Origin of the sequence: Klebsiella sp. CN_Kp075 (genome assembly GCF_040065055.2) — a bacterium.
GTDB lineage: Bacteria > Pseudomonadota > Gammaproteobacteria > Enterobacterales > Enterobacteriaceae > Klebsiella > Klebsiella aerogenes.
In genome coordinates this window covers 4,023,753-4,080,640 of record NZ_CM198050.1, presented here as the reverse complement: position 1 = coordinate 4,080,640, position 56,888 = coordinate 4,023,753, and the positions used below count along the sequence as shown (strand labels likewise).

Below are 56,888 nucleotides of genomic sequence, written 5' to 3'. Positions count from 1 at the left end.
AGTCTCTATGGCGCATCAGTGGATCTAACCCGTATACCACTGATAACGCCTATAATAATATTTCACTTAACGTCTCTAGCTCTTGTGACATTATTGATGATGTGTTGGCTGTGGATTTTTCATTATATGGCTTTGGATATCATCCGATGAACGAGGTGGGGCCATTCGAAGAAGATGATAGTCGCTCTAAAATATTAATCGATAGGCTAAAGCTGAACGCAACATTATCTGAAAACGTCAGTCTCGAAGGCGGAAAACTTAGACCGCATTCCGGCGCTTTTCATTTAAGATCGCCTGCAGCATTGTTGACGACTTATTATGCCGGATTTAAACCTACCAGAATATTCGACCCCGGATTTAACTCCACCTATAATGAGCCGTTTTGGGGAGGGCGGATCTCAGAAGAGTTCCGCGATTATGCATTCTCATTTACCATCATACCCAAATTGGCGAGTATTGATGAATATTATGAGTCATCCAGCAACTGGACAGCCAATCAACGGAGCAACAGCAGTGAGTATTATTTATTAAGTTACTCCGATTATCGACTTGCTAATCATCGACTGGCAGCAGATGTGATGCTTGGCGATTCACCTTCGTTGGCCCTGGCGGATAGCTACAATATAACTCCTCAGTTTGTTGTCAACGTAGAGGCGGCTTTACACAAAAATCAACAGTGGCGGCATTTTTCCCGTGAAAAACGAGATGCAGTATTATCTGGAAAATATCCTTCATCGCTTTATGCTCAGGATGATAAAAAAAACTATGAATTAGCCGTTGGCGGCCAGTATACCACTGACCTTTTTAGTGTATTAGGTATCGAATACTATTATCAGAGTGAAGGATACTCAAAAGCGGCATGGCGAGAGCAGACCGACTTTATTAAACTATTAAGTAATAAAACTGGCTTGTCCAGTTTAGACAAAGTATTTGATGATTATAAATATCTGATGGGGTCAGAAATAAGTAATACAGGAAATAAAGGGATGTTACAAGGACGACATTATATTAATTCGTGGCTAAGTTTACAGAATACAGATCATTCAACTTTTCAGCCCTATCTGGTGATGAACTTAGTTGATGGTAGTGCATTAATTGGCACCCATTATATCAAGCCGGTAAAAGGGTTGGGCGAACGGGTAGAGATTTATTCGGGGTTTTATAGCGCATTAGGTCATCGTGATTCTGAGTTCGCACTTTTTGGCGAGACCCTCGGAGTCTATATTGGATTTAAATACTATTTATAAGGATATATTGTCTATGACAAAGTTATCAGAGCAACCATTGGTGCTTATTTTCGCCGGTCAGGGAAATCCTGTAATTGGAATGGGATCAGATTTATGGGATCTAAACGCAACCACCAGACAAATCTGGGATTGCGCTAGTGATGTAACAGGGTTGGATCTTCGTCGGTTATGTCTGAAAGGGCCAATGAATCGTCTGGTGAGAACGACGACACAGCAGGCAGCGGTGACGGCTATCAACGTTACGCTCTATAGTCTTTATGCTGAGCAATTCTCTGACGCTCACATCGTGGGTTCATGTGGGCATAGTGTTGGTGAATATAGCGCACTCTACGCGGCCGGCGCTTTAACGCTGGAGAATGTGTTCAAACTAATATCAGCGCGCTCAACTATCATGGATGATTTAAGTCATATTCGTAAAGGCGCAATGCTAGCGGTGAGAGGTGCCGATTATCAAACGATAAGCCAGTTGATTAACGATTCCGCAAGCCCGGTTGTGGTGAGTTGTGATAATAGTCCCTATCAGCAGGTGGTTGGCGGAACGCTGCCAGATTTAAGCGAATTCGCCGGGGTACTTATGGGAGCTGGCCTGGAAACGGTAAAGTTGGGCGTTAGCGGTGCCTGGCACACGCCACTAATGGCTGATGGAGTTCAACTTATGCGAGATGCCCTGGAGGTGGTGGAAATGGTACGGCCAAATTATCCTGTACTAATGAATGTTACCGGGCGCGAAGAAGGTGACCCTGAGATAATTAAAAACAACTTATCGTTGCATTTGACCCATACCGTACAATGGACAGCATCTATGACTGCTTTTTTACAACACACTCCCGTCGTCAGGTTCGTTGAAATCAGCAATAAAGCGTATCTTGGACAATTACTAAATGATTTCGATGATTTCTCGGCAGAGTATTTTATTCATTGTCGAAAAATATTGGGGGCGTAACGAGGCTAGCATGATTCCGGATTATTTAACTTTTATTCGTCGACAGGATCGTTCGCTTTTACCCTATTTGTACTTTATTTGTACGATGCTGATTGCATTCTACGTGAAAAACAGAGGGTATCTTTTGACCGTGGAAGATGCATTCCCTGTCAGCGCCATTTTTTCGTTAACTATGTTTAGCTTTGTTTATGAACTTAAAGCGTATTGGGCTTACAAATATGCGATAAAAAATATCAACTTTTCTTGGTTTCAGGGAAAAAAGTATTCGCAATGTGAGGCCATACTATGGCATCCGCTTGTTGCTACAGCTTGCTGTTTACTAGGGTGCTATCTGGTTGTGAAGGGATTTCTACTCTTCTTTTCAAGCATTCTCGCGATGGTCTGTATTGTCATCTTTGTGCCGATAATAGTCTATATGATGTGCTGGTTCGCCAGGAATTGTTACGTCAAACAGTTACAGCAGGCAACTGTGTATACGCTTAGATACCGTAATCTCCATCATTATGCTTGCTTAAATGTTACCGTAACTTTTATGACCAGTTTTCTGGTTATCAGCCCCTTAGTCGCGGATGAAGATTTTTCCTTATCCAATGGTTTTTTTTCTGCAAAGTTGATAGTTGCTATGCTGATTCTTTGTTCAGCGATACTGGCAGTTAATTTGATTTTTGCTCACCCATCCAGGCGTTATACTTTTTTAGGACGGCTTTTTCAGAAAGAGTTTGATGTGAACCTGGCTAAAACTATCCCATTTACCGTAATGTATAGGAAATCGCTATGGTTGCGGTTAGTTATTTTATTTATTCTTCAACTGTTATGGATCGTAATTTTTAGCCTGTTGCTGAAATTATTAGGGTGGGAAATGTATTTTTATTTCTATTTTATTTTATGCATGATACCGGCGATGGGATACTTTTATTTACATGTTTACTGGCGCTGGCATGATGATTACATGACGGCATGTGATATGTATCTCAGATGTGGCGAAAATAATAATTAACATCAGAAAATATGGCCAGTCAGAAAACTGACTGGCCATATGCTATTTAGCTCTGCAGGGCCTCAACAACACCACCCCAGTCAGTAGCAGCATTATAAACAAAGTTTGACCAAACCCCTGATTCAGCATACAGCAGGGAGTTGATATGGTCAGTTATAATGCTTCCCAGGCTAGATGGCGAACCGCCAAGAATATTAGAAACCAGATCAATAGTGGTTTCCAGAGCGGAGGAGGCCAGAATCATACCTGCGTTAATACCTGCTGCTACCAGGCCCAGCGCTGATTGAACGGTGAAATCAACCAAAGCGCAAGGCAGGTCGATAATGCCTGCACCAGAGACATATTCCATTTCGTTTGCGGTTAATTCTTTCATTTTTAATTCCATCCTAGATTAATGAATTGTTAATGATGTGCCTATGCACACCGGGCAATATACTAATCAGAGGGTTTTTTATATAATAGTGAATATTTAAATGATCTATTAGTTTTAATGTGAATTAAACTTCACAAAACAGAATTAGAAAAGTATGGGGGCTTATTACGTCAATTCATGTTTGATAAGAGAAGATACCCGAAGGTATCTTCTGTGTTGCCGCGCGTTCAACTTATTGTTTAGAGCATAGAAATGGGGGGCGATTACGAAGTTGCGATAATAGCCTGTTCAACCTCGAAGCGGTTGGTCACTTTGCTGTCAATTTTTATGTAGGCTGAACGTTCTTCAGCGACAATCATGACCTGCTCAACGCCAGGTTTCGACAACAGACGGCGCTGTAGTTCATCATTAATGATGACTTCGTCCGGGATCTCAACTCGGAGACTGCTCACGTAAGGTGGTTCGCTCATCGTACTGGCAACCAGCAGCCATAACATTGCTAGCAGGGCCCCAAGCAGGAACACCGTTTGTGAATCAAAGAAACCATCGACCCAGCCGCCGAGGGCACCACCGATGGCCACGCCGATAAACTGGCTGGTAGAGTAAATACCCATTGCCGTGCCTTTATAACCTGCTGGTGATTCCTTGCTAATTAATGAAGGCAACAATGCCTCCAGCAGGTTAAAGGCGAGGAAGAACAGCTGCACGCCCGCGACCAGTTCCCAGAAATAGCCACCTGCTCCCCAGAGCACGATTTCAGCTATCAGTAGAAGAGCGACGCAGAACAGAAACACACGTTTCATCTTGCGCTTCACTTCCGCATAGATGATGAATGGCACCACGGCGACAAAGGAAATGACCATGGTCACCAGGTAAATTTTCCAGTGCTCGGCGGCCGGGAAACCCGCGGCCTCCAGTTGTCCTGGCAGCGCAACAAAAGTCGACATTAGCATGATGTGCAGACACATAATGCCGAAGTTCAGCTTGAGGAGTTTAGGTTCAGCAAGCACTTTGCTGAAGCAGCCCTTTACCATGCCAGATTCACGGTTCAGTACATGATTGTGGCTATTTGGTACTACCCATAGAGTCAGCAAAATACCGAGGCTGGCCAGAATAGCGATCATCCAGAATAGCGCATGCAACCCTAACTGGTGAGTGACAATAGGGCCGAGCACCATAGCGATAGCAAAGGTCACGCCAAAACTGACGCCAATGAAGGCCATGGCTTTGGTACGGTTCTGTTCGCGGGTTAAATCAGAAAGTAGTGCCATGACGGCGGCGGCGATAGCGCCAGAGCCCTGCAGCGCGCGGCCAAGAATAATGCCCCAGATAGAATCGGTCAGCGCGGCGATGATGCTGCCGATAACAAAAATCAGCAAACCACCAATAATTAACGGTTTACGGCCAATGCGGTCAGACAGGAGGCCAAACGGGATCTGGAAGACGGCCTGGGCGAGCCCGTAAATGCCAATAGCTAAACCAATCAGCGCTTCACTAGCCCCCTGCAGCGCCATGCCATATGTGGTCAAAACAGGCAGGACCATAAACATGCCGAGCATGCGCAGTGAGAATACGGTCCCTAAACCCCAGGTTGCGCGCAGTTCTCCTGGCGTCATTTTGTTATCGTTCATTACCACCTCAATATAAAAACTGTGACTAGTGTAGTGGGGGGATAAGGACGCGTAAATAAATGTTTGTTTAGCAGATATTACGACTGTGTTGCGTAATAGAAGAAGGGATGAGAACCAGAGGCTAAAAGGGGGCAGAGCGAAATAAAAGATTAAAAACAAAGGAAAGGGCAGAAATGAAATCTGCCCTGATCATTATACCGATTAGGATGCGGCCTGATCCAGGAAGCTATTCCAGTCGGTTGCGGCGTTATTCACGAAAGTGTTCCAGCTGCTTCCAGCAGTGGAAACGAAGTTTGCCCAGTTTTCCTGACCGGTGCTGACTACGCTTTCCCAGTTTGTCTGCCCAAGAAGGAACTTGCCAAATTCAATCGCACTATCGCCGACGAAAGAGGCAAACGCCAGACCGGAGGTCAGCGCAAATGAGGTAAACCCTGCCGCGGAATTAGCGACAAAGCTGGCGAAACCAGTTGCAGCGCTTACCAGGTTGAAACCACCTGAGACAGATTCCATTTCGTTGAATGTTAATTCTTTCATTGTTATTCCTTGCAGTTAAATCCATGTTTTATGTAGGCGTTTGCCTACGAGATAAGGCTAGCACTAACTTCAGTGATGGAGCGAGATAGGCGGCGGTTAGCGATGCTCATTTTTTTCTCAATTTTTAACAGCGTAATAGGTGAAGAAAATGAAGCAAAAGGGGAGGGGAGAGGGCAATTTCTCTAGATAAAAAAGCCCCCGCTTGCGGAGGCTTTTATCATTTCATATAAAGCGTAATCTTATCTGACGTAAGCCAGCAGATTATGTGAATCCGGGACCATGAAATCGACAGACATCATCACCGACAGGGCAGTGATGGCGACGATGGAAAAGACGAACAGCTTACGTGCCCAGACTTTATCATCCGCCACTTTATACCCACGTAATGCCATGCCAAGCCACCAGACGCTGACTGCGGCAGCTACGACCAGATATTTGTATCCGGCATAGCCCCCCAGAGAAAGCATCAGCGTTGCCACGGCAAAGGCCACGATGTACAGCGTGATATGGTTTTTTGCGACGGAGATACCTTTCACCACCGGCAGAACCGGAATATTCGCCGCCTGATAATCCTTAAAACGGAAGATCGCGATGGCGTAGGAGTGAGGCATCTGCCACAGGCTAAAGATCGCCAGTAGAATCGCCGCGCCGCTGTCAAAATCACCGGTAACCGCGCAGTAGCCAATCACCGGCGGCGCAGCGCCGGAGAGAGAGCCAATCAGCGTGCCGTAGACGGAGTGGCGTTTCATGTACAGGCTGTAGACGCCGACATAAACCACGAACCCCATCACGCCCAGCCAGCAAGCCAACGGGTTGGCGCCGAACCACAGCAGCATGAAGCCAGCAATACCCAGCAAGGTGGCGTATACCAGCGATGATTCTGGCGAGATCAGCCCTTTGACCAGCACCCGGTTTTTCGTCCGTTCCATCTTACGATCGATATCACGGTCGATGTAGTTGTTGAAAACACAACCCGAGGCGACCACCAGGGATACTCCGAGGAGCGTCCAGACGAACAGCGGATAGTCGATGTGGCCTTTGGAGGCCAGCAGGAAACCGCCGATCACGGAGATCAGGTTGCCAAAAATGATGCCTGGTTTCGTTACTTGCAGGTATTGCTTAAACATACTCGCCGCTCTTAGTGCATCATCATGTTGTAGTTGAGGTTCCACATAATCCAGATGGAGCCGACAACTACGATAGCAATGATGATTACGGTGAAGATAAACGCGGTCAGGTTCCAACCTTCGTCAGATTTACTGTTCATGTGCAGGAAGTACACCAGGTGTACCAGAATCTGCACCACAGCCGTGACCAGGATGGTTCCCAGAATCGCTGCATGCGAGGCGGAGCCACTCATAACCATTGCAAACGGGATTGCCGTCAGAATGATCGACAGGATGAATCCTGTCATGTAGCTCTTCACGCTGCCGTGAGAAGCGCCGCTATGATCGGTAGAATGACTCATTACATCGCCCCCATCAGATAAACAACAGAGAACACGCAGATCCACACCACGTCCAGGAAGTGCCAGAACAGGCTCAGGCACATAATACGGGTACGGTTAGTGCTGGTCAGGCCGCGACGGGATACCTGAACCATCAGCACCGCCATCCACAGCAGACCGGAGGTGACGTGCAGACCGTGGGTACCAACCAGCGCGAAGAACGCTGACAGGAAGCCGCTACGGTCCGGACCCATCCCTTCAACAATCAGGTGATGGAATTCATAGATTTCCATCCCAACGAACCCTGCACCGAAGAGGAAGGTGAGGGCAAGCCAGGAAACGACCTGGCTCTTGTTGTTTTTGTACATGGCGATAGCCGCCATGCCATAGGTGATGGAGCTGAATAACAGCAGTGCGGTTTCAACCAGAACGAACGGCAGTTCAAAAATATCTTTACCCGCCGGGCCGCCAGCCGTGCCGTTCACCAGAACGGCATAGGTTGCGAACAGCGTAGCGAAGATAATGCAGTCGCTCATCAGGTAGATCCAGAAACCGAAGACTTTCATCGGTCCTGTATCATGGTGCCCGTGTTCATGCGCGTGGGCATTATGCGCAAGAGTATCAGTTGCCATTTTTCAGCCCTGCTTTGTTAATCTCATCGAAATGCTGATTTTCCAGTTTTTCGACTTCCGCAACCGGTACGTAGTAATCCACGTCCTCGTCAAAGCTCTTGATAATCCAGGTCACAACGATGCCGGCGAAACCAACAATCGCCATCCACCAGATATGCCAGATCATCGCGAAGCCAAACACCGTTGCGAATGCAGCAATGATGATGCCCGCGCCGCTGTTTTTCGGCATATGAATTTCTTCATAATGCGCAGGTTGCTTGTACGCTTCGCCTTTTTCTTTCATTTCCCAGAACGCGTCACGTTCGTGAACGTTAGGAACGACTGCGAAGTTATAGAACGGCGGTGGAGAAGAGGTTGCCCACTCCAGAGTACGGCCGCCCCATGGGTCGCCGGTCAGGTCACGGTTCTGATCGCGATCGCGGATAGAAACGTAGAACTGAATCAGCTGGCACAGGATACCGCAAGCGATCAGCGCCGCGCCGCATGCTGCAACAACCAGCATGGAGTGGAACTGCGGGTCGATGTCCTGGCTCAGACGACGGGTCATACCCATGAAGCCCAGCACGTACAGCGGCATAAATGCCACGAAGAAGCCGATGATCCAGAACCAGAATGCGCGTTTACCCCAGGTTTCGTTCAGGGTGAAACCAAAGGCTTTCGGCCACCAGTAGGTCAGACCTGCGAAGCAACCGAATACCACACCGCCGATGATGACGTTATGGAAGTGCGCAATCAGGAACAGACTGTTGTGCAGTACGAAGTCCGCGCCCGGTACCGCCAGCAGAACACCGGTCATCCCACCAACGGAGAAGGTAACGATGAAGCCGATAGTCCACATCATCGCCGAGTTGAAGACGATGCGGCCCTGGTACATGGTGAACAGCCAGTTGAAGATCTTAACCCCGGTCGGGATCGCGATAATCATGGTGGTAATACCGAAGAAGGCGTTTACGTTCGCGCCGGCACCCATGGTGAAGAAGTGGTGCAGCCAAACGATGAACGACAGAACGGTAATACAGACGGTTGCCCACACCAGCGAGGTGTAACCAAACAGACGTTTACGCGAGAAGGTCGCTGCGACTTCGGAGAAGACCCCGAATACCGGCAGAACCAGAATGTACACTTCCGGGTGACCCCAGGCCCAAATCAGGTTGATGTACATCATCATGTTGCCACCCATATCGTTGGTAAAGAAATGGGTGCCCAGGTAGCGGTCCAGGGTCAGCAGCGCGACGGTGACGGTCAGAATTGGGAAGGAGGCGATAATCAGGATGTTGGCGCACAGAGATGCCCAGGAGAATACCGGCATCTTGAACATGGTCATGCCAGGGGCACGCATCTTGATAATGGTCACAAAGAAGTTGATACCGGTCAGGGTAGTACCGATACCGGAGAGCTGCAGCGCCCAAATCCAGTAATCGACCCCTACGCCAGGACTGTATTCAATTCCCGAAAGCGGCGGATACGCCAGCCAACCGGTCTGTGCGAACTCACCGACGCCCAGAGACAGGTTAACCAGAATAACGCCCACAACGGTGAACCAGAAGCTCAGGTTGTTGAGGAACGGGAACGCAACGTCGCGTGCGCCGAGCTGAAGCGGAACCACCAGGTTCATCAGGCCGATAACAAACGGCATTGCCACGAAGAAGATCATGATAACGCCGTGGGCGGTAAAGATCTGATCGTAGTGATGAGGCGGCAGGAATCCTGCTTCCCCGGCAGAGGCCAGCACCTGCTGGCTACGCATCATAACGGCGTCAGCAAAGCCACGCAGCAGCATGACGATTGCCACGATAACGTACATGATACCGAGACGTTTGTGGTCGACGGACGTCAGCCACTCGTTCCATAGGTAGGACCACTTACCGAAGTAAGTGATCGCTGCCAGTATCGCCAGTCCCCCGACGATGATTGCAGCAACCGTTACCACGATAATTGGTTCGTGGTAGGGCACTGCATCCAGTGTAAGTTTTCCGAACATCGTTTTCTTCCTCGGCCCCTTAGTGAGCGGTTTCCGCGTGGCTCATGTCCATGCCTTCCATCCCTTCGTGCGCAGCGTGCTCGCCTTCAGGTTTAGACATGTTCATGCTCTCGTGAGACATGAATTTGTTAACAACATCTTTGAACAAATCCGGTTTCACGTTAGAGAAGTATTCCACTTTGTTGTTTTCGCTAGGCACAGCCACTTTGTCGAATGCAGCCATGGAGTCCATGGAGTTCGGGGACTGTTTCGCTTTTGCTACCCACTGATCGAAGGTTGCACGATCTGGGGTGGCGATAGCCTTGAACTTCATACCAGAGAAGCCCGGGCCACTATAGCTTGCGGAGATACCGTCATAAGTGCCTGCTTCATCAGCAATGAGGTGCAGCTGAGTCTGCATCCCGGCCATCGCATAAATCTGGCTACCTAAGCGCGGAATAAAGAACGAGTTCATCACGGAGTTGGAAGTGACTTTAAAGTGTACCGGTACGTTCGCCGGGAAGGCGATTTCGTTGACGGTAGCGATACCCTGTTCCGGGTAAATAAAGAACCATTTCCAGTCCATCGATACAACTTCGATGGTGATTGCTTTCTCGTCGTGGACAAGCGGTTTGCTTGGCTCCAGAGCGTGAGTGGTTTTCCAGGTCAGAACGGCCAGGAACAGGATGATCAGAATAGGAACCGTCCAGACCACAGCTTCAACTTTGTTGGAGTGTGACCAGTTCGGGCTATACTTCGCATCTTTATTGCTCGCGCGATACTTCCAGGCAAATCCTACTGCCATTAAGACGGCGGGAATAACGACAATCATCATCAGGCCGAATGCCGTCAGAATCAAAGAGCGTTGCTCCAGTCCAATCTGTCCTTTTGGGTCGAGGAGCGCAGAATCACAACCACTGAGTAATACAGTACCTGCGATTAATGACATCCATCCCAAACTTTTATTGTATTTCCTGAGTCTCATTGAACGACCTCAATTCCACGGGATCTGGTGGCGTTTAAAGTGTACGGGCATTTTACGGTAAGGTTGCATTACTGTAAACACGATTGGATCTGTGTCAGTTCTGTGTTAGCGGGTTCTGCTTGGATTGTCACATATGTTACGGAATGTGACGTAATTGCTTGCAAAGCCTGATTTACGCTGGATCTATAACGAAAGGGATAAGAAAGGGAATGCTTATGGGGATACGGATATAAACATCGTAAAAATAACACAAATAATTAACAATTAATTATCAAATAAAAGACATAAAGAAAACGTTAAAATAAAGTAACGCTGCTGAATCGGTTAAATTAATTAAAGAATCGCGTAAAAATTGTCAATAATTTCCAGAAATCTAAAACGCACAAAACAACAAATCAGTTCTCAGGAAAAATAAAATCGCTAATAAGCCGTTATAATTACCTCAGGTAATTAAAACGGCTATTAACAGTTTGGCGAAAATTAAATCAGCTGCGTTTTGCGTAGCGCCATATAGTCCAGAATCGCGCCGAGCAAAATACCACCGATAGCGGTCAATGCGGCGACTTCCAGCAGGCCTGGCAGGAAGGAAAAAGAGGTGTAATCCAGCGCGTTCATCGCCAACAGCAGCAGCCATATCGCCAGCATCAAACAACCTACCGCCAGGATAACCAGCGCCAGAGCATAAGTTTGCGGGTATTGCGTGCGCGGCAAGAAGCTTTCCGTTCGCTGCGTATATTCCAGCGTACGCCGACACAGAAGCAGGAGCAAAATCCCCGGCACGGCGGCTACGACGGAGAAAAGATAAAACGTCGGCCAGCCGTTCGCTTCAACAAACCAGCCGGCAATCGGACCAACGTAAACGCGACCCACCGCCGACAGTGCCGACAGCAGCGCGAACTGAGTGGCGGAAAACGACTTGTTGCATAGTGTCATTAACAGCGCGACAAATGCCGCGGTGCCCATCCCGCCGCACAGGTTTTCAAAAAATACCGCCGCCGCCATCGAATAAAGATGTTTATCGGTTACCGAGAGGATCCAGTATCCGGCGTTGGAGGCTCCCTGCAGCAGGCCAAAGATCAGCAGGGCGCGGAACAGCGTCAGGCGCTGCATCAGTACGCCGCCGTAGAGTGCGCCGACGATGGTGGCGAACAGGCCCAACGTTTTATTCACCATTCCGACTTCGCCGGCATCAAAACCGACGCCGCGTATAAGGAAAGTGGTGGTCAGGCTCATGGCGAAGGCATCACCGAGCTTATAAAGGACAATTAACAGCAGGATAAGCCAGGCGTTGTTGCGACCGAAGAAATCGCGCAGCGGCGCGGCGACGGCCTGTTCAAGAGATTTGGGCACCGGAATGACGTCGCTGGGCTCCGGCGCTAACAGCGTGGCGATAATGCATGGAATAAGTAACGCGGCCATCAGCCAGTACATACCTTGCCAGCCCAGCCAACGGTCGGCCAGCCAGAGCGCTAACCCTCCGGATACCAGCATCCCCAGGCGATAGCCGAGCACGCTGATGGCCGCACCGGCGCCGCGCTCTTCCGCCGGGAGGACGTCGGTTTTCCAGGCATCAAAGACGATATCCTGCGAGGCGGAGCAAAAAGCGATAACCACAGCCAACGCCGCCATCCAGCGCAACTGCGTTGCGGGTTCAAGAAAGCCCATCGCGGCGATGGCGACGAGTAGCGCTATCTGCGTCGTCAGCAGCCAGCCGCGGCGACGGCCTAAAAACGGCGGCGTGTAGCGGTCCATTAATGGCGACCACAAAAATTTAAATACGTATGCCTGTCCGACGAGAGAAAAGAAGCCGATAGTTTTTAAATCGATATTTTCGACGGTCATCCACGCTTGCAGCGTGCCGGAAGTCAGCGCGAGAGGTAAACCAGAAGCAAAGCCGAGGATCAGCAAAATAGCTGATTTGGGCTGCTGAAAAATACGCAAATAGTGATTGGACATGGCATATAGAGCAGACCCGGCCTGATACCGGGCCTGCTATTTTATTAACGAGCGTTTTGTTTGATGAAGTCGTGAATGCTGGTGTCCTGCGCCATATCGGCGATGGTATCGGTCAGCACGCTATTAACCGCGTTTGCAATGTTCTCGTTGGAAGCCTGGAAAGCGCCCTCAACGGAGTAGCTGGAGCGGTAGTTTTTGGTCATCTTGTTGCCATTAGCGGCGGTGGCGATGATGGCGATATCCGCTTTAGTGGCGATGTTGTAACGCACGTTGCCCTGCGAGACGTCAGCATACAGTTTGTTAACAATGATCTGCAGATCGACGGCGCCATTCGGACCAATCATGTAGCCACGCGCGGTCATCTGCTTCTCAAGCACTTCCTGCAGCAGGAAGCGCAGATCGCGAGAGGCGGTCAGGGTGACCAACTGGTTGTTGCGGGTGACTTTCGCCAGCGCCTGATCGGTACGCTGGTCTGCGCCATTGATGCTGACGGTAACTCCCATCAGGCTCGGATCCTGCTGCGGCAGGGTGATTTTCGGCGATACTTCAATGGTCGTCGGCGGGGTGGCGCATCCTGCGAGTACAAACATCGCGACCAACGGGAATAGAATTTTCTTCAGCATGTTCAGGGTCTCAACGCACGGTGTTGTTATACCCGTCATAATTCAGGTTTCAGGCGCTACGGGGAATCGCGGGCGCTTTTTTCTGCAACTCGAAGTAGTTAGGGTGTTTAAGGAAAATTCCCGCCATCATAACATCGCCAACGGTGAGGGGAAGTGGCTACGAGTGGAAAATCATCGTGTTGTGCGTTTTATGACCTCGTCCCATTTCCGGTGGCGATTTGGCCGGGAGATTTAGCATTCATCATCAGTAAACCTGATACTTTTGCGTGAAAATATCAGAGGAATGCTAATTTTTTGTTGTTTTCTGCCAATGGAAGCGGTAAAAGCGGCTAACATTTAAAGGGAAAGGCGGCATCTCAGCGTTGTCGGAGGAGAAAATTCATGATGATACGTGAGCAGATCGAAGCAAAACTAAGAGCAGCGTTCGACCCGATGTATCTGGAAGTCGTGGATGAAAGCTATCGGCACAACGTCCCTGCGGGCTCTGAAAGTCATTTTAAAGTGGTGTTGGTGAGCGACCGCTTCACCGGCGAACGTTTCCTTAATCGTCATCGTATGATTTACGGTACGTTGACCGAGGAGCTGTCAAGCACCGTGCACGCCCTGGCGCTGCATACTTACACGATTAAAGAGTGGGAAGGGCTACAGGATACCGTCTTTGCCTCTCCGCCATGCCGCGGAGCGGGGAGCATCGCGTAAAAATCACATTTGCAACCGCTGGCGCTTTTCCAGTATGTTGCGTGAAGATTTAGCAAAAACGGCCTGCGGGCCGTTTTCTTTTGCCTGGAAAATGCGCAAAGTTCGCGCTTTTGCAGACAAATTTGAGCGGGAAATGTGAAAAACGCCGCAGCAGTAGGCGACAACCGTTCTCGACTCACAAAAGTGATGCCGCTATAATGCCGCGTCTTATATATGAATGTCTTCGGGATGATTCTGACGACAGGGAATGTGTTTCTGATTTGAAGAGGGCATCCCGGTTCTGCGAAGCCACCTACACGCGCTTCCAGAGTTGACCGAGCACTGTGATTTTTTTGAGGTAACAAGATGCAAGTTTCAGTTGAAACCACTCAGGGCCTTGGGCGCCGTGTAACGATTACTATCGCCGCTGACAGCATCGAGAATGCTGTCAAAAGCGAGCTGGTCAACGTAGCGAAAAAAGTTCGCATTGACGGCTTCCGTAAAGGCAAAGTGCCGATGAATGTTGTTGCTCAGCGTTATGGCGCTTCCGTTCGCCAGGACGTGCTGGGCGACCTGATGAGCCGTCATTTCGTTGACGCGATCATCAAAGAGAAAATTAATCCGGCTGGCGCGCCGAACTACGTTCCGGGCGAATACAAGCTGGGCGAAGACTTCACCTACGCGGTAGAGTTCGAAGTGTATCCGGAAGTTGAGCTGAAAGGTCTGGACGCAATCGAAGTTGAAAAACCGGTTGTTGAAGTTACCGACGCTGACGTTGACGGCATGCTCGACACCCTGCGTAAGCAGCAGGCGAACTGGAAAGAAAAAGAAGGCGCCGTTGACGCTGAAGATCGCGTTACCATCGACTTCACCGGTTCCGTAGACGGCGAAGAGTTCGAAGGCGGTAAAGCGTCTGACTTCGTACTGGCGATGGGCCAGGGCCGTATGATCCCGGGCTTCGAAGACGGTATTAAAGGCCACAAAGCTGGCGAAGAATTCACCATCGACGTGACCTTCCCGGAAGAGTACCACGCTGAAAACCTGAAAGGTAAAGCCGCTAAGTTCGTTATCAACCTGAAAAAAGTTGAAGAACGCGAACTGCCTGAACTGACTGCAGAATTCATCAAACGTTTCGGCGTTGAAGATGGTTCCGTAGAAGGTCTGCGCGCGGAAGTGCGTAAAAACATGGAACGCGAGCTGAAAGGCGCCGTGCGTAACCGCGTGAAATCTCAGGCTATCGAAGGCCTGGTGAAAGCGAACGACATCGACGTTCCTGCTGCCCTGATCGACAGCGAAATCGACGTACTGCGTCGTCAGGCTGCTCAGCGTTTCGGCGGTAACGAGAAACAGGCTCTGGAACTGCCTCGCGAACTGTTCGAAGAGCAGGCTAAACGCCGCGTAGTTGTTGGCCTGCTGCTGGGCGAAGTGATTCGCACCAACGAGCTGAAAGCTGACGAAGAGCGCGTGAAAGGCCTGATCGAAGAGATGGCTTCCGCGTACGAAGATCCGTCAGAAGTGGTTGAGTTCTACAGCAAGAACAAAGAGCTGATGGACAACATGCGCAACGTCGCGCTGGAAGAGCAGGCTGTTGAAGCCGTGCTGGCGAAAGCTAAAGTGTCTGAAAAAGCCACTTCCTTCAACGAACTGATGAACCAGCAGGCGTAATTCCGCCGGGCTGTTTAAAGTTCGCGCAAAAACCCGTTGCCGAAAGGCTGCGGGTTTTTTTATTGCAATGATAGGCTTAGGATGAGTGCTAAAACACATTTTCAGTGATAGCGTTACTCCAAAAGGTTGTTATGCTTGAATTATGGCTGCGCCATCCCCATAACCGGGTGACGTATCTGCATCCGCAGCGTCAGAAATAATGACCAGCTCAACGTATCAGTGCCCTGCGGATAGAAACTCTGGCTGATAATCCGTCCATAAGGTTACAATCAGTGCAGCAGGTTTTTTCAAAATTAATCCAGGAGACGGAAATGTCATACAGTGGCGAACGAGATAACTTTGCACCCCATATGGCCCTGGTGCCGATGGTCATTGAACAGACCTCACGCGGTGAACGTTCTTTTGATATCTATTCCCGTCTGCTCAAGGAACGCGTTATTTTCCTGACCGGCCAGGTGGAAGACCACATGGCTAATCTGATCGTGGCGCAGATGCTGTTTCTGGAAGCGGAAAATCCAGAAAAAGATATTTACCTGTACATTAACTCTCCGGGCGGCGTGATCACCGCCGGGATGTCAATTTACGACACCATGCAGTTCATCAAGCCGGACGTCAGCACTATCTGTATGGGGCAGGCGGCTTCGATGGGGGCCTTCCTGCTGACCGCTGGGGCGAAAGGCAAGCGTTTCTGCCTGCCGAACTCCCGCGTGATGATTCACCAGCCGCTGGGCGGCTATCAGGGTCAGGCGACGGACATCGAAATCCACGCCCGTGAAATTCTGAAAGTGAAAGGGCGCATGAATGAACTGATGGCGCATCACACGGGTCAATCCCTTGAGCAGATCGAGCGTGATACCGAGCGCGATCGCTTCCTGTCGGCGTCGGAAGCGGTGGAATACGGACTGGTAGATTCCATCTTGACCCATCGTAATTGATGCCCGTGGCGTAAGGGTGCCGCTATACTTGTTTTAACAACTGGGCGGCACAACGCGTCACCGCGACTTGCGCCTGAGAATGGCATTTGCGTCGTCATCTGCGGCACAAAGAACTTAAGAAGAGGTTTGGACTCATGACAGATAAACGCAAAGATGGTTCGGGCAAACTGTTGTACTGCTCTTTTTGCGGCAAAAGCCAGCATGAAGTGCGTAAGCTGATCGCCGGGCCGTCCGTGTATATCTGCGACGAATGCGTTGATTTATGTAACGACATCATTCGCGAAGAGATTAAAGAAGTCGCTCCGCATCGTGAGCGCAGCGCGCTGCCGACGCCGCACGAAATTCGCCATCACCTGGACGATTATGTTATCGGCCAGGAACAGGCGAAAAAAGTGCTGGCAGTGGCGGTATACAACCACTACAAACGTCTGCGTAATGGCGATACCAGCAACGGCGTAGAACTGGGTAAAAGCAACATTCTGCTGATCGGGCCGACCGGTTCCGGTAAAACCCTGTTGGCGGAAACGCTGGCGCGTCTGTTGGATGTTCCGTTTACCATGGCCGATGCCACCACCCTGACCGAAGCGGGTTACGTGGGTGAAGACGTAGAAAACATCATTCAGAAGCTGCTGCAGAAATGCGATTACGATGTGCAGAAAGCGCAGCGCGGCATCGTGTACATCGATGAAATCGACAAAATTTCCCGTAAATCGGATAACCCGTCGATTACCCGCGACGTGTCCGGCGAAGGCGTTCAGCAGGCGCTGTTGAAGCTTATCGAAGGCACCGTAGCCGCTGTTCCGCCGCAGGGCGGACGTAAACATCCGCAGCAGGAGTTCCTGCAGGTTGATACCTCCAAGATTCTGTTTATCTGCGGCGGCGCGTTCGCCGGCCTGGACAAAGTGATTTCCCACCGCGTAGAAACCGGCTCCGGCATTGGTTTTGGCGCGACGGTTAAAGCGAAATCTGACAAAGCCAGCGAAGGTGAACTGCTGGCGCAGGTCGAGCCGGAAGATCTGATCAAGTTTGGTCTGATCCCGGAATTTATCGGCCGTCTGCCGGTTGTTGCGACGCTGAATGAACTGAGTGAAGAAGCGCTGATTCAGATCCTGAAAGAGCCGAAAAACGCCCTGACTAAGCAGTATCAGGCGCTGTTTGGCCTCGAAGGCGCGGAGCTGGAATTCCGTGATGAAGCGTTGGATGCGATCGCGAAGAAAGCGATGGCGCGTAAAACCGGCGCCCGCGGCCTGCGTTCAATCGTTGAAGCCGCGCTGCTCGACACCATGTACGATCTGCCTTCCATGGAAGATGTCGAAAAAGTGGTGATTGACGAGTCGGTAATCGAAGGTCAGAGCAAACCGCTGCTGATCTACGGCAAGCCGGAAGCGCAGCAGGCATCTGGCGAATAATTCGCCAATCGACACAAGCAGTTAAGCAAAAAGGGGGGATTTTATCCCCCCTTTTATTTTTCCTGTGTTCCCGCCGTTGAATGTATGGAATACATCCCCATATACTGGATTACATATTAACGGCGACGCGTTAATGAAGGTGTCGTCGGCTACCTGGCGGACTTTAAACTAAGAGAGAGCTCTATGAATCCTGAGCGTTCTGAACGCATTGAAATCCCCGTATTGCCGTTGCGCGATGTGGTGGTTTATCCGCACATGGTCATACCCCTGTTTGTAGGGCGGGAAAAATCTATCCGTTGTCTGGAAGCGGCCATGGACCATGATAAAAAAATCATGCTGGTCGCACAGAAAGAAGCGTCGACGGATGAGCCGGGTGTAAACGATCTTTTCACCGTCGGGACCGTGGCGTCAATTTTGCAAATGCTGAAGCTGCCTGATGGCACCGTGAAAGTGCTGGTGGAAGGCTTGCAGCGTGCGCGTATTACTGCGCTGTCCGATAACGGCGAACACTTCTCCGCCAAAGCAGAGTACCTTGCTTCTCCGGTCATTGAAGAGCGTGAGCAGGAAGTGCTGGTGCGTACGGCTATCAGCCAGTTTGAAGGCTACATCAAGCTGAACAAAAAAATCCCACCGGAAGTGCTGACGTCGCTGAATAGCATCGACGATCCCGCACGTCTGGCGGATACCATCGCTGCGCATATGCCGCTTAAGCTGGCGGACAAACAGTCCGTGCTGGAGATGTCCGACGTGAACGAACGTCTGGAATATCTGATGGCGATGATGGAATCTGAAATCGATCTGCTGCAGGTTGAGAAACGCATTCGCAACCGCGTGAAAAAGCAGATGGAAAAATCTCAGCGTGAGTATTATCTGAATGAGCAAATGAAAGCCATCCAGAAAGAGCTCGGCGAGATGGATGACGCCCCGGACGAAAACGAAGCGCTGAAGCGTAAGATCGACGCGGCGAAGATGCCGAAAGAGGCGAAAGAAAAAACCGAAGCGGAACTGCAAAAGCTGAAGATGATGTCCCCGATGTCGGCGGAAGCCACCGTCGTGCGCGGCTACATCGACTGGATGGTGCAGGTGCCGTGGAATGCTCGCAGCAAGGTCAAAAAAGATCTGCGTCAGGCGCAGGAGATCCTCGATACCGACCACTATGGTCTGGAACGAGTCAAGGACCGCATCCTTGAGTATCTTGCGGTGCAGAGTCGCGTTAACAAGCTGAAAGGGCCGATCCTGTGCCTGGTTGGACCGCCGGGGGTAGGTAAAACCTCGCTGGGTCAATCTATTGCCAAAGCCACCGGGCGTAAGTACGTGCGCATGGCGTTGGGCGGCGTGCGTGATGAAGCGGAAATCCGTGGTCACCGCCGTACCTATATTGGCTCCATGCCGGGTAAACTGATCCAGAAAATGGCGAAAGTCGGGGTGAAAAACCCGCTGTTCCTGCTGGATGAGATCGACAAAATGTCCTCCGACATGCGCGGCGATCCGGCCTCAGCGTTGCTGGAAGTACTGGACCCGGAACAGAACGTGGCCTTTAACGACCACTATCTGGAAGTGGACTACGATCTCAGCGACGTCATGTTCGTGGCGACCTCCAACTCCATGAATATTCCGGCTCCGCTGTTGGACCGTATGGAAGTCATTCGTCTCTCCGGTTATACCGAAGATGAAAAACTGAACATTGCTAAGCGCCACCTGCTGCCGAAGCAGATCGAACGCAACGCGCTGAAAAAAGGCGAGCTGACGGTCGACGATAGCGCCATTATCGGCATTATTCGTTACTACACCCGTGAAGCGGGCGTTCGTAGCCTGGAGCGTGAAATCTCCAAACTGTGTCGTAAGGCCGTTAAACAGCTGTTGCTGGATAAATCGCTGAAACACATCGAGATTAACGGTGAAAATCTGCATGATTATCTTGGCGTGCAGCGCTTTGACTATGGCCGTGCGGATAGTGAAAACCGCGTAGGTCAGGTGACCGGTCTGGCGTGGACGGAAGTGGGCGGCGATCTGCTGACCATCGAAACCGCCTGCGTTCCGGGCAAAGGCAAGTTAACCTATACCGGTTCACTTGGCGAAGTCATGCAGGAGTCGATTCAGGCTGCGCTGACCGTGGTGCGCGCGCGTGCTGAGAAGCTCGGTATCAATCCGGACTTCTACGAAAAACGCGATATTCACGTGCACGTACCGGAAGGGGCAACGCCAAAAGATGGTCCGAGCGCCGGTACGGCGATGTGCACCGCGTTGGTTTCTTGTCTGACCGGTAACCCGGTACGCGCCGATGTGGCGATGACAGGGGAAATCACCCTGCGCGGCCAGGTGCTGCCGATCGGCGGTCTGAAGGAAAAACTGCTGGCGGCGCATCGTGGGGGCATTAAGACTGTTCTGATTCCTTACGAAAACAAGCGTGACCTTGAAGAAATTCCGGAAAACGTTATCGCCGATTTGGATATCCATCCGGTACAGCGAATCGAGGAAGTTCTGACACTTGCTCTGCAAAATGAACCGTTTGGCATGCAGGTTGTAAGCGCAAAATAGTGATATCGCGCAAATAGCGTTAAGAAAAGTGGGGCTGGTAAGTAAATTCGTACTTGCCAGCCTTTTTTTGTGTAGCTAACTTAGATCGCTGGCAGGGGTCATCGACAACTCTGTTGTAAGGGCATGACAGTCCTGATATAACTGCTGCGCGGTCGCGCCATGAAGGATTCTGGTGCGATATAAATTATAAAGAGAGGAAGAGAACAGTGAATAAATCTCAACTGATTGACAAAATTGCTGCGGGTGCGGACATTTCTAAAGCTGCAGCTGGACGTGCGTTAGATGCTTTGATCGCTTCTGTTACTGAATCTCTGCAAGCTGGGGATGACGTTGCGCTGGTAGGGTTCGGTACTTTTGCTGTTAAAGAGCGTGCTGCCCGTACTGGTCGCAACCCACAAACAGGTAAAGAAATTACCATTGCTGCCGCTAAAGTACCGGGCTTCCGTGCAGGTAAAGCGCTGAAAGACGCGGTAAACTAATCGGCTCTCCCGTCAGGGAATGTGACGAAGTACAAGGGCGCATCGCGAGATGTGCCTTTTTTATTTGTCCAGAACGCGACTTTATGTGTGTTTATGCGCACTTGTGGGCTGACAATTGCCCCGTTTTCTTGTCAAAATACGTCCTCACGCGCGGCAGCCATCACGTGCTATGCTGCGCGAGCAAAAGTCATCTACAGCGGAGCGTTGTTACACCATGATGGACAACCTACGCACGGCCGCCAACAGCGTCGTGCTCAAGATTATTTTCGGTATCATTATCGTCTCGTTCATTTTGACCGGGGTGAGTGGTTACCTGATTGGCGGCGGCAACAACTATGCCGCAAAAGTGAATGGTCAGGAGATTGGCCGCGCGCAGTTTGAAAATGCCGTTGCCAGCGAGCGTAACCGCATGCAGCAGCAGCTAGGCGATCAGTTCTCCGAACTGGCGGCCAACGAAAACTACATGAAGACCATGCGTCAGCAGGTGTTGAACCGCCTGATCGACGAATCGCTGCTGGACCAGTATGCTCGTCAACTGGGCCTTAGCATCAGTGACGACCAGGTGAAACAGGCCATCTTCCAGACCCAGGCCTTCCAGTCAAACGGCAAGTTTGATAACGAACGTTTCACCGGTATCGTGAATCAAATGGGCATGACCACCGATCAATACGCGCAAGCGCTGCGTAATCAGCTGACCACTCAGCAGCTGATCAACGCGGTAGCCGGTACCGATTTCATGTTGCCGGGCGAGTCCGATCAACTGGCGGCGCTGGTCTCCCAGCAGCGCGTGGTTCGTGAAGCGACTATCGATGTTAACGCTCTGGCGGCGAAACAGACCGTTAGCGATGAAGAGATTAACGCCTTCTGGCAGCAGAACCAGGCCCGTTTTATGGCGCCGGAGCAGTTCCGCGTGAGCTACATCAAGATGGATGCCGCCAGCATGCAGGAAAACGCCTCTGACGAAGAAATTCAGTCATGGTACGACCAGCATAAAGATCAATTCACTCAGCCGCAGCGTAATCGCTACAGCGTGATTCAGACTAAAACTGAAGCTGATGCGAAAGCGGTACTGGCCGAACTGCAAAAAGGCGCCGACTTCGCCACGCTGGCAAAAGAGAAATCGACCGACATCATCTCCGCGCGTAACGGCGGCGATATGGGCTGGATGGAAGAGGCTTCCACCGTGCCTGAGCTGAAAGATGCCGGCCTGAAAGACAAAGGCCAGCTTTCCGGGGTGATTAAATCTTCCGTAGGTTTCCTGGTGGCGCGCCTGGACGATGTTCAGCCGGCGCAGGTCAAACCGCTGGCCGACGTGCGTAACGACATCGCGGCGAAAGTGAAGCAGGAAAAAGCGCTGGATGCTTACTACGCGCTACAGCAGAAGGTTAGCGATGCGGCTAGCAACGATAACGAATCCCTGGCGGGGGCCGCGCAGGTCGCCGGCCTGAAAGTGGTTGAGACCGGCTGGTTCGGTCGTAACAACTTACCGGAAGATCTGAACTTCAAGCCGGTTGCCGATGCTATCTTTAATGGCGGTCTGGTGGGTGAAAACGGCGCGCCGGGCAGTAACTCCGATATCATTACCGTTGACGGCGACCGCGCCTTTGTCCTGCGCATTAGCGAACACAAAGCGGAAAGCGTCAAGCCGCTGGCGGAAGTGAAAGCGCAGGTGACTGATATCGTGAAGCGCAACAAAGCGGAACAGCAGGCGAAACTGGATGCCGATAAACTGTTGGCCGACCTGAAAGCGGGCAAAGGCGATGAAGCGATGAAAGCCGCCGGCCTGAGCTTCGGCGCGGCGCAGACGCTGTCCCGTACCGGCCAGGATCCGCTGAGCCAGGCAGCCTTCTCCCTGCCGCTGCCGCAGAAAGATAAAGCGAGCTACGGCGTGGGCAACGATGCCAAAGGCAACGTAGTATTGTTGGCGCTTGATGAAGTGAAAGCGGGTTCTATGCCAGAAGAGCAGAAGAAAGCGATGGTGCAGGGTATTACCCAGAATAATGCGCAAATCGCATTCGAAGCGCTGATGAGCAACCTGCGTAAAGACGCCAAAATCAAGCTTGGCGACCTCGTCGACCAGCAGCAATAATTTCGCGCCGCCTCGCAAAACGAGGTAACGCGATGCAATACTCAAAGGCCGCTTTCGCGGCCTTTTCCATTTCCGCAATCTGCCTTTTGTACTCCGTTTTCGCAGCCGCTATCGTGACCTTGCTGTCTACAAACAAGGAGATAACAGCATGAACAGAGGAATGAAAATGGTTATTGTCGCCGTGTTGCTGGCTTGTACGGCGGGTTCTCAGGGGGCGCTGGCGGCATCGGCGAGCGGCAAGGCGGCATCGGCAAAAGAGACTATTCAGGCGCCGCAGACGAAAATGCCGGAGGAAGGAAAAACGACCGATAACGTCGGCGCGCGGGTCAGCATCAATAATGCCAGCGCGGAGGAGCTCGCACAGGCCATGAACGGCGTTGGGCTCAAGAAAGCGCAGGCAATCGTCAGCTACCGCGAAGAGTATGGGCCGTTTAAGACTCTCGACGATCTTAAACAGGTTCCGGGGATGGGCAGTTCGCTGGTAGAGAGAAATCTGTCACATCTGACGCTCTAATTTCACCCGCTGGTTTGCACAGTGGTAAATCTTTGCCATGCTAAAGAGGTTACGCCATCTGGTGTGACCTCTTACCTGATTAACAACAATAATAGTAAGGCATGTGCGCTATGCAGACTCAAATTAAAGTTCGCGGTTATCATCTGGACGTTTACCAGCACGTTAACAATGCTCGTTATCTGGAGTTTCTCGAAGAGGCGCGCTGGGATGGGCTGGAGAGTAGCCCGGCGTTTCACTGGATGACCAGCCATAACATCGCTTTTGTAGTGGTCAATATCAATATCAATTATCGCCGCCCGGCGGTACTCGGGGATGTACTTACCGTGACCAGTAAGCTGGAGCAGTTGAACGGTAAAAGCGGCACCTTAAGTCAGGTGGTGACCCTTAATCCTAACGGTGAAGTGGTGGCCGATGCGCTGATTACCTTTGTTTGCATTGATCTGAAAACGCAGAAGGCGCAGCCGCTGGAAGGGGAATTGCGCGAAAAGCTCGACCAGATGAATTTACGCTAACAACAGCCGGACCGCGGAGAGCGGTGAACCTGTAGGTGAGGTTGAACTCAGGCTTCGTGCCAATCGATTCCCGCAGGCGGCGCCTGACGCGTCTTTTCCGGGCTACCGGCTGGTGGAATGCGGTGAATCCGTAGCCCCGGTAAGCGAAGCGCCACCGGGGAGGTTGAACTCAGGCTTCGTGCCAATTGTTTCCCGGAGGCGGCGCCTGACGCGCCTTTTCCGGGCTACCGGCTGGTGGGACGCGGTGAACCCGTAGCCCCGGTAAGCGAAGCGCCACCGGGGAGGTTGAACTCAGGCTTTGTGCTAATCGATTCCCGGAGGCGGCGCCTGACGCGCCTTTTCCGGGCTACCGGCTGGTGGAATGCGGTGAATCCGTAGCCCCGGTAAGCGAAGCGCCACCGGGGAGGTTGAACTCAGGCTTCGTGCTAATCGATTCCCGGAGGCGGCGCCTGACGCGCCTTTTCCGGGCTACCGGCTGGTGGGATGTTGTGAATCCGTAGCCCCGGTAAGCGAAGCGCCACCGGGGAGGTTGAACTCAGGCTTCGTGCCAATCGATTCCCGGAGGCGGCGCCTGACGCGCCTTTTCCGGGCTACCGGCTGGTGGGATGTTGTGAATCCGTAGCCCCGGTAAGCGAAGCGCCACCGGGGAGGTTGAACTTAAGCTTCGTGCCCCTGGCCCAGACCGGTTTTTTGCTTCATGACCGCCATCACGCCGGCCTTATCGCCCAGATATTGATTCAGGCCGTTGGCGCGCAGGTTGCAGGCCGCACACTGGCCGCAGCCGTCGCCCTTGATGCCGTTATAGCAGGTGAGCGTTTCGCGGCGAACCAGATCCAACTGGCCCCAATAATCGGCCAGCGCCCAGGTTTCGGCTTTGTTGAGCCACATCAGCGGCGTTTCAAAACGTATATCTTTTGCCATGCCAAGGCTAACCGCGTGGTGCAGCGCTTTAACAAATTCGTCGCGGCAGTCCGGGTAACCGGAGAAGTCGGTCTCGCAAACGCCGGTAATAATTGCTTCAGCCTTAACCTGATAGGCGTAGATCGCCGTCAGGGTTAAAAACAGAATATTGCGACCTGGAACGAAGGTATTCGGAATACCATCGGCATCCGGCTCGTAATCCGGTACCGGAATGCTATCGCGCGTCAGGCTGCTCACCGCCAGTTCGTTAAGCAGCGTAACGTCCAGCACTTTATGCGCCACCGCGCCCAGTTTTAGCGCCAGCTCGCGAGCCACGTCAATCTCGGCGCGGTGGCGTTGGCCATAATCAAAAGTGACGCAATGCACTTCGTCATACTGTTCCAGTGCCTGCACCAGGCAGGTTGTTGAGTCTTGTCCTCCGCTGAAGACCACTACGGCGCGTTTCATAGCAATTCCTGACTAAATAAGTGAGAGCGATATGGTACCGTCAGACGCTCGCGGCGACCAGCTCTCTCACGCCGATGATGCCGGTAGCCAGGCGCTGGCGAAGTCGAACCAGCCTCGGGCATTGAGGCGCAGGCCGTTAACACCCGGCGGTGCGCTGATGCGGTAATTGTATTTGAATAACGGCGTCATGATGGCGTCATCCATCAGCGTATTGAAGACGTTGCGCAGGGCATCGTTGCGGCTACGCGCTTCGGGCTGCGCCTGCACGGCATCTAATGTTGCCTGCAGGTGCGCATATTGCGCCCCGGTCAGCAAATTAGGCCATAGCGTGTCGCAGCGTAGCCACTGTTCAAGGGTATATTCCGGCGCTTCGCCAATCAGGCGATCGCCCATCATCATATCGGCCTGTGCCAGATATCGGCAGCCGTCCCAATTTTTGGCGTCGTGAAAAATGAGCGTCAGTTCGCAGCCGAGAGAGGCGAGGCGCCGTTTCAGCTGCTCAGCCATAGTGTGTAATTCGACCGGCAAATGATAGAGCAGGGTAAGCTGGCGAGGCAGCGGCACCTCATGGTTTTCCGGGCCCTGAGGAATGGACCAGCCGGGCAGTACCTCATGGCTCGGCGTGATCAGATCTTCGTCCAGCGGTAGCGTTTCCAGCAACGACGAGCGGTGGATAATCGAAATCAGCCGCTGGGCCTGCGCTTTACTGAGACGTGGACTCTGACGCAGGGTCAAATAGCAGAAACCGAGGCTGATGCTATTGCTCACCTGGCGCAGATTATTGAGCTCCTCAGGATCGCCGATGGTGATCTGTACCGGATGGCGACAGCTGGTGCCGAGATCGCTTTCGAATAGCTGCGGCGTGATCCAGTATTCTACCGCCTGGATCAGCGGATGCTGTAAATGGTAGCGGGGATGGTTTTCCAGACGAACCAGATCCGGGCCAAAAAGTTTCAATCGGAACGGGCCGCTGCCGATTGCCGGATCGTCAGGATGCGCCAGCACGCTGCAATAGCTGGCTAAACGGAACGGTAGCCAGTAGTCCGGGCGATGCAGCGTAATCGTCAAACACTGGGCGTGGGTGACATCGATGCGGCTAATGCTGGCAAAAAGGGTGCGGAGAGCCGGCAGTTCCAGTAGCAACAGTAGTCTTTGCCGCAGCTGTGAGGTTTCCACGGTATCGCCGTTATGCCAGCACAGGGTCGAGCGGATATAAAAGTGCCACCGTAATCCATCGGGTGATACCTGCCAGTGGTGCGCCAGATCGCCCACCGGCGTATTATCGCTATCGTCGAAACGCGTCAGGCCGGAATAGATCTGCCCGGCCAAATGTTGTTCCGCACGACCGGGAAGAAAACCGGGGCGCAGCGGTTCCAGCGGCCGATAATAAGGGATACGCAGCGTCGGGGTATTGTTTTGCCACTGGCCGCCGAGGAAGGGGTGCAGCAACGCTTTCAGCTCAACCGGCGCCAACTGCGCCAGCTCCAGCGCGTTTTGCTGCTGACCCTTATTCAGCGCCTGTTCCATCATCTCGTTACGCAGGCTTTCCGGAGTTTTGTGAAAACAGAGCATTCCGCGCTTGCCGCGCCCGGAGCTGGCCTGCCAGCTTAACCAACCGGCCTCCTGGGCCTGGCGTAACAGCGTACGGATATGGCGCTCGCTACAAAAACAGCGCTCCGCCAGTTCGCCGACGGTCACCTGCTGCGGCGCGCCGGACGACGGCTGCCATAGCCGCTGGTACTGATTTAAACGGTTTAATAATCTCATTTGCGGAAAACCCGGAACAATAAAAAATATCTATTCACTATTACTTCCGTATATCTCAGGCGATACTGCAACACAAGCGAAACCCATCACACATCGGGGAAAATACCATGGCAAAACTGGCGGCATTTGATATGGACGGCACCCTGCTGATGCCGGACCATCGTCTCGGAGAACTGACCCTCACGGCGCTGAGACGGTTGCGTGAACGCGATATCGCCCTGACTTTCGCCACCGGTCGCCATGCTCTGGAAATGCGCCATCTGATCGGCGAGTTTTCCCTTGATGCTTTTCTGATTACCGGCAACGGTACGCGCATCCATTCACTGGAAGGCGACGAGCTGTACCGTCAGGATTTGAACCCTGAAGTGGCGGAAGAGGTGCTGCATAGCGTGTGGGATACTCAGGCCAGCATGCACGTTTTTAACGACGGCGGCTGGTTTACCGGCCAGGCAAGGCCGGAACTGCTCCGAGCTCACGCCTTCAGCGGCTTTCATTATCAACTGCGCGATCCGAAACGGATGCCGGCGCACCACGTCACCAAGATCTGTTTCTGCGGCGATCATGACGATCTGCGCCGTCTGCGGATCCAGCTAAATGAAGCGTTAGGCGCTCGCGCGTTTATTTGCTTTTCGGCGATGGATTGTCTGGAGGTACTGCCGGTCGGCTGTAATAAAGGCACGGCGCTGGCGGTGCTGAGCCAGCACTTAGGTTTCTCGTTGCAGGACTGCATGGCATTTGGCGATGCAATGAACGATCGCGAGATGCTTGGTAGCGTAGGGCGAGGATTCATTATGGGTAACGCGATGCCGCAGCTCAAAGCTGAACTGCCGCATCTACCGATCATCGGCGACTGCCGTCATCAGGCGGTTTCCCACTTTTTAACACATTGGCTGGATAATCCTGATCTTCCTTATTCCCCCGAATAGAGAGACCCTACCAGCAAGCCGGATAGCGTTCTATCCGGCTTTTTTTATTGCGCGCCGCTCAGTTGCATAATCTGCGTCTGCCACGGGGTAATATCGCCGATATTCGCCGCGACCCACTGCGGGTTATAATAGCTTTCGAGGTAACGTTCGCCGCTGTCGCACAACAGGGTGACGATAGAGCCCGTACGTCCTTCATCGCGCATCCGTGCGGCCAGCTGCAGTACGCCCCACATATTGGTGCCGGTGGAGGCGCCGACTTTTCTTCCAAGCTGGGTTTCCAGCCACAGGGCAGTGGCGACGCTGGCGGCATCCGGCACGCGCAACATTTCATCGACGACGTCGGGAATAAACGAGGGTTCGACGCGCGGGCGGCCAATACCTTCAATTTTGCTACCGACCGGGCTACGCAGGCTGGCGTCGCGGCTCTGCCAGTAATCGAGGAACACCGAATTCTGCGGGTCGACCACCATCAGTTGCGTCTCGTAGCCCTGACAGCGAATATAGCGGCCAATGGTCGCAGAAGTCCCGCCGGTACCGGCGCTCATGACGATCCACGACGGCTGCGGGTGCGGCTCGTGGGTCATCTGGCGGAAAATGCTGTCGGCAATATTGTTATTGCCGCGCCAGTCGGTGGCGCGCTCGGCGAAAGTGAACTGATCCATATAGTGGCCATTCAACTCGCGCGCTAGCATTTCAGAAGCGGCGTAAATTTCGCAGGCGTTGTCGACGAAATGACAGCGTCCGCCATAAAATTCAATCTGTTCGATTTTACGTTTCGCGGTGCAGGAGGGCATCACGGCAATAAACGGCAGGCCCAGCAGGCGAGCGAAATAGGCTTCTGAGACCGCCGTCGAACCCGAAGACGATTCGATAATCGTGGTGCCTTCTTTGATCCATCCGTTGCACAGTCCGTAGAGAAACAGCGAACGCGCCAGACGATGCTTGAGGCTACCGGTTGGATGCGTACTTTCATCTTTCAGATAAATAGGGATATCCGGAAAACCAGGCAACGTCAGGCGGATCAGGTGTGTATCGGCGGAACGCTGGTAGTCGGCGTTAATTTCACTAATGGCATGTTTTACCCAGGCGCTGTTCATCTCGGATTCCTGTTTGTCATTTTGTGCCCAGCTTAGCGGATTGTGCGGGAAAAATTGTTGCTATTTGGCCTTTCAATTACAATTATGGGAGTAAATTATTCTCTCTGGTGGCCTTATGCTAGATAAAATTGACCGTAAGCTGCTGTCGTTACTGCAAACTGACTGCACCCTCTCTTTGCAGGCGCTGGCGGATGCCGTTAATCTGACCACCACGCCCTGCTGGAAACGGCTCAAGCGCCTTGAGGACGAAGGTATCCTGCGCGAGCGCGTGGCCATTCTGGATGCGGAAAAGCTGGGGCTCGGTCTAACCGCCTTCGTTTTGATAAAAACGCAGCATCACAGCAGTGACTGGTACTGCCGCTTTGTTAGCGAAGTGTCGCAAATGGCGGAAGTGCTGGGTTTCTGGCGTATGGCTGGCGAGTACGATTACCTGCTACGGGTGCAGGTCGCGGATATGAAGCGCTATGACGACTTTTATAAACGTCTGGTGAACAGCGTGCCGGGGCTGTCGGATGTCACTTCGAGTTTTGCCATGGAACAGATAAAATACACCACGGCCTTGCCTATTGATTAACGGCTTTTTGCCGCCACGAATTATACATTCAGGATTTTACCGTTTGCGATTATTTGCTCAACTTAGCTGGTACTTTCGCCGGGAGTGGCGCCGCTATCTCGGCGCCGTCGCTCTGCTTGCCGTTATTGCCGTACTCCAGCTAATCCCGCCGAAAGTAGTGGGGATTGTGGTCGACGGCGTGACTAAAGAACATTACACCGCAGAGCAGGTGTGGATGTGGATCGGCGCGCTGGTCATTATCGCGGTGATGATTTATCTGCTGCGCTATGTCTGGCGCGTGCTGCTATTCGGCGCCTCTTATCAACTGGCCGTTGAACTGCGTGAAGACTTCTACCGTCAGCTCAGCCGCCAGCATCCGGCCTTCTATCTGCGTCACCGTACCGGCGATCTTATTGCCCGCGCGACCAACGATGTTGACCGCGTCGTCTTCGCCGCCGGCGAGGGGGTCCTGACGCTGGTGGACTCACTGGTGATGGGTTGTGCGGTACTGATTGTGATGTCGACGCAAATCAGCTGGCAGCTAACGCTACTGGCGCTGGTGCCGATGCCGTTTATGGCGCTGGCTATCAAGCGTAATGGCGATGCCCTGCATGAGCGCTTTCGTGTGGCACAGGCGGCTTTTTCCAGCCTTAACGATCGCACGCAGGAAAGCCTGACCAGCATACGTATGATTAAAGCATTCGGCCTTGAGGATCGTCAGTCGGCGCAGTTTGCCGCCGATGCGGCGGATACCGGGGCGAAGAACATGCGGGTTGCGCGTATCGATGCCCGCTTCGACCCGACAATTTATATTGCCATTGGCGCGGCCAACCTGCTGGCAATCGGCGGCGGCAGTTGGCTGGTGTTGCAGGGCGAGCTGACCCTTGGCCAGTTAACCAGTTTTGTCATGTATCTCGGCCTGATGATTTGGCCAATGCTGGCGCTGGCGTGGATGTTTAATATCGTTGAGCGCGGTAGCGCCGCCTACGGACGTATTCGTTCGATGCTGGAAGAAGCGCCGGTGGTCAACGATGGCACCGAAACGGTGCCGGAGGGGCGCGGTTCGCTTAACGTGGCGGTGCGTGAATTTATCTATCCGCAGGCGGCGAAACCGTCGCTGGAGAAGGTTAACTTCACTCTGCGGCCGGGGCAGATGCTCGGTATCTGCGGTCCGACGGGGGCCGGGAAAAGCACCATTCTTTCCCTTATCCAGCGCCATTTTGATGTCACCGAGGGGGATATCCGTTTCCATGATATTCCGCTGACCCGCCTGCAGCTTGATAGCTGGCGTGGGCGACTGGCGGTGGTCAATCAAACCCCATTCCTGTTCTCCGATACCGTAGCGAATAACATTGCGTTAGGTAAACCGGACGCGACCCGGGAGCAAATCGAGCGCGTCGCGCGGCTGGCCAGCGTGCATGATGATATTCTGCGCCTGCCGCAGGGCTATGAAACGGAAGTCGGCGAGCGCGGGGTGATGCTCTCCGGCGGTCAGAAACAACGTATTTCCATTGCCCGCGCGCTGCTGCTGGAGGCGGAAATCCTGATCCTCGATGACGCGCTGTCGGCGGTTGATGGACGGACGGAGCATGATATTTTGCATAACCTGCGCCAGTGGGGGGAGGGGCGGACGGTGATCATCAGCGCCCATCGCCTCTCAGCATTAACCGAAGCCAGTGAAATTTTAGTTTTGCAACACGGCCATATCGCGCAGCGCGGCCGCCACGAGCAGCTTGTCGTCCAGACGGGATGGTATCGCGATATGTATCGCTATCAGCAACTGGAAGCGGCGCTTGACGATGCGCCGCAGGATGAGGAGGCGGTTGATGCGTAATTTCGCTCATCTCTGGCCGACCCTTAAACGTCTGCTGGCCTACGGTTCGCCGTGGCGTAAGCCGCTTATTATTGCGGTCATCATGATGTGGATAGCGGCGGCTGCGGAAGTCAGCGGCCCGCTGCTGATAAGCTATTTCATTGATAACATGGTGGCGAAACAGTCGCTACCGGTGAAGCTGGTCAGCGGCCTGGCGGCGGCCTATATCTGTCTGCAGATCCTTGCCGCTACGCTGCACTATAACCAGGCGCTGCTGTTTAACCGAGCGGCGGTCGGCGTGGTGCAGCAGTTGCGCAGCGATGTGATGGACGCCGCGCTGCGCCAACCGCTCAGCGAGTTTGATACGCAACCGGTCGGTCAACTGATTTCGCGTGTTACCAACGATACCGAAGTGATTCGCGACCTGTACGTGACGGTTGTGGCGACGGTGCTGCGCAGCGCGGCGCTGATTGGCGCGATGCTGGTGGCGATGTTTAGTCTCGACTGGCGAATGGCACTGGTGGCGGTGGCTATCTTCCCGGCGGTGCTGATCGTCATGGCTATCTATCAGCGTTACAGCACGCCGATCGTGCGTCGCATGCGCGCCTGGCTTGCCGATATCAATGATGGCTTCAACGAAGTCATCAACGGCATGGGCGTTATTCAGCAGTTCCGCCAGCAGGCGCGATTCGGCGAGCGGATGCGTGAAGCCAGCTACGGTCACTATCTGGCGCGCATGCAGACGCTGCGTCTGGATGGTTTTCTGCTGCGCCCGCTGTTAAGCCTGTTTTCATCGCTGATCCTCTGCGGCCTGCTAATGCTGTTTGGTTTTAGCGCTTCCGGAAGTATCGAAGTCGGGGTGTTATACGCCTTCATTAGCTACCTCGGACGCCTGAACGAACCACTGATCGAACTTACCACCCAGCAGTCGATGCTGCAGCAGGCGGTAGTGGCGGGCGAGCGCGTGTTTGAACTGATGGACCGTCCGCGCCAGAGCTGGGGTAGCGATAGCGCGCCGTTACGCAGCGGCGCGGTGGCGATTGATAACGTCTCTTTCGCCTATCGCGACGACCGGCTGGTGCTGCAGGATATCAATCTGGATATACCTTCGCGCGGTTTTGTGGCGCTGGTTGGCCATACCGGCAGCGGTAAGAGTACGTTGGCCAGCCTGATGATGGGCTACTACCCGTTGACCAAAGGCGAAATTCGCCTCGATGGCCGCCCGCTGTCGTCGTTAAGCCACAGCGCTTTACGTCGGGGCGTCGCGATGGTGCAACAGGATCCGGTGGTATTAGCCGATACCTTCTATGCCAACGTGACGCTGGGGCGCGATATCAGCGAGCAGCAGGTCTGGGAAGCGCTGGAGGCGGTGCAGCTCGCTGACCTTGCCCGTGAAATGAGCGACGGGATTTATACCCAACTGGGCGAGCAGGGCAACAACCTGTCGGTGGGCCAGAAACAGCTGCTGGCGCTGGCTCGCGTGCTGGTCGAAACGCCACAGGTGCTGATCCTCGATGAAGCGACAGCGAATATCGACTCCGGTACCGAGCAGGCTATCCAGCAGGCGCTGGCGAAAGTGCGCGAGCACACCACGCTGGTCGTCATCGCCCACCGTCTGTCGACTATCGTCGAGGCTGATACTATCCTGGTGTTGCACCGTGGCCAGGCCGTCGAGCGCGGAAACCATCAGCAATTGCTGGCGGCGAAGGGCCGCTACTGGCAGATGTACCAGCTACAGCTGGCTGGCGAAGAGTTAGCCGCCAGCGTTGAGGAGGAGTCGCTGAGCGCCTGATGCACCATCAGCAGGCATTGGTGCAGGGGTGACATGAAGTGGTGCAACTTGCTCACTAAGGGCGCACCGTATTGGTGCATTTTTGCGCATTAGCGGTTATTTGCCGTCTCGCCAGTAACATCCTCGCGTTTTTTTCTCCGTAAACGGGCCGATTCACGGCCCGTTTTCATTTTTGGCATATCCCTTGCTTTATCTCCTGTGTTAGCAGCGGCCACTATCAAATACTGACTGGAGGGGATTTATGAAGCTGGTTACCGTGGTAATCAAACCATTCAAACTGGAAGACGTTCGCGAAGCGTTGTCCTCCATCGGCATTCAGGGCCTGACGGTCACGGAAGTGAAAGGCTTCGGCCGCCAGAAAGGCCATGCTGAGCTCTATCGCGGCGCCGAATACAGCGTCAATTTCCTGCCAAAAGTAAAAATTGATATTGCGATTGCCGACGATCAGCTGGACGAGGTTGTCGAGGTGATAGGCAAGGCCGCCTGGACCGGAAAAATTGGCGACGGCAAAATTTTTGTCGCCGAACTGCAGCGCGTGATTCGTATTCGTACCGGCGAATCCGACGAAGCGGCACTGTAATTGCCTGACCACACAGCGATGGGGATGAAGAGATGATGAGAACGACGATGAAAACGGCTCTGGGAGCGCTGGCGCTGCTTCCGGGACTGGCGCTGGCGGCCGAACCGGCGGTGGCGGATAAAGCCGACAACGCTTTTATGATGATTTGCACCGCGCTGGTGCTGTTTATGACAATCCCCGGCATTGCGTTGTTCTACGGCGGCCTGATTCGCGGTAAAAACGTGCTCTCAATGCTGACTCAGGTCATTGTGACTTTTGGCCTGGTTTGCGTGCTGTGGGTTATCTATGGCTATACGCTTGCCTTCGGAAGCGGCGGTAGCTTCTTTGGCAGCTTCGACTGGGTCATGCTGAAAAATATTGAACTGAAAGCGTTAATGGGGTCGTTCTATCAGTATATCCATGTCGCTTTCCAGGGCTCTTTCGCCTGTATCACCGTGGGCCTGATCGTCGGCGCGCTGGCGGAACGTATTCGTTTCTCCGCGGTACTGATTTTTGTGGTGGTTTGGCTCACGCTCTCCTACGTGCCGATTGCGCATATGGTGTGGGGCGGCGGCCTGCTGGCGACCCATGGCGCGCTGGACTTCGCCGGCGGTACCGTCGTGCACATCAACGCCGCGGTGGCGGGGCTGGTGGGCGCGTATATGATGGGCAAACGCGTGGGCTTTGGCAAAGAAGCGTTTAAACCGCATAACCTGCCGATGGTCTTTACCGGTACGGCGATTCTGTATGTTGGCTGGTTCGGCTTTAACGCCGGTTCCGCAAGCGCGGCCAACGAAATTGCCGCGCTGGCCTTCGTGAATACCGTCGTGGCGACCGCTGGCGCGATTCTGGCCTGGACCTTCGGCGAATGGGCCACTCGCGGTAAACCGTCGCTGCTGGGTGCCTGCTCCGGCGCGATTGCCGGCCTGGTCGGCATTACTCCGGCGTGCGGCTACGTTGGCGTTGGCGGCTCGCTGATTATTGGTATCATCGCCGGCCTGGCCGGGCTGTGGGGCGTCACGGTGCTGAAACGCTGGCTGCGCGTCGATGACCCATGCGATGTGTTTGGCGTTCACGGCGTGTGCGGCATCATCGGTTGTATCCTGACCGGCATCTTCGCCTCTACCACCCTTGGCGGGGTCGGCTATGCGGAAGGCGTAACGATGGGGCATCAGTTACTGGTACAGCTGGAAAGTATCGGCATTACCGTGGTGTGGTCCGCCGTCGTCGCGTATATCGGCTTCAAAGTGGCGGCGATGACCGTCGGCCTGCGCGTGCCGGAAGAGCAGGAGCGCGAAGGGCTGGACGTCAACAGCCACGGCGAAAACGCCTACAACGCCTGATAAAGCGAGCAATCTCCATAAGCGTCAAAGCCTCCCGTCCGGGAGGCTTTTTCTTTGCGTGGAATTTATTTCTTACTGAAGCCAGGGATAAAGCGATCAACATCCACTTCCATAAATTGGCTGCGCTGGAAGTGGGCTTTCATATTCCACGGAACGGTGCAGTCGAAAATGGTTTTGCAGGCAATGCCGCTATCGCGAATCGATGGGCTGAAGGCCGGGTCGGATGATGGATCCAACGGATGGCAACGTACGCCGGGAATAAACACGGTGCTGACATCGCCCTGATAGCGGGTGGTCATCGCCCACATCACGTCGTTGATGTCGAATACATCGACGTCCTCATCGACCAGCATCACGTGCTTCAGCTCGGAGAAGGCGGAAAAGGCCAGTAGCGCGGCCTGGCGCTGACGGCCCTCATCGCTTGGCGTGCGTTTCTTCACCTGCAGCACGGCGAGATATTTACCCGTCCCCGGAGAGGGGCAGTGGACGTTTTGTACGAAGCCTGGAAGCGCGCGCTCTACCATTTGCAGAATGCTGGCTTCGGTCGGGATCCCGGCCAGATTGGTATGCTCATCGCTCGGCCCGATACAGGTTTGCAGAATCGGGTGGCGGCGGTGGGTAATCGCTTTAACTTTTATCACCGGCACTTCCGCCTGAGCGCTACCGGTGTAGCCGGGGAACTCCGGCATGGCTTTGCCGCTGTTGGTATTCTGGTCTTCGCGTACCCGCACGCCAGGCAGCAGTTCACCTTCAATAACGATTTCGGCATTGGCGATGGCGCGGGCGTTGACGCTCACGCATTCGCTGAGCTCGACCGCCTGATTACGCAGAGCGCCGGCGATAGAGAGTTCGTCAAACCCGAGAGGAGTGGTCGGTGGTTCAAAGCAGGCGCCAATTTCAATCGCCGGATCCACGCCGATGCTAATCGAGATGGGCAACGCTTTCCCGGCAGCCTCGGCTTTTTGCCTGAAGGTGTCGAGATGACGACCCGGTACGAAATACATTGAGATTTCGTCTTTGCTCTGTACGCACAGGCGGTGGATGGTGACGTCATGGTCGCCGGTTTCCGGATCCGCGGCATAGCACATACCGAGAGTAAAGTAAGGACCGGCGTCTTCCGGGGTGTTAGTCGGCGCGGGTAATATTTTGAGAATATCGAAATCAGGATCGCTTGCCAGATGCATCACTTCCTGGCAGGCCGCTCGTTCACGCGGGATAGTGATTGGCGCGATAGGATTCGCTACGGAGTCTTTGAGCATAAACGCCAGATTTTCCGGCGTGGTGCCAAACAGGCGCGCAACGCGCTGTCGCGAACACAGCAGGCCAATGAGCACCCTGACATCATCATAGCCTTTGACCTTGTTAAAGATCATCGCCGGGCCTACGCGGGTCGGGCGCTGAACGGTGCCGTGGGCGCCGACGTAGCGATATACGCCGGAGAGTTCGGCAATGGGGTCGACGGGTTCGTCGGTGTAGATCAGTTCATTATCGTACTGGCTTAATAGTGCCAAAGCAGAACGCAGATCGGTTACTTTTACATGTTGTTCAGACATCGTGCTTCCTTCAGTTTTCTGGCAATGGCTATTAATTCTCACCAGATACCGATAAGAGTCCAATCACATTTCCCCTTATTTTAATAAGATATTATTATCAGTGTTTTCGGGAGGGCGTGATGGATTATCGACAACTACAGGCATTTACGGTTCTGGCGGAAGAGTTGCACTTTGGCCGGGCGGCGCAGCGTCTGCATATCACGCAACCAGCGCTGACCCAGCAGATTAAAAGTTTCGAAAGCGCGCTGGAGCTACCGCTGTTCACTCGCGATCGACGCAACGTCGCCCTGACCGCCGAAGGGCAATTTTTGCTGGCCGAGGCGCGGATGATTCTCGGCCACTGCGATAAATTTCGCGAGAATGCGCGCAGTTTGCGACAGGGGCGTAAAGGGCAGTTGAAAATTGGCTACGTTGGCTCGGCTATTTTTGACCCGGCGCTGAGCGTGTTAATACGAAATTATCGTCAACGCCAACCCGAAGCCGATTTGTTAATTGAAGAGCATAACGTTAACGACCTGATAACCGGTTTATTAAGCGAAACGGTCGACCTGGCGTTTATCCGCTCGCCAGGCGCGCAATATGATGAACTGGAGTCGCTGGATATTGCGACCCGGCCGCTGGTGGCGGTGGTGCCTCGCCATCATTCGCTCGCCAGCAGGCGCGCAATTCCACTCGCGGCGCTGGCGGAAGAGACGTTTTTCATTCAGCAGGATCCCAGCGGCGTCGGATTGGGGTGGTCAGCCATCAGCGCCTGTCGGCAGGCGGGTTTTACACCCCGTAAGATTCAGTACACGCGTGATGTCTCCACGGCGATTGGCCAGGTATCGATGGGGATGGGGGTGACGTTGGTGCCCGAGACGCAAAGCGCCATGCTGGTGTCGGAAGTCAGTTATTGCCTGTTAGAAGAGACCTTTGCCGTAACGACGCTCACGTTATGCTGGCGGCGGCAGAGTCGCAACGGACTGCTGGGGGATTTTATTGCCGATGCGCGCGAATTGCTTGACCGTTAAAGGTAAGCGGGCCCGTTGTGGGCCCGTCGCGAATTAGTTATTGCGGTTACGCATGACGCCTTCCTGCACCGTCGAGGCGACCAGAATACCGTCCTGGGTATAGAATTCGCCGCGAACAAAGCCGCGGGCGCTGGAGGCAGAGGTGCTTTCGACGCTGTACAGCAGCCATTCGTTGATGTTGAACGGGCGGTGGAACCACATTGAGTGGTCAATGGTGGCGACCTGCATACCTGGTTCAAGGAAGCCGACGCCGTGCGGCTGCAGCGCAACCGGCAGGAAATTAAAATCAGATGCATAGCCCAGCAGCGACTGGTGGATACGAATATCATCCGGCACTACGCCGTTGGCGCGGATCCACACCTGGCGGGTGGGTTCGGCAACGTGGCCTTTCAGCGGGTTATGGAACTCTACCGGGCGAATTTCCAGCGGTTTGTCGCTGAGAAACTTCTCTTTCGCCTGCGGCGGCAACAAATGCGCCAGCTTACGGGCGATATCGGTTTCAGAGGGCAGACCTTCCGGCGAAGGCGCTGCCGGCATTGCTTTTTGATGTTCGTAGCCCGGTTCCGGCGCCTGGAACGAGGCGGTCATGTAAAAGATGGGTTTACCGTGCTGGATAGCCGCCACCCGGCGAGCGCTGAAGCTGTTGCCGTCTCGTAGTACTTCAACATCATAAACGATAGGTTTCTGGCTATCGCCAGGACGCAGGAAGTAACTATGAAAGGAGTGAATCAGGCGGCCCTCAGGCACGGTTTCTTTGGCGGCATACAGCGCCTGACCGACCACCTGACCGCCGAAGACCTGACGTAAGCCGAGATCTTCGCTCTGCCCGCGAAACAGCCCTTCTTCAATTTTTTCCAGATTTAATAATGCCAGCAGATTGGTTAGAGCCTGACTCATAGATACCCTCAATTAATGATAGCGGCGCTGATGCAGCGCATATTGAGGGCAAGTATAACCTGGAATCTCAAGTGGTCCGATGGGTGTAATAATCTGAATAAATGCCCCTTTCCGGGAATTATTCTGAGATCTGTGCCACACTTATTCACGATACTAATGTCTTAGCCATCGTGATGGCAGGACGTACTCCTGTGACTAAAGGGATGAAAAGGAGAACATAATGAAATTTGCCTATATGTTAAGTGCTATCGCCGTTGCTGCGGCCTTATCCGCCTGTGCGAATAATTCGAACAGCAACGCCGCTCATCAGACGACGGCACCCGATCCTTACGGCATTGCCTCACTGAGCTCCTCGCAGCAACAGCCTAATGTTTCCGGGACTATCAATATTCGCCAACGCGTAGCGTTACCGCCGGATGCGGTACTGACCGTGACGTTGTCTGATGCGTCGCTTGCCGATGCGCCAGCCCGCGTATTGTCGCAAAAAGCGGTCCGCACAGAAGGTAAGCAGGCGCCGTTCAACTTTGTTCTGCCGTATAACCAGGCGGATATCAAACCGAACGCGCGGATCCTGCTGAGTTCGGCGATCACCGTAAATGGCCAGCTGATGTTTATTACCGATACCGTACAGACCGTGATTACCCAGGGCGGTAACCGCGCCGATCTGGTGCTGGTACCGGTGCAGCATGCGCCAGTGCCGGTGGCTAATGATATGGCGCCGATGGCGCAATAAACGTCTTCATGCCCCTGTTCAGGGGCATTTTTTTGCCCTTAATAAACCCAGCGATAGTGTTGCAGGTCGATATGCCCGCTGCCGGAGACCTGGACGCCTTCCGCCAGCAGCGCCTGACGTTGGCGCTGCAGGTCGGGGCCGGTCAGCGAAATATCGCCGTGGCGATTCACCACCCGGTGCCATGGCAGGGTTGAGCCTTCCGGTAGGCGCTTTAACACGCCGCCCACCTGTCGCGCCGCGCGCGGCGAACCCGCCAGCAGAGCGACATCGCCGTAGGTGGTGACATACCCTTCCGGAATTGAGGCGACTATCTGCCAGACCCGCTGGGGAAAGCTGTCGTGGGCGTCCTCCATCATCACTCCTTCACGCGAGAAAAGCTCAGAATAAGCGCTTGATCGCGTGCTGTACAGCCGTCACAGGACGGTGAATTCCAGCGCCAGCCCGAGGATCTGCATACCGTGAATATTGTCATGCGGGCTGGTGGCGATCAGGCTTTCGAGGAATTTTAGCCGCTGCGATTGCGCATTGATAATGAGCTTGCCGCGCAGCGTCGGGTATTTGAGCGATGAGATGGGATAAACCACCCGGCCTTTGACCTCAACGGGCAGCTTACGCAACTCGACGTGTTGCAACACGCCCACCGTGGAAAAGAGCAGGGCAACGGGGGTCACCGACAACAGCGGCGCGCTACTGATGCTGACGAAATCCAACAGCAGCTCGGGGCGTAGAAAATTCATGCCGTGAAAGGGGACGGTTACGCCATCAATGGCGGGCATGGGCAAGGTGTTGGTGGGGCGTGGCGATTGAGTCATGCGATTACCGTAGCGACAACACGTTGAAAAGACACAGGACGAACAAGTATGGCGGGTTGCGGTAAACTGTGCCGCGATGGGGCTCGCAATCTCTCTCATTGCTGGGGCGTTAGGCCGGGTAAAGGCACTATTTGCCGGGAAATCCGACGTTTTGCATAATAAACCAGCAGCTGGACGCGAGTGGCTTGCAATTCAGGAGTGCTATAGGGATAATGCGCCAGCGCGTTGGTTATCAACGCTCTCAATGGGGGCTCTGTTGGTTCTCCCGCAACGCTACTCTGTTTACCAGGTCAGGTCCGGAAGGAAGCAGCCAGAGCAGACGACGTGTGTGCCGGGATGTAGCTGGCAGGGCCCCCACCCAATTCCGGGTACCCTGATTTAATCTCCCTTCATTTGCTGTGCTTTTATTCTCTGCTACTATTATAAGCAATCTCACTTCATTTATTGTTTTACGTTACTAAAACGACGCTTTTTCATTCCTTAATTTTGCATTGTCATAAATGTGAAATAATAATGACATACTAATGTCATCTTCATGTCATATATAATGGGCAAATTATTTCCTGGAATTACCAGATATTATTAAGGATAAATAATATCTCTGGATCAAGATGTTAACTTCGTGTATTAATTATGATGATTTTATTGCACGGGAAGCGTGATCATGACCACAGTAGTTCTGAATGTGAAAATTGACGCAGAGTTAAAAGATAAACTGCGTCATTATGCGGAAGTCAATAACGAGAATTTAGGCACGGCAACGGAGAAGCTGCTGCAATTGGCGCTGGCGGCCATTGATTCAGCAGACGAGGCGGGGGTTTCGCATGAGGATATTGATAACCAGCATACCGAAGAGGAAGCGTCGCCGTTAACCCCTAAAGAAATCAAAGCATTACGCAAACTTCTGAAGAAGAAAAGATGAAACAACAATTCTCTACAGCCAGCAGTTACAGTGAAGCCTGTGACCTGCTGCGTTCCGGGTACGTTAAGCACGTGCGCCTGAACTGGAATATCGGTAGTGATGAGTTTTTTCGCATTGCTTCCGACTGGTGTGAAACCGGCGCAAAAATAAAAAAAGATGACGATGGCTTTATTATTTCGCTAAAAGGTTTTCCAATTCCGCGCCAGCATTAATGAAATGATTACGCGGTTGTCATTTTAATGACATGCGGCGTAGGCAAGATGGCACTGCAATTTTATAAAACATCTCATATTCATCATGGATGGTGGTTTTTGACGGGCTGATTCCAGCCCGTCGATATTTTATTATATTATTTTACGCATTCGCGTCATTTCTTTCTGTTGCGTAAGGGACTGCCACAGCGGTTGTAAAATGCTGAAGGCATTGCGCAATTCCGTATCCGGCAGGGTGAAAGGCAAACGTAAATAACGATCGAAGGCCCCCTCCAGGCCGAAACGCGTACCGGTACCGATATGAATGCCGGCATTCTCCGCACGCACTGAGAACTGTGTCGCTAACATTTCCGGCAGCTCGACCCAAAATGACAGCCCGCCCTCGGGGACGCAAAAGCGCCAGTGGGGAAAATATTCCGCCATTAATGCGGCGCACATATCGCGACGCGCGGCCAGCATCGTACGCCGTTGCGGCAATAACGCCTTTTCGTTCTCCAGTAGCCAACGGCAAGCCAGCTGCTCCAGCAGCGGCGAGCCGAGATCGAGCGTATCCCGCGCCTGGATGAGCGAGGCGATAGTCGACGCGGGCGCGCGGATCCAGCCAACTCGCAGTCCACCCCAGAACGTTTTCCCCGCGGAACCAATAGTGATGATCGGCGCTTCAGGATTGAAAGCCGCCAGCGGCGGCGGCGGCGGGGCGTTGTACCATAAATCCACCATTGTCTCGTCGGCAACCAGCGTCGTTCGCGTGCTGGCGGCCAGATCGGCGACGCGCTGCCGGGTCTCGCTATCCATGCAGCGGCCGGTGGGATTATGAAAATCCGGCATCATAAAGGCCAGCCGCGGCGAGGTTTGCGCAATGGTTGCCGCCAGTCCGTCGCAGTCCCAGCCCTTTTCCGGTAACGCCACGCCTACTGGCCGGCAGGAGGCGCCGCGAATGGCGTTAATTGCCATCGGATAGGAGGGAGCATCAACCACCACCCGGTCGCCTGGCCCGGTTAACAAACGCAGTACCAGGGCAAATCCGCTCAGCGCGCCATTTACGATCATGATTTCATCTGCCTGCGTCGGCAGTGCGCGTTCGCTATAGCGGCGGGCAATCACCGTGCGTAAATCGACTAACCCCTGCTGATCGTACCCGGTATAGGACAAATACTGCGGCATCAGCGTCAGCGCGTGGCTGTAGGCTTGATGAATTTCCGGTCCGGCGCTGAGGGCGGCGGTGGCGAGATTGACCGAAGGCGCCGAAAGCGTCTGTTCACCGGGCAGCAGAGGGCCTGCAGGTAGCGCAATGCGTGAACCACTCCCCTGGCGACTTTGCAGATAGCCTTCTTCTCGCAATAACCCCAGCGCGCTGGCGATAGTGGTGCGGCTAACATTTAGCGCCGTCGCCAGTTCTCGTTCGCCGGGCAAACGGGTCTCCAGCGCCAGCCTTCCATCAAGGATCAACAGACGCAGCGCTTCCGCCAGCTGCCGCCACAGCGGCGCGCGCGAGGAAGGGGCCTGCCAGTTGCCGAGCAGGCGTACCAGCGATTGTGTTCCAAAACGACGTACTGACATAGCGATCCACTTTTCAAAAACTGGCCATTAATTACCAATCCATTTTTGATGATGATGGGGGAGTTCGCAATACATACTGAGGTGTTTATGGTCCGTCGTTTGCTACAACTTTATATCGGTCTGGTTCTCTATGGCGTGTCGACGGCGTTATTCGTCCATGCCAACCTCGGGGCCGATCCGTGGGATGTGTTTCATCTGGGGGTGGCGAAACAGCTTAATATCAGTTTCGGCACGGTGATTATTGTGACCGGCGCCGCGGTGCTGCTGCTGTGGATCCCGCTGCGCCAGATGCCGGGTCTCGGCACCATTAGCAATGTCATCGTGCTGGGCCTTGCGGCCGATGCCACTCTCGCGGTACTTCCGCCGCTGGAATCGCTGCCCGCGCGTAGCCTGCTGCTAGCCGGCGCGGTGGTGATGAATGCGATAGCGACCGGGATGTATATCGGCGCCGGTTTTGGCCCCGGACCGCGCGATGGCCTGATGACCGGATTGCACGCGCGGACCGGCTGGTCGCTGCGTGGTATCCGTACCGCCATCGAAGTCTCGGTGCTGCTAATTGGCTGGCTGCTGGGCGGTAAAGTCGGGGTTGGCACCGTGGTTTACGCCTTTGCTATCGGCCCGCTGATCCAGCTATTTTTGCCCTGGTTCCGTCAACCGCGGCCAGTCAGTGCGGCGGCTAAAAGCCGTGAACTGGCGTCCTGAAATCGCCGTTCGCAATAGCAGCGACTAAACTTATCACTCAGACGCCGACGGATATGCCGCCGGCGCTGTTCACTTCGGAGACTCACTCATGAAGTATGTTGATGGTTTTGTCGTTGCCGTCCCTGCGGAAAATAAGGAGGCATACCGCGAACTGGCAGCAAAATCGGCGCCGTTGTTTAAAGAGTTTGGCGCCACGCGCGTGGTGGAGTGTTGGTCGGATGATGTCCCGGAAGGGAAGCTGACGGATTTCCGCATGTCGGTTAAAGCGCAGGCGGATGAGGAAGTGGTATTCAGTTGGATCGAGTACCCGTCTAAAGAGATCAGGGACGCGGCCAATGCGAAAATGATGAGCGACCCGCGGATCAAAGCGCTTAGCGATAGCTTGCCCTTTGACGGCAAGCGCATGATCTTCGGCGGTTTTGCGCCGATTCTTGACGAGTAAATCCGGCGGCGCGACTGGTTGCCAGCGCGCCGCACATGATATTAATGCGCTTTAATATTATTTTCCGCCCACTGAATAAATTCCTCTTTCGGCAGCGCCTTACAGTACAGCCAGCCTTGTGCGTAATTGACGCCATGCGCGCGCAGCCAGTCGCGCTGAGCGGGGGTTTCCACCCCTTCGGCGACGATCGCCAGATTCAGCGCCTTCGCCATGTCAATGATATGTGGCGTGAGAGGTTTATATTCCAGCGTATCGACAAATGACTTATCGATCTTCAGCGTATCCACATCCAGCGTCTGCAGGTAGCTGAGGCTGGAATAACCGGTGCCGAAATCATCAATCGAGATCCGGTGTCCCGCCTGGCGATAGCCAATAATCACCGGCAGGGTGGTTTGCGGATCGACAAAGCCGCGTTCGGTAAGCTCAAGGGGGATCTGTTCCGCGTTGATTCCCCAGCGCGCCAGCTGCTCCTTGAGTAGTTTGGGTAGCGTGGGTGAGCGCAGGTCATCTACCGACAGATTAATAGAAATGTGCATCTGCGGATGATGGCGCAGCCAGGGACCGAGATCGGAAAAGATTTTACGCACGATATCCTCGGTCAACCGGGTGATAAGCCCGGTTTGCTCGGCTAGCGGGATGAAAATATCCGGTGATAAAAAGGTCCCATCCGGCTGCTGCCAGCGGGCCAGCGCTTCGGCGCCGGCGATTTTACCATCCTCCAGCGAGACGATCGGCTGATAGTAAACCTGGATGGCATCGGATTGCAGCGCATCCAGCATGCCATAACGCGGCGAGCGTAATCTGCGCAGCAGGCGCAGAAGTAAAAAAGAGGTCAACAGGCTGGTAAAGAGCCCAATCGGCAGCCATAGCAGCAGCTGCTGGCGAAGGCGCGCATCCAGTGGCTGCGTGGACGACCAACTGGCGACGCCAAGACCCAGTTCAGGGATGATATGCACGCGATAGACGGTGTCATTCAGCGTCAGCGTCTCGCTATGGAGGTTTTTAATTCGCGTCCAAACCGCGGGATCGATCGGTTGGCTACTGATCACCACCTGATCGTGCTCGGTGCCGAATAATATCGTGTGGATCTTTTCCTGACCGGTGGCGATAACATCAATAAACGACACCGGGTCGATCATCACAATATGATTTTTATTGCCGAAAGCGGTCATGCGATGCTGCAGGCCGAGGTCATTGATCGAGGTAAGCCAGGTGCTGTAACCGTCGGCAGTCACGTGGTCGGGGGGCGGAAACGTGACTGAGACCTGGTGATCCTCAAGCGATGAGCACATCGGCACCGAATTACGCAGCCAGAGTACTTCCTGCACATAGCGATGGGTGTAGGCAATGCGGCGCATATTCAACAGATGTTCTGGCGAACAGGCGGTGGCGGTGTGCGCATCGGCTTCTTGTAATGCTTCTTTGGCCTGAGCAGCGACCTGTTCCACGCGCATCACAATGCGTTTTGAGTAGTGGTCGAGCTCGCTATAAAACTGCGCCTGCGCCTGACGCATTGCCAGCCAGATACTTAAGGCGATGGGCAGCACGATCGCGAGAATAAGTACCCCTGTAACCAGACTCATTAAATGGCGAGTCGTCATGGGTATGTCCTTATTTTAACGGGGAATTGCTCTGAGTATACGCGAAAGCGAAAAAAAGACCCGGATCGCGAATGCCGCGATTTGGGAGAAGGGGGGCAAATCATCGCCTCCTGAGACATCGCGTGGTTCTTGCTGAAACCGTTAATTTCCTGTGGTTGATCTTTGGCGTTCAACGGTGTACCTTAATTGTTATGTTATAACATATTAATTGAGGTTCGCTATGAAAGCTAATATTCATCCGCACTACCGTACCGTCGTTTTCCACGATACGAGCGTGAACGAGTACTTCAAAGTGGGATCCACTATTAAAACCGAGCGTGAGATTGAACTGGATGGCGTGACCTATCCGTATGTCACCTTAGATGTTTCGTCTAAATCCCATCCGTATTACACCGGTAAGCAGAAAACGCATGCCACCGAAGGTAGCGCCGCTCGTTTCCGTCAGCGCTTCGGTGGTTTTATTGATGCCAAAAGGAGCTAAATATGCAGGTACTGAACTCATTGCGTAGCGCTAAACAGCGCCACCCGGATTGCCAGATAGTGAAACGCAAAGGGCGGCTGTACGTTATCTGCAAAAGCAATCCGCGTTTTAAAGCGGTGCAGGGACGTAAAAAACGGCGTTAATTCGTAGGCTTGCGGAAGCTCTCCAGCGTGCGATATTGCTGGCCGTTGGCATCAAAATTACCAGCGGCCAGCCACTGGCGCATCGCGCTATCCACCTGCGGCCACTCGCTATCGATAATGGAAAACCAGTCGGTATCGCGATTGTGGCCTTTTATCACCAGCGCTTGTCGAAAGCGCCCCTCGAACTGAAAGCCTAAGCGCAGCGCCGCGCGCCGCGATGGTTCATTCAGGCTATTGCATTTCCACTCATAGCGACGGTAGCCGAGCGACTCAAAGACATAACGCATCAGCAACCACTGTGCCTCGGTGGCCATCGCTTTGCGGCTCAGCAGCGGCGAAAAGTGAACATGGCCGACTTCAACGACGCCGTTTTTGGCGTCAATACGCATTAGCGCTAACGATCCGACCGGCTGCCCACTCTGTTCATCAATTACCGCGAAGTGAAGCGGGTCGTTAAGCTCGCTGATGCTGGCAATCCAGGCGCTGAACTCGGCAACGCTGTTTTCCGGTTCACGCAAAAGCCAGGTCCAGGCGCGGGTATCAGGCGCCTGTCTATAGGCGTTGAACAGCGCTTGCGCGTGTTTAACGGCAAGCGGTTCCAGGCGGCATGACTGTCCTTGTAAGGTCTGGCGCTGCGGCCATGGGCGTGGCTGCCAGTCAGGTAAAGCGTCGCCAACGAGTTGGTTAAATTGGTTGTATTGCGTCATCAGTCAAGTCCTGTTTGCGGGAAGAGTCCTGAGATTAAACGTCTGCTGGTTCCATAAAAAGTGCCATCCGGGTATCTTTTCATGGTGCCACGAGGAGCAATGATGAATATACCGGACGATGCTTTTTTTGCCTTGCTGACGCGCGGGATACAGCTGCGGGGAGACGCGACGCTACAGCGCGCGCTGTATCAGACGCTGCGCGAGGCCATTTTACAGGGCGAATTACTTAGCCATAGCCGGTTGCCGGGCGCCCGCGTTATTGCTCAACGTGCTGGCGTATCGCGCAATACCGTAAACAGCGCCCTGGAGCAGCTGGCGATAGAGGGATATCTGAACCGCAGTCGTCAGGGGACGTATGTCGCGGCGCTCAATATGCTGGCTGAAAGCGAGCCGACGCCGCCAACGTTTGTTTTACCTGAGCGCTTGCGCACGCTACCGCAGCCGGGTCGACGGGATTCTCCGGCACTGTTGTTGACTACCGGAATGCCCGCGGTGAACTACTTCCCGCTGGCTATCTGGCGTCGTTTGCTCGATCGGGTACTGCGCGAGAACGGCAGTACGATTCTTGGGTATGGGGAGGCGGCCGGTGAACCAGCGCTGCGCGAGGCGATTGCCCGTCATCTGACCTTATCCCGGGGCATACGCTGCACAGCGCGGCAAATTGTGATTACTGAAGGCGCGCTGGAGGGGGTTAATCTTTGCACGCATCTGCTGAGCGAGGCGGGGGATACCGCCTGGGTCGAAGAACCCGGTTATTTCGGCGCCAAAAGCGTGTTTATTAAAGCCGGATTGCAAATAAAAGGGATTGCGGTTGATAGCGATGGCATGCGGCCAGATATCGCGGACGAGCCGCCGCCACGGCTTATTTTTACCTCACCTTCGCACCAGTACCCGAGCGGGGCGGTGATGAGCGCCGGCCGCCGTCTGGCGTTGCTGGAGTATGCCCGCCAGCATAACGTATGGATTATTGAAGACGACTATGACAGCGAGTTTCGCTACAGCGGCGAACCCATTCAGGCGATGCTCGGCATGGTGACGCAGGCGCCGGTGGTTTATCTTGGCACCTTCAGTAAAACGCTTTTCCCGTCACTGAGAATAGGATTTGCGGTAATGCCTCCTGCGCTGGCCGAGGCGGCGCAGGAGGCGATCGGCGCGCTGTTGCGCGGCGGCCATCGACTGGAACAGCGCGCGCTGGCGCTGTTCATCGAAGAGGGGCATTATGCGCGCCATCTGGCTTCAATGCGCCGATTGTATCGTCGGCGTCAGCAGCTGTTACGCGAGGCGGTCGCAAGCGAATTCGAGCTGGCGAATGAGATTTGGGGCGGAGAGGGCGGGCTGCATTTAACCGTCGCCATTGATGGCATCGACGATGTGCAAATTGTCGAGCAGGCGCGACGGTATCAAATGGCGCCAGCGGCGCTAAGCCGCTTTTATCTTAACCCACAGACCGCGCGTAGCGGCCTGGTATTGGGTTACGGTAATACGTCCGCGGCGCATTTCGTCGCGTCGCTGCGGACGTTGAACCGGCTAATCAGGCAGCAACGCGGGTCAGGGTGAAGACATCGTAGAACGAGAGTTCCCCTTTGGTGGCGATCATTTTCTGCAACTGGGCTTTCTGTTCATGGCCGACCTGCGGCGATTGCAGAATGCCGTCAATTAGCTGCTCAGGCACGAAGCGGGTGTTATACCATTCACCGTTATAACAGACGCGAAAATCGAGCACGTCGATATCTTCATAACGGTAGCGCGGGTAGACATCGAAGAAGAAGAAGCCATTCAACAGGACAAACAGGACGACCAGTAGCCATACGGAATCAACCAGCGTCTCAGAGCGCAGCATGACGACGAGCGTGGCCAAAAAGGCGGCGTACATGGCGACAAATAGCCACGGGTGATTACGAATAAAACTGATACTAAAACGCGGGCGATTATCGCGTTTTTCTTTTTCGTTCAGTTCCTCAATGGTGTTGGTTAGCAGGCGCTGTATTTCTGTCATTTTAGTCCCCGAATTCTTCGTAGAGCCCGGCATTTCAGGCTCTACGGCTCAGTTTGGCGGTTATTTTATGTTGCCGGAGACTGGGGTTAAAGTAACAGATCAGTTACAGAAAAGCATAACAGTTACTATTATTCGGTTAATAGCAGCTTGATGATTTGTGCTGGATTACCGCCGACTACCGCATTGGCCGGCACATCTTTTACCACCACGGCACCGGATGCGATGACCGCGTTGTCACCGATGGTGACGCCGGGGTTGATGACCGCCCGGCCGCCAATCCATACGTTATTGCCGATAACCACCGGTTTTCCATACTCGATACCGCTATTACGTTCCGTCGGATCGAGCGGATGGGTCGCAGTATAGATGTTAACGCCCGGCGCCAGCATACAGTTATCACCAATCCGAATCGGGCAAACATCAAGCATTACGCAGTCAAAGTTAGCGTAAAAATTGGCGCCGAGGCTGATGTTATAGCCATAATCGCAGCGGAAAGTGGGCTCGATATACGCGTCGGTGGGCTTGCCAAATAGTTCGCTCAGCAGTGCCGCACGCGATTCGCGTTCATCCGGAGCAGAGTGGTTATAGCGGTGCAGTACCTGCCTTGCATACAGGCGGTCTGCTTTTAGCGTTGCGTCTCCAGCAAGGTAAGGTTCGCCGGCGATCATTTTCCTTTTTTCTTCGCTCATGGTCTTCTCCTGGTTAAAGAAGAAACAGTATAAAGCGAAACCGGTTTCATATGCAGCAATATGGGACTCAGGCGTTTAATATCCCGAGTGATCCCTGTTGACGCGCCGTGGTATTAATGACAGAAAATGAACTAGCGGATAAATTTCCATACTGAAGTTGGGATTTTGTCGTATAGCTTATTCATGGTCAATTCAGCAAGACGATGATCGGCTGCTGAGTAAAATACAGCCAATTCATTGTCGGAAAGTTCATATTTATTCTTTTCAATTACGCGCTCCAGCGTATCAATTGTCTGACAGCGGCGTAAACGCATCAAATAGTCTGTTTTAGTTAATGGTTTACCAGACATCATTTCACCTTTTGAATGTAATAATTCTAACAAGAAAGACTTACCGGGTTCTCCCGGCTGGCGTTCACAAAGCACCGGAATAAGCGATTGCCGGATTTACGCCATTTTTGGAGATCGCTTGTGTTTATGCCATAGCTACTGAACAGCATAAAAGTGTCATCCAGGTATTCGTCAAGCTGAGAAATCAGCTTATTATCCTCAGCATACTTAATTTTATAATTAAGCGCGTAAGTTGCTATGTGCTCGATCAATTCATTTAATTGAAGATTCACCGCCGAAGTGGGATCGTTAACCCAGCCGCGGTTGCTCTCTTCCAGGTTTGCAAGGCAGTCATGATACAGGGTTTCGCAGAGAAATCTAAGCTGCGCGATATCATGTCTTTTTGGCGAGTACTCGTCCATAACACATCCCCTTGTAAGTGGTTTAAACGACGACTAACAAACACCGTTGTGGGATGAAGACCAGGCTCAAACATTGTAATCCTGTGATTTAACTATAATCCAGTCTCAAAAACATTTCACCGTGCTATTACGAAAAATTACAATAAATACGGTTAATTTATCTTAAAAAAACAGATCCTATTATACGAATTCCTTTTATGTTTGGCGAAACTGGAACGTCAGCCTTATATATCATCAGGTTATCTGATTGACGCCTGCCTGCAGCGAAAAGGTTGTTGGGAGGTTGTTGGTAATTAAGAATATTCTGAATGAAGCCTGATGGTGAAGCCAATAACGGAAATCTTAATAAAGATAGAACAACGTTCATCAATGTATATTATATGTCAGAACGTAAAATAAACAATAACAATGTGTGCGTTTAAAAACCCCTAAAGAAAAAGGGCCGCAAATGCGGCCCTTAGCTTAAGCAAGATTAATGATGCTCAACCGGATGGTTATGCTCAATATCTTCAGTTTTCTTACTGAAGCGGCGACGAACCACCACGAAGAATACCGGCACGAAGAAGATGGCCAGAACCGTCGCGGTCACCATCCCGCCCATTACGCCAGTACCGACGGCGTTCTGCGCGCCGGAACCTGCGCCGGAGCTGATAACCAGCGGCATTACCCCAAGGATAAACGCCAGAGAGGTCATCAGGATTGGACGCAGACGCATACGTACTGCTTCCAGCGTCGCTTCAATCAGGCCTTTGCCTTCTTTTTCCATCAGGTCTTTGGCGAATTCAACGATAAGTATCGCGTTCTTCGCCGACAGACCGATGGTCGTCAGCAGGCCGACCTGGAAGTAAACGTCGTTAGTCAGCCCGCGGAAGGTTGCCGCTAACAGCGCGCCGACAACACCCAACGGTACCACCAGCATGACGGAGAACGGAATCGACCAGCTTTCGTACAACGCCGCCAGACACAGGAAGACGACGATAAGCGAAATGGCGTACAGCGCTGGGGCCTGGTTGCCGGACAGGCGTTCCTGATAGGACATACCGGTCCAGTCGTAGCCGACGCCAGAAGGCAGTTTGCTTGCCAACTGTTCCATCATCGCCATCGCTTCACCCGTACTGCGTCCCGGAGCGGCCTGACCGAGGATTTCCATCGATGGCAGACCGTTGTAACGCTCCAGACGCGGTGAACCATATTCCCAATGGGAAGTGGAGAAGGCGGAGAACGGCACCATCTGACCATCGCTGCCGCGTACATACCAGTTGCCGATGTCTTCTGGCAGCATACGGTATTTCGCTTCAGACATGACGTACACTTTCTTCACGCGACCGCGGTCGATGAAGTCGTTGACGTAGCTGCCGCCCCAGGCCGCGCCAAGGGTAGTGTTGATGTCGCTAATTGAAACGCCAAGCGCCTGCGCTTTTTCCTGATCGATATCGATCTTGAACTGCGGCGTATCTTCCAGGCCGTTAGGACGCACGCCAACCAGCAGGTCAGGATGCTGAGCGACCATACCAAACAGCTGGTTACGCGCCTGAGTTAATTTCTCATGCCCTAAACCACCCTGATCGATGAGCTGGAAGTCAAAGCCGGTAGCGGTACCCAGTTCGACGATCGCCGGCAGGTTAAAGGCGAAGACCATCGCATCTTTAATCTGCGAGAAACGGGCCATCGCGCGACCGGTAATCGCTTCAACTTTGTTTTCTGAACCCGGGCGTTGGCTCCAGTCTTTTAACGACACGAAGGCGATACCGGTGTTCTGACCGCGACCCGCAAAACCAAAGCCGTTAACCGCGAACACCGATTCAACGTTGTTCTTCTCTTTGGTCAGGTAGTAGTCAGTCATCTCATCAAGGACTTTCTGCGTACGTTCCTGACTCGCGCCCGCCGGAAGCTGCGCCATACTCAGGAATACGCCCTGGTCTTCATCCGGCAAGAAGGAGCTTGGCAGACGAACGAACAGGTAAGCCATACCGATGACGATAATCAGATACAGCACCAGGTAACGACCGGTACTACGCAGAATGTTGCCTACGCTGTCGGTGTAGTGGTGCGTGCTCTTATCGAACATGCGGTTAAACCAGCCAAAGAAGCCTTTGTGCTCGCCATGGCCGCCTTTCTGAATCGGTTTCAGCATGGTGGCGCACAGCGCTGGCGTCAGAATCAGGGCCACCAGTACCGACAGCGCCATCGCGGACACGATAGTAATCGAGAACTGGCGATAAATCGCGCCGGTTGAACCGCCGAAGAAGGCCATCGGGATAAATACCGCAGACAGCACCATCGCAATACCGACCAACGCGCCCTGAATCTGACCCATTGACTTACGGGTCGCTTCTTTCGGCGGCAATCCTTCCTCCGCCATCACGCGCTCGACGTTTTCTACCACCACGATGGCGTCATCCACCAGCAAGCCGATGGCGAGCACCATCCCGAACATCGTTAGGGTGTTTATCGAGAAGCCAAATACCGCCAGGATGGCGAATGTCCCGAGCAATACCACCGGTACCGCGATGGTCGGGATCAACGTGGCGCGGAAGTTCTGCAGGAACAGATACATGACCAGGAACACCAGGATGATCGCTTCCACCAGCGTTTTTACCACTTCATGAATAGAGATCTTCACGAACGGGGTAGTATCGTACGGGTAGACGATTTTCAGGCCTGACGGGAAGTACGGTTCCATCTTCGCCAGCTCGGCGCGGATGGCGTTGGCGGTATCCAGGGCGTTAGCGCCGGTCGCCAGTTTAATCCCCAGACCGGAAGCCGGTTGGCCGTTGAACTTCGCGATGATGTCGTAGTTTTCGCCGCCGAGCTCAACTTTCGCCACATCGCGCAGACGAACCTGTGAACCATCCTGATTGACTTTCAGCAGGATTTTGCTGAATTCATCTGCGGAGGTTAAACGAGTCTGGGCGATGATCGAGGCGTTCAACTGCTGGCCTTTCACCGGCGGCGTACCGCCTAACTGGCCCGCCGCGACCTGGGCGTTCTGCGCTTTAATGGCGTTGATGACATCTACCGGAGTCAACTGGAAGTTGTTCAGCTTCGTGGGGTCCATCCAGATACGCATCGCGTACTGGGAACCGAACAGCTGAACGTCGCCGACGCCGGAGGTACGGCTGATGGCATCCTTCATATTGGCGCCCACGTAGTCGGAAATATCCTCCTGCGTCATGGTGCCGTTAGTGTTGATAACCCCGACAACCATCAGGAAGCTACTGGAGGATTTCTCCACGCTCACGCCCTGTTGTTGTACTTCCTGCGGCAGCAGCGGCATCGCCAGTTGCAGCTTGTTCTGCACCTGTACCTGGGCGATGTCTGCGTCAGTACCGGACTGGAAGGTCAGGGTGATCTGCACCGTACCGGTGGAGTCACTGTTTGAGGACATGTACATCAGGTTATCGATACCGTTCATGTTCTGTTCGATAACCTGTGTCACGGTATCCTGCACCGTTTTCGCATCAGCCCCCGGGTAGGTGGCCGAGATCGTCACTGCTGGCGGCGCAATCGTTGGATATTGCGCCACGGGGAGTTTCATAATCGAAAGCCCCCCGGCCAACATGATGATTATGGCGATCACCCATGCAAATATGGGGCGATCGATAAAGAAATTAGGCATGTCTTAACGGCTCCTGTTTAAGTTAAGACTTGGTTTGTTCAGACTGAGCGTTCGCGTTGCCGGCGGTTTGCTGTTGGTTGTCTGAAGCTACTTCCTGCGCTTTTACCTGTACGCCTGGTTTGACTTTTTGCAGGCCAGCGACGATCACGCGATCGCCGGATTTCAGACCTTCGGTCACTAACCACTTGTCGCCGATAGCTTGAGTCGCGGTGACCTGGCGAACTTCAACTTTGTCGCCTTCGCCAACCACCATCACGCTGGCATCGCCGCGCGGGGTACGGGTAACGCCCTGTTGCGGAACCAGCAGCGCATCCGGGTTAATACCTTCTTCCAGGCGTGCGCGGACGAACATCCCTGGCAGCAGGGTGTGGTCCGGGTTCGGGAAGATCGCGCGCAGCGTGATAGAACCGGTGGTCTGGTCAACGGTGACATCAGAGAATTCCAGCGTGCCGTCTTGCGGGTATTTCAGACCGTCGTTGGTCACCAGTTCGACTTTCGCTTTACCGTTTTCTTGCTTCAGTTTACCGTTCGCCAGTTCCTGTTTCAGACGCAGGAAATCGTTGCTCGATTGGGTAACGTCAACATAAATAGGATCTAACTGTTGAACGGTCGCCAGCGCGGTAGCTTGCCCGTTTTGCACCAGCGCGCCCTCGGTGACCGCGGATTTACCAATGCGGCCGCTGATTGGCGAAGTCACTTTGGTATAAGCCAGGTTGATGCGCGCGGTTTCAACCGCGGCTTTTGCCGCGACGACGGCGGCGTTGCTTTGCTGAGCGTCGGCAACGGCGGTGTCGTAGTCTTGTTGACTGATGTATTTCGTGCCAAGCAGTTTCTGATAACGTTTGACCGTCAACTGAGCGATGTTTGCGGCGGCCTGGGCTTTCGCTAAGTCGCCTTTGGCGCTTTCATAGCTGGCCTGATAGGTTGCCGGATCGATCTGATAAAGAGACACCCCCGCCTGAATATCGCTGCCTTCAACGAAGTTACGTTTCAGAATAATGCCACTTACCTGAGGACGGACTTCTGCGACACGATAAGCATTGGTACGGCCAGGAAGTTCAGTGGTGATTTGTAGAGGTGCGGATTTGAGCGTGACAATGCCAACTTCCGGCATTTGCTGGGCTCCTTGTTGAGCCGGTTTATCGTCACATCCTGTTAGCGCTAAGCTGCCTGAGAGCATCAGAACGACCGCCAGAGGCGTTAACCCTCTGTTTTTGTTCATATGTAAACCTCGAGTGTCCAATTTCAAATTTTCAGTGGCTCAAACGTCCACAAACCCACTTCAGTCTTTCTATTATGGTCATGCTATGGTACATACATTCATAAATGTATGTAAACGCAACCTCTGTAAAGTCATCAACCTATGGCACGAAAAACCAAACAACAGGCACTTGAAACCCGGCAACTGATTCTTGACGTTGCCCTGCGTTTGTTTTCGCAGCAAGGCGTATCATCTACCTCGTTGGCCGCGATTGCAAAAGCTGCCGGAGTGACCAGGGGCGCGATTTACTGGCATTTCAAAAACAAATCCGATCTGTTTAATGAAATATGGAGTCTTTCGGACGCCAGCATTAGCGATCTCGAAGTTGAGTATCGGGCAAAATTCCCTAACGATCCACTGTCAGTTGTTCGCGAAATACTGGTCTATATCCTCGAAGCGACGGTAGTAGAGGAGCGTAGACGCCTGATGATGGAAATCATCTTCCATAAATGCGAATTTGTCGGAGAAATGGCCGTTGTCCAACAAGCACAGCGCAGTTTATGGCTTGAAAGCTACGATCGTATTGAGCAAACATTAAAAGAGTGTATCACTGCTCAACAATTACCTGCGAATTTACTCACTCGCCGTGCGGCAATTCTGATGCGTAGTTATCTTTCCGGATTAATGGAGAATTGGCTTTTCGCGCCTGAGACCTTTAATCTTCATGCGGAAGCTCGCGCTTATGTAGACACGCTCATTGAGATGTATCAAACCTGTCCATCGTTGCGTAGCCCGTCTGCAATTGTGGCCTGACGACCAGGAGTAAATAAAGGTAAATTTTACTTATCTCTGCCGCTATTCGCGCGCGGGGAGAAGTGCTATTCTGCGCGCTGCGACGACCCCCGGTATTCTCCGGCATTTGCAACCATTCATGTTAATACTATGCAGCATACAAATCGTTGGCCTCATGCTATTTCCACCATTGTCTTTGCACTGGTCCTTATAGTTGGCACTCTGAGCTTCAGCCAGGTTCAGGCTGCAGATTTACCTGACCGTTCTGACATTCAAAGCCAGCTCACTACGTTAAATAAGCAAAAAGAACTCACGCCGCAGGAAAAATTAGTTCAGCAGGACCTGACCCAGACTTTAGAAACGCTCGATAAGATTGAACGTATAAAGTCTGAAACTGTGCAACTGCGTCAGCAGGTTGAACAGGCGCCGGCGAAAATGCGTCAGGCGGTAGACAGCCTGAATGCGCTGAGCGACGTTCCTGATGATGAAGTCACCCGTAAAACCCTGAGCACATTGTCGCTGCGACAGCTAGAGTCGCGCGTGTCGCAGGCGCTCGACGACCTGCAAAGCGCGCAGAACGATCTGGCGACCTACAACAGCCAGTTGGTCTCGCTGCAGACGCAGCCGGAACGCGTGCAGAACGCGATGTATTCCGCCTCTCAGCAATTACAGCAAATTCGTAACCGTCTCAACGGCACCG

At 53.4% G+C, this 56,888-nt stretch carries 55 protein-coding genes and 1 other RNA gene (2 of these 56 cut by a window edge); 30 read left to right on the top strand and 26 right to left on the bottom strand.

Annotated features, from left to right (window positions below; translation table 11 throughout):
* The 3 genes in view from ABLV78_RS19550 to ABLV78_RS19540 are tightly spaced (at most 13 nt apart) and all read left to right on the top strand, a layout consistent with a single transcriptional unit that may run on beyond the window.
* A protein-coding gene (locus ABLV78_RS19550; protein ID WP_047044556.1) for a hypothetical protein crosses the window boundary here: on the top strand, nt 1-1,247 show its 3' portion. It extends 85 nt beyond the left edge of the window; only the last 1,247 of its 1,332 coding nucleotides appear in the window; its start codon lies off the left edge, out of view; it ends in the stop codon at nt 1,245-1,247.
* A 13-nt stretch (nt 1,248-1,260) separates the two neighbouring features.
* Nucleotides 1,261-2,190, top strand: coding sequence for an ACP S-malonyltransferase (locus tag ABLV78_RS19545; protein WP_047044468.1), 930 nt, complete (start codon nt 1,261-1,263; stop codon nt 2,188-2,190).
* Nucleotides 2,129-3,187: a YcdU family protein gene (locus tag ABLV78_RS19540; protein ID WP_226473586.1), complete on the top strand. Its 1,059-nt coding sequence runs from the start codon at nt 2,129-2,131 to the stop codon at nt 3,185-3,187. Before ABLV78_RS19545 ends, ABLV78_RS19540 begins: the two co-directional genes overlap by 62 nt.
* Before the next feature lie 46 nt (nt 3,188-3,233).
* Here ABLV78_RS19540 and ABLV78_RS19535 read toward each other — a convergent pair whose 3' ends face one another.
* The 10 genes from ABLV78_RS19535 to ABLV78_RS19490 form a co-directional block, all read right to left on the bottom strand.
* Nucleotides 3,234-3,560, bottom strand: coding sequence for a hypothetical protein (locus tag ABLV78_RS19535; protein ID WP_047044462.1), 327 nt, complete (start codon nt 3,558-3,560; stop codon nt 3,234-3,236).
* A gap of 263 nt (nt 3,561-3,823) precedes the next feature.
* Entirely contained in the window at nt 3,824-5,191 is a 1,368-nt protein-coding gene (locus tag ABLV78_RS19530; RefSeq protein ID WP_047044459.1) for an MFS transporter, read from the bottom strand.
* Between the two features lie 201 nt (nt 5,192-5,392).
* The gene (locus tag ABLV78_RS19525) at nt 5,393-5,725 is read right to left on the bottom strand and encodes a hypothetical protein (RefSeq protein WP_045390848.1); all 333 of its coding nucleotides are present in this window, start codon (nt 5,723-5,725) and stop codon (nt 5,393-5,395) included.
* A gap of 239 nt (nt 5,726-5,964) precedes the next feature.
* Nucleotides 5,965-6,852 carry a heme o synthase gene (cyoE, locus tag ABLV78_RS19520; RefSeq protein ID WP_045390845.1) on the bottom strand — a complete coding sequence of 296 codons (888 nt, stop codon included), beginning with the start codon at nt 6,850-6,852 and terminating at the stop codon, nt 5,965-5,967.
* Nucleotides 6,853-6,863: 11 nt separating this feature from the next.
* Nucleotides 6,864-7,193: a cytochrome o ubiquinol oxidase subunit IV gene (locus ABLV78_RS19515; RefSeq protein ID WP_015704585.1), complete on the bottom strand. Its 330-nt coding sequence runs from the start codon at nt 7,191-7,193 to the stop codon at nt 6,864-6,866.
* Nucleotides 7,193-7,804, bottom strand: a complete 612-nt coding sequence (locus tag ABLV78_RS19510; RefSeq protein ID WP_015704586.1) for a cytochrome o ubiquinol oxidase subunit III — start codon at nt 7,802-7,804, stop codon at nt 7,193-7,195. Before ABLV78_RS19510 ends, ABLV78_RS19515 begins: the two co-directional genes overlap by 1 nt.
* The gene (gene cyoB, locus ABLV78_RS19505; protein WP_015704587.1) at nt 7,794-9,785 is read right to left on the bottom strand and encodes a cytochrome o ubiquinol oxidase subunit I; all 1,992 of its coding nucleotides are present in this window, start codon (nt 9,783-9,785) and stop codon (nt 7,794-7,796) included. Before cyoB ends, ABLV78_RS19510 begins: the two co-directional genes overlap by 11 nt.
* 19 nt (nt 9,786-9,804) lie before the next feature.
* Nucleotides 9,805-10,749: a cytochrome o ubiquinol oxidase subunit II gene (cyoA, locus tag ABLV78_RS19500; RefSeq protein ID WP_015704588.1), complete on the bottom strand. Its 945-nt coding sequence runs from the start codon at nt 10,747-10,749 to the stop codon at nt 9,805-9,807.
* A 480-nt stretch (nt 10,750-11,229) separates the two neighbouring features.
* On the bottom strand, nt 11,230-12,705 hold the full coding sequence (ampG, locus tag ABLV78_RS19495; protein WP_045390843.1) for a muropeptide MFS transporter AmpG: 1,476 nt from the start codon (nt 12,703-12,705) through the stop codon (nt 11,230-11,232).
* Nucleotides 12,706-12,749: 44 nt separating this feature from the next.
* Nucleotides 12,750-13,328, bottom strand: coding sequence for a lipoprotein (locus ABLV78_RS19490; protein ID WP_045390841.1), 579 nt, complete (start codon nt 13,326-13,328; stop codon nt 12,750-12,752).
* A 381-nt stretch (nt 13,329-13,709) separates the two neighbouring features.
* Between ABLV78_RS19490 and bolA the strand changes: the two genes are divergently transcribed.
* The 9 genes from bolA (at nt 13,710) to ABLV78_RS19445 (ending at nt 24,147) form a co-directional block, all read left to right on the top strand.
* Nucleotides 13,710-14,027 carry a transcriptional regulator BolA gene (bolA, locus tag ABLV78_RS19485; protein ID WP_015367954.1) on the top strand — a complete coding sequence of 106 codons (318 nt, stop codon included), beginning with the start codon at nt 13,710-13,712 and terminating at the stop codon, nt 14,025-14,027.
* 345 nt (nt 14,028-14,372) lie between these two features.
* Complete coding sequence (gene tig / locus ABLV78_RS19480) at nt 14,373-15,671, top strand: trigger factor (RefSeq protein WP_015367952.1); 1,299 nt, start codon at nt 14,373-14,375, stop codon at nt 15,669-15,671.
* A gap of 311 nt (nt 15,672-15,982) precedes the next feature.
* Nucleotides 15,983-16,606 (top strand): ATP-dependent Clp endopeptidase proteolytic subunit ClpP, encoded by a 624-nt coding sequence (clpP, locus tag ABLV78_RS19475; RefSeq protein ID WP_003021624.1) that lies wholly within the window; start codon nt 15,983-15,985, stop codon nt 16,604-16,606.
* Between the two features lie 134 nt (nt 16,607-16,740).
* Nucleotides 16,741-18,015, top strand: coding sequence for an ATP-dependent protease ATP-binding subunit ClpX (clpX, locus tag ABLV78_RS19470; RefSeq protein ID WP_015704591.1), 1,275 nt, complete (start codon nt 16,741-16,743; stop codon nt 18,013-18,015).
* Nucleotides 18,016-18,198: 183 nt separating this feature from the next.
* Entirely contained in the window at nt 18,199-20,553 is a 2,355-nt protein-coding gene (gene lon / locus ABLV78_RS19465) for an endopeptidase La (RefSeq protein ID WP_015367948.1), read from the top strand.
* A gap of 206 nt (nt 20,554-20,759) precedes the next feature.
* A complete protein-coding gene (hupB, locus tag ABLV78_RS19460) occupies nt 20,760-21,032 on the top strand; it encodes a nucleoid-associated protein HU-beta (RefSeq protein ID WP_002444653.1) in 273 nt (90 codons plus the stop codon).
* Nucleotides 21,033-21,246: 214 nt separating this feature from the next.
* Entirely contained in the window at nt 21,247-23,121 is a 1,875-nt protein-coding gene (ppiD, locus tag ABLV78_RS19455; protein ID WP_047047018.1) for a peptidylprolyl isomerase, read from the top strand.
* 148 nt (nt 23,122-23,269) lie between these two features.
* Nucleotides 23,270-23,635, top strand: coding sequence for a helix-hairpin-helix domain-containing protein (locus ABLV78_RS19450; protein WP_045390835.1), 366 nt, complete (start codon nt 23,270-23,272; stop codon nt 23,633-23,635).
* A 110-nt stretch (nt 23,636-23,745) separates the two neighbouring features.
* Nucleotides 23,746-24,147, top strand: a complete 402-nt coding sequence (locus ABLV78_RS19445) for a YbgC/FadM family acyl-CoA thioesterase (RefSeq protein WP_020079469.1) — start codon at nt 23,746-23,748, stop codon at nt 24,145-24,147.
* 657 nt (nt 24,148-24,804) lie between these two features.
* On the opposite strand, the gene queC is transcribed toward ABLV78_RS19445, so the two are convergent.
* Both queC and ABLV78_RS19435 read right to left on the bottom strand, forming a co-directional pair.
* Entirely contained in the window at nt 24,805-25,515 is a 711-nt protein-coding gene (gene queC / locus ABLV78_RS19440; protein WP_020079468.1) for a 7-cyano-7-deazaguanine synthase QueC, read from the bottom strand.
* A 66-nt stretch (nt 25,516-25,581) separates the two neighbouring features.
* Nucleotides 25,582-27,282, bottom strand: a complete 1,701-nt coding sequence (locus ABLV78_RS19435; protein WP_045393586.1) for an SgrR family transcriptional regulator — start codon at nt 27,280-27,282, stop codon at nt 25,582-25,584.
* Between the two features lie 107 nt (nt 27,283-27,389).
* Here ABLV78_RS19435 and cof point away from each other — a divergent pair, with 107 nt between their 5' ends.
* Entirely contained in the window at nt 27,390-28,208 is an 819-nt protein-coding gene (cof, locus tag ABLV78_RS19430; RefSeq protein WP_047047021.1) for an HMP-PP phosphatase, read from the top strand.
* Nucleotides 28,209-28,252: 44 nt separating this feature from the next.
* Here the strand turns inward: cof and ABLV78_RS19425 are convergent, their stop codons facing one another.
* On the bottom strand, nt 28,253-29,305 hold the full coding sequence (locus tag ABLV78_RS19425) for a PLP-dependent cysteine synthase family protein (RefSeq protein WP_047047024.1): 1,053 nt from the start codon (nt 29,303-29,305) through the stop codon (nt 28,253-28,255).
* A gap of 115 nt (nt 29,306-29,420) precedes the next feature.
* Here ABLV78_RS19425 and ABLV78_RS19420 point away from each other — a divergent pair, with 115 nt between their 5' ends.
* From ABLV78_RS19420 to amtB, 5 genes are all read left to right on the top strand, one after another.
* A complete protein-coding gene (locus ABLV78_RS19420) occupies nt 29,421-29,879 on the top strand; it encodes an Lrp/AsnC family transcriptional regulator (protein ID WP_015367940.1) in 459 nt (152 codons plus the stop codon).
* Between the two features lie 43 nt (nt 29,880-29,922).
* On the top strand, nt 29,923-31,692 hold the full coding sequence (locus ABLV78_RS19415; RefSeq protein WP_047047026.1) for a SmdA family multidrug ABC transporter permease/ATP-binding protein: 1,770 nt from the start codon (nt 29,923-29,925) through the stop codon (nt 31,690-31,692).
* Nucleotides 31,685-33,463: a SmdB family multidrug efflux ABC transporter permease/ATP-binding protein gene (locus ABLV78_RS19410; RefSeq protein WP_045393576.1), complete on the top strand. Its 1,779-nt coding sequence runs from the start codon at nt 31,685-31,687 to the stop codon at nt 33,461-33,463. The genes ABLV78_RS19415 and ABLV78_RS19410 overlap by 8 nt, the downstream gene beginning before the upstream one ends.
* Before the next feature lie 241 nt (nt 33,464-33,704).
* Nucleotides 33,705-34,043 (top strand): P-II family nitrogen regulator, encoded by a 339-nt coding sequence (gene glnK, locus ABLV78_RS19405; protein ID WP_015367937.1) that lies wholly within the window; start codon nt 33,705-33,707, stop codon nt 34,041-34,043.
* A 32-nt stretch (nt 34,044-34,075) separates the two neighbouring features.
* Nucleotides 34,076-35,365, top strand: a complete 1,290-nt coding sequence (gene amtB, locus ABLV78_RS19400; protein WP_045393574.1) for an ammonium transporter AmtB — start codon at nt 34,076-34,078, stop codon at nt 35,363-35,365.
* Between the two features lie 65 nt (nt 35,366-35,430).
* On the opposite strand, the gene ABLV78_RS19395 is transcribed toward amtB, so the two are convergent.
* Complete coding sequence (locus tag ABLV78_RS19395) at nt 35,431-36,918, bottom strand: UbiD family decarboxylase (protein WP_047047029.1); 1,488 nt, start codon at nt 36,916-36,918, stop codon at nt 35,431-35,433.
* 119 nt (nt 36,919-37,037) lie between these two features.
* On the opposite strand from ABLV78_RS19395, the gene ABLV78_RS19390 reads away from it, so the two are divergent.
* The gene (locus ABLV78_RS19390; protein WP_047047033.1) at nt 37,038-37,928 is read left to right on the top strand and encodes a LysR substrate-binding domain-containing protein; all 891 of its coding nucleotides are present in this window, start codon (nt 37,038-37,040) and stop codon (nt 37,926-37,928) included.
* Between the two features lie 33 nt (nt 37,929-37,961).
* Here the strand turns inward: ABLV78_RS19390 and tesB are convergent, their stop codons facing one another.
* The gene (gene tesB, locus ABLV78_RS19385) at nt 37,962-38,825 is read right to left on the bottom strand and encodes an acyl-CoA thioesterase II (RefSeq protein WP_047047036.1); all 864 of its coding nucleotides are present in this window, start codon (nt 38,823-38,825) and stop codon (nt 37,962-37,964) included.
* 220 nt (nt 38,826-39,045) lie between these two features.
* Here tesB and ABLV78_RS19380 point away from each other — a divergent pair, with 220 nt between their 5' ends.
* Nucleotides 39,046-39,558: a YbaY family lipoprotein gene (locus ABLV78_RS19380; RefSeq protein WP_047047039.1), complete on the top strand. Its 513-nt coding sequence runs from the start codon at nt 39,046-39,048 to the stop codon at nt 39,556-39,558.
* Nucleotides 39,559-39,596: 38 nt separating this feature from the next.
* Here the strand turns inward: ABLV78_RS19380 and ABLV78_RS19375 are convergent, their stop codons facing one another.
* Nucleotides 39,597-39,911 (bottom strand): MGMT family protein, encoded by a 315-nt coding sequence (locus ABLV78_RS19375; protein WP_015367931.1) that lies wholly within the window; start codon nt 39,909-39,911, stop codon nt 39,597-39,599.
* Nucleotides 39,912-39,971: 60 nt separating this feature from the next.
* Entirely contained in the window at nt 39,972-40,370 is a 399-nt protein-coding gene (locus ABLV78_RS19370) for a hypothetical protein (RefSeq protein WP_047047042.1), read from the bottom strand.
* A gap of 254 nt (nt 40,371-40,624) precedes the next feature.
* Here ABLV78_RS19370 and ffs point away from each other — a divergent pair.
* The 3 genes from ffs to ABLV78_RS19355 all read left to right on the top strand — a co-directional run bounded on the left by ffs (nt 40,625) and on the right by ABLV78_RS19355 (nt 41,504).
* Nucleotides 40,625-40,721: signal recognition particle sRNA small type (ffs, locus tag ABLV78_RS19365), an RNA gene on the top strand.
* Between the two features lie 313 nt (nt 40,722-41,034).
* Nucleotides 41,035-41,292, top strand: coding sequence for a hypothetical protein (locus ABLV78_RS19360; protein ID WP_015367929.1), 258 nt, complete (start codon nt 41,035-41,037; stop codon nt 41,290-41,292).
* Nucleotides 41,289-41,504, top strand: a complete 216-nt coding sequence (locus ABLV78_RS19355) for a hypothetical protein (protein ID WP_015367928.1) — start codon at nt 41,289-41,291, stop codon at nt 41,502-41,504. Before ABLV78_RS19360 ends, ABLV78_RS19355 begins: the two co-directional genes overlap by 4 nt.
* Before the next feature lie 132 nt (nt 41,505-41,636).
* On the opposite strand, the gene yczR is transcribed toward ABLV78_RS19355, so the two are convergent.
* Nucleotides 41,637-43,064, bottom strand: a complete 1,428-nt coding sequence (gene yczR / locus ABLV78_RS19350) for a MocR-like transcription factor YczR (RefSeq protein ID WP_047047045.1) — start codon at nt 43,062-43,064, stop codon at nt 41,637-41,639.
* An 87-nt stretch (nt 43,065-43,151) separates the two neighbouring features.
* On the opposite strand from yczR, the gene yczE reads away from it, so the two are divergent.
* Both yczE and ABLV78_RS19340 read left to right on the top strand, forming a co-directional pair.
* Nucleotides 43,152-43,766 carry a membrane protein YczE gene (gene yczE, locus ABLV78_RS19345; protein WP_045393554.1) on the top strand — a complete coding sequence of 205 codons (615 nt, stop codon included), beginning with the start codon at nt 43,152-43,154 and terminating at the stop codon, nt 43,764-43,766.
* An 88-nt stretch (nt 43,767-43,854) separates the two neighbouring features.
* The gene (locus tag ABLV78_RS19340; protein WP_015367925.1) at nt 43,855-44,208 is read left to right on the top strand and encodes a DUF1428 domain-containing protein; all 354 of its coding nucleotides are present in this window, start codon (nt 43,855-43,857) and stop codon (nt 44,206-44,208) included.
* A gap of 41 nt (nt 44,209-44,249) precedes the next feature.
* Here ABLV78_RS19340 and pdeB read toward each other — a convergent pair whose 3' ends face one another.
* Nucleotides 44,250-45,809, bottom strand: coding sequence for a cyclic di-3',5'-guanosine monophosphate phosphodiesterase PdeB (pdeB, locus tag ABLV78_RS19335; RefSeq protein ID WP_047047049.1), 1,560 nt, complete (start codon nt 45,807-45,809; stop codon nt 44,250-44,252).
* A gap of 220 nt (nt 45,810-46,029) precedes the next feature.
* Between pdeB and ABLV78_RS19330 the strand changes: the two genes are divergently transcribed.
* Entirely contained in the window at nt 46,030-46,290 is a 261-nt protein-coding gene (locus tag ABLV78_RS19330; RefSeq protein WP_015367923.1) for a type B 50S ribosomal protein L31, read from the top strand.
* A gap of 2 nt (nt 46,291-46,292) precedes the next feature.
* Nucleotides 46,293-46,433 carry a type B 50S ribosomal protein L36 gene (gene ykgO / locus ABLV78_RS19325; RefSeq protein WP_003859006.1) on the top strand — a complete coding sequence of 47 codons (141 nt, stop codon included), beginning with the start codon at nt 46,293-46,295 and terminating at the stop codon, nt 46,431-46,433.
* On the opposite strand, the gene ABLV78_RS19320 is transcribed toward ykgO, so the two are convergent.
* Nucleotides 46,430-47,140 carry a GNAT family N-acetyltransferase gene (locus tag ABLV78_RS19320; protein ID WP_045393548.1) on the bottom strand — a complete coding sequence of 237 codons (711 nt, stop codon included), beginning with the start codon at nt 47,138-47,140 and terminating at the stop codon, nt 46,430-46,432. The two genes, ykgO and ABLV78_RS19320, sit on opposite strands and share 4 nt — an antisense overlap.
* Before the next feature lie 102 nt (nt 47,141-47,242).
* On the opposite strand from ABLV78_RS19320, the gene pdxR reads away from it, so the two are divergent.
* Entirely contained in the window at nt 47,243-48,697 is a 1,455-nt protein-coding gene (gene pdxR, locus ABLV78_RS19315; RefSeq protein ID WP_047047053.1) for a MocR-like pyridoxine biosynthesis transcription factor PdxR, read from the top strand.
* Here pdxR and ABLV78_RS19310 read toward each other — a convergent pair.
* The 6 genes from ABLV78_RS19310 to acrA form a co-directional block, all read right to left on the bottom strand.
* Nucleotides 48,672-49,136: a YlaC family protein gene (locus tag ABLV78_RS19310; RefSeq protein ID WP_047047056.1), complete on the bottom strand. Its 465-nt coding sequence runs from the start codon at nt 49,134-49,136 to the stop codon at nt 48,672-48,674. The genes pdxR and ABLV78_RS19310 overlap by 26 nt on opposite strands.
* Nucleotides 49,137-49,264: 128 nt before the next feature.
* Nucleotides 49,265-49,825, bottom strand: a complete 561-nt coding sequence (gene maa, locus ABLV78_RS19305) for a maltose O-acetyltransferase (protein ID WP_047047059.1) — start codon at nt 49,823-49,825, stop codon at nt 49,265-49,267.
* Nucleotides 49,826-49,956: 131 nt separating this feature from the next.
* Nucleotides 49,957-50,175 (bottom strand): hemolysin expression-modulating protein Hha, encoded by a 219-nt coding sequence (gene hha / locus ABLV78_RS19300; protein ID WP_015367918.1) that lies wholly within the window; start codon nt 50,173-50,175, stop codon nt 49,957-49,959.
* A 26-nt stretch (nt 50,176-50,201) separates the two neighbouring features.
* Nucleotides 50,202-50,576, bottom strand: a complete 375-nt coding sequence (gene tomB, locus ABLV78_RS19295; RefSeq protein WP_045393536.1) for an Hha toxicity modulator TomB — start codon at nt 50,574-50,576, stop codon at nt 50,202-50,204.
* A gap of 472 nt (nt 50,577-51,048) precedes the next feature.
* Complete coding sequence (gene acrB, locus ABLV78_RS19290; protein WP_047047062.1) at nt 51,049-54,195, bottom strand: multidrug efflux RND transporter permease subunit AcrB; 3,147 nt, start codon at nt 54,193-54,195, stop codon at nt 51,049-51,051.
* 22 nt (nt 54,196-54,217) lie between these two features.
* Nucleotides 54,218-55,417, bottom strand: coding sequence for a multidrug efflux RND transporter periplasmic adaptor subunit AcrA (gene acrA, locus ABLV78_RS19285; protein ID WP_045393531.1), 1,200 nt, complete (start codon nt 55,415-55,417; stop codon nt 54,218-54,220).
* Nucleotides 55,418-55,558: 141 nt separating this feature from the next.
* Between acrA and acrR the strand changes: the two genes are divergently transcribed.
* Complete coding sequence (acrR, locus tag ABLV78_RS19280; RefSeq protein ID WP_045393528.1) at nt 55,559-56,209, top strand: multidrug efflux transporter transcriptional repressor AcrR; 651 nt, start codon at nt 55,559-55,561, stop codon at nt 56,207-56,209.
* A gap of 129 nt (nt 56,210-56,338) precedes the next feature.
* Nucleotides 56,339-56,888, top strand: partial view of a mechanosensitive channel MscK gene (gene mscK / locus ABLV78_RS19275; RefSeq protein WP_045393525.1) — the 5' end (the start) only. The gene runs 2,795 nt beyond the window's last position; only the first 550 of its 3,345 coding nucleotides appear in the window; its start codon is at nt 56,339-56,341; its stop codon lies off the right edge, out of view.

Coding starts and splice junctions, on each gene's coding strand:
- ABLV78_RS19545 (WP_047044468.1), top strand. CDS start 1,261: ATGACAAAGTTATCAGAGCAACCATTGGTGCTTATTTTCGCCGGTCAG.
- ABLV78_RS19540 (WP_226473586.1), top strand. CDS start 2,129: ATGATTTCGATGATTTCTCGGCAGAGTATTTTATTCATTGTCGAAAAA.
- ABLV78_RS19535 (WP_047044462.1), bottom strand. CDS start 3,560: ATGAAAGAATTAACCGCAAACGAAATGGAATATGTCTCTGGTGCAGGC.
- ABLV78_RS19530 (WP_047044459.1), bottom strand. CDS start 5,191: ATGAACGATAACAAAATGACGCCAGGAGAACTGCGCGCAACCTGGGGT.
- ABLV78_RS19525 (WP_045390848.1), bottom strand. CDS start 5,725: ATGAAAGAATTAACATTCAACGAAATGGAATCTGTCTCAGGTGGTTTC.
- cyoE (WP_045390845.1), bottom strand. CDS start 6,852: ATGTTTAAGCAATACCTGCAAGTAACGAAACCAGGCATCATTTTTGGC.
- ABLV78_RS19515 (WP_015704585.1), bottom strand. CDS start 7,193: ATGAGTCATTCTACCGATCATAGCGGCGCTTCTCACGGCAGCGTGAAG.
- ABLV78_RS19510 (WP_015704586.1), bottom strand. CDS start 7,804: ATGGCAACTGATACTCTTGCGCATAATGCCCACGCGCATGAACACGGG.
- cyoB (WP_015704587.1), bottom strand. CDS start 9,785: ATGTTCGGAAAACTTACACTGGATGCAGTGCCCTACCACGAACCAATT.
- cyoA (WP_015704588.1), bottom strand. CDS start 10,749: ATGAGACTCAGGAAATACAATAAAAGTTTGGGATGGATGTCATTAATC.
- ampG (WP_045390843.1), bottom strand. CDS start 12,705: ATGTCCAATCACTATTTGCGTATTTTTCAGCAGCCCAAATCAGCTATT.
- ABLV78_RS19490 (WP_045390841.1), bottom strand. CDS start 13,328: ATGCTGAAGAAAATTCTATTCCCGTTGGTCGCGATGTTTGTACTCGCA.
- bolA (WP_015367954.1), top strand. CDS start 13,710: ATGATGATACGTGAGCAGATCGAAGCAAAACTAAGAGCAGCGTTCGAC.
- tig (WP_015367952.1), top strand. CDS start 14,373: ATGCAAGTTTCAGTTGAAACCACTCAGGGCCTTGGGCGCCGTGTAACG.
- clpP (WP_003021624.1), top strand. CDS start 15,983: ATGTCATACAGTGGCGAACGAGATAACTTTGCACCCCATATGGCCCTG.
- clpX (WP_015704591.1), top strand. CDS start 16,741: ATGACAGATAAACGCAAAGATGGTTCGGGCAAACTGTTGTACTGCTCT.
- lon (WP_015367948.1), top strand. CDS start 18,199: ATGAATCCTGAGCGTTCTGAACGCATTGAAATCCCCGTATTGCCGTTG.
- ppiD (WP_047047018.1), top strand. CDS start 21,247: ATGATGGACAACCTACGCACGGCCGCCAACAGCGTCGTGCTCAAGATT.
- ABLV78_RS19450 (WP_045390835.1), top strand. CDS start 23,270: ATGAACAGAGGAATGAAAATGGTTATTGTCGCCGTGTTGCTGGCTTGT.
- ABLV78_RS19445 (WP_020079469.1), top strand. CDS start 23,746: ATGCAGACTCAAATTAAAGTTCGCGGTTATCATCTGGACGTTTACCAG.
- queC (WP_020079468.1), bottom strand. CDS start 25,515: ATGAAACGCGCCGTAGTGGTCTTCAGCGGAGGACAAGACTCAACAACC.
- ABLV78_RS19435 (WP_045393586.1), bottom strand. CDS start 27,282: ATGAGATTATTAAACCGTTTAAATCAGTACCAGCGGCTATGGCAGCCG.
- cof (WP_047047021.1), top strand. CDS start 27,390: ATGGCAAAACTGGCGGCATTTGATATGGACGGCACCCTGCTGATGCCG.
- ABLV78_RS19425 (WP_047047024.1), bottom strand. CDS start 29,305: ATGAACAGCGCCTGGGTAAAACATGCCATTAGTGAAATTAACGCCGAC.
- ABLV78_RS19420 (WP_015367940.1), top strand. CDS start 29,421: ATGCTAGATAAAATTGACCGTAAGCTGCTGTCGTTACTGCAAACTGAC.
- ABLV78_RS19410 (WP_045393576.1), top strand. CDS start 31,685: ATGCGTAATTTCGCTCATCTCTGGCCGACCCTTAAACGTCTGCTGGCC.
- glnK (WP_015367937.1), top strand. CDS start 33,705: ATGAAGCTGGTTACCGTGGTAATCAAACCATTCAAACTGGAAGACGTT.
- amtB (WP_045393574.1), top strand. CDS start 34,076: ATGATGAGAACGACGATGAAAACGGCTCTGGGAGCGCTGGCGCTGCTT.
- ABLV78_RS19395 (WP_047047029.1), bottom strand. CDS start 36,918: ATGTCTGAACAACATGTAAAAGTAACCGATCTGCGTTCTGCTTTGGCA.
- ABLV78_RS19390 (WP_047047033.1), top strand. CDS start 37,038: ATGGATTATCGACAACTACAGGCATTTACGGTTCTGGCGGAAGAGTTG.
- tesB (WP_047047036.1), bottom strand. CDS start 38,825: ATGAGTCAGGCTCTAACCAATCTGCTGGCATTATTAAATCTGGAAAAA.
- ABLV78_RS19380 (WP_047047039.1), top strand. CDS start 39,046: ATGAAATTTGCCTATATGTTAAGTGCTATCGCCGTTGCTGCGGCCTTA.
- ABLV78_RS19375 (WP_015367931.1), bottom strand. CDS start 39,911: ATGGAGGACGCCCACGACAGCTTTCCCCAGCGGGTCTGGCAGATAGTC.
- ABLV78_RS19370 (WP_047047042.1), bottom strand. CDS start 40,370: ATGACTCAATCGCCACGCCCCACCAACACCTTGCCCATGCCCGCCATT.
- ABLV78_RS19360 (WP_015367929.1), top strand. CDS start 41,035: ATGACCACAGTAGTTCTGAATGTGAAAATTGACGCAGAGTTAAAAGAT.
- ABLV78_RS19355 (WP_015367928.1), top strand. CDS start 41,289: ATGAAACAACAATTCTCTACAGCCAGCAGTTACAGTGAAGCCTGTGAC.
- yczR (WP_047047045.1), bottom strand. CDS start 43,064: ATGTCAGTACGTCGTTTTGGAACACAATCGCTGGTACGCCTGCTCGGC.
- yczE (WP_045393554.1), top strand. CDS start 43,152: ATGGTCCGTCGTTTGCTACAACTTTATATCGGTCTGGTTCTCTATGGC.
- ABLV78_RS19340 (WP_015367925.1), top strand. CDS start 43,855: ATGAAGTATGTTGATGGTTTTGTCGTTGCCGTCCCTGCGGAAAATAAG.
- pdeB (WP_047047049.1), bottom strand. CDS start 45,809: ATGACGACTCGCCATTTAATGAGTCTGGTTACAGGGGTACTTATTCTC.
- ABLV78_RS19330 (WP_015367923.1), top strand. CDS start 46,030: ATGAAAGCTAATATTCATCCGCACTACCGTACCGTCGTTTTCCACGAT.
- ykgO (WP_003859006.1), top strand. CDS start 46,293: ATGCAGGTACTGAACTCATTGCGTAGCGCTAAACAGCGCCACCCGGAT.
- ABLV78_RS19320 (WP_045393548.1), bottom strand. CDS start 47,140: ATGACGCAATACAACCAATTTAACCAACTCGTTGGCGACGCTTTACCT.
- pdxR (WP_047047053.1), top strand. CDS start 47,243: ATGAATATACCGGACGATGCTTTTTTTGCCTTGCTGACGCGCGGGATA.
- ABLV78_RS19310 (WP_047047056.1), bottom strand. CDS start 49,136: ATGACAGAAATACAGCGCCTGCTAACCAACACCATTGAGGAACTGAAC.
- maa (WP_047047059.1), bottom strand. CDS start 49,825: ATGAGCGAAGAAAAAAGGAAAATGATCGCCGGCGAACCTTACCTTGCT.
- hha (WP_015367918.1), bottom strand. CDS start 50,175: ATGTCTGGTAAACCATTAACTAAAACAGACTATTTGATGCGTTTACGC.
- tomB (WP_045393536.1), bottom strand. CDS start 50,576: ATGGACGAGTACTCGCCAAAAAGACATGATATCGCGCAGCTTAGATTT.
- acrB (WP_047047062.1), bottom strand. CDS start 54,195: ATGCCTAATTTCTTTATCGATCGCCCCATATTTGCATGGGTGATCGCC.
- acrA (WP_045393531.1), bottom strand. CDS start 55,417: ATGAACAAAAACAGAGGGTTAACGCCTCTGGCGGTCGTTCTGATGCTC.
- acrR (WP_045393528.1), top strand. CDS start 55,559: ATGGCACGAAAAACCAAACAACAGGCACTTGAAACCCGGCAACTGATT.